Origin of the sequence: Kribbella turkmenica, from assembly GCF_004348725.1 — a bacterium.
GTDB classification, from domain to species: Bacteria; Actinomycetota; Actinomycetes; order Propionibacteriales; family Kribbellaceae; genus Kribbella; species Kribbella turkmenica.
This window is the reverse complement of sequence record NZ_SMKR01000048.1, coordinates 1-42,936: the sequence shown is the minus strand read 5'-3', so window position 1 is coordinate 42,936 and position 42,936 is coordinate 1. Positions and strand designations below refer to the sequence as shown.

At 69.3% G+C, this 42,936-nt stretch carries 41 protein-coding genes; 29 read left to right on the top strand and 12 right to left on the bottom strand.

The genetic code is table 11. The features are described from left to right. The 3 genes from E1218_RS13575 to E1218_RS13565 form a co-directional block, all read left to right on the top strand. On the top strand, window positions 1-1,410 hold a 1,410-nt coding region (locus E1218_RS13575; protein ID WP_132319915.1), incomplete at its 5' end, for a branched-chain amino acid ABC transporter permease. 13 nt (window positions 1,411-1,423) lie between these two features. Further along, window positions 1,424-2,206 (top strand): ABC transporter ATP-binding protein, encoded by a 783-nt coding sequence (locus tag E1218_RS13570; protein WP_132319913.1) that lies wholly within the window; start codon window positions 1,424-1,426, stop codon window positions 2,204-2,206. After that, window positions 2,203-2,928 carry an ABC transporter ATP-binding protein gene (locus E1218_RS13565; protein WP_132319911.1) on the top strand — a complete coding sequence of 242 codons (726 nt, stop codon included), beginning with the start codon at window positions 2,203-2,205 and terminating at the stop codon, window positions 2,926-2,928. Before E1218_RS13570 ends, E1218_RS13565 begins: the two co-directional genes overlap by 4 nt. 50 nt (window positions 2,929-2,978) lie before the next feature. On the opposite strand, the gene E1218_RS13560 is transcribed toward E1218_RS13565, so the two are convergent. The 6 genes from E1218_RS13560 to E1218_RS13535 all read right to left on the bottom strand — a co-directional run bounded on the left by E1218_RS13560 (window position 2,979) and on the right by E1218_RS13535 (window position 8,391). Further along, window positions 2,979-4,358: an LVIVD repeat-containing protein gene (locus E1218_RS13560; RefSeq protein ID WP_132319909.1), complete on the bottom strand. Its 1,380-nt coding sequence runs from the start codon at window positions 4,356-4,358 to the stop codon at window positions 2,979-2,981. 81 nt (window positions 4,359-4,439) lie between these two features. Then, window positions 4,440-5,819: an LVIVD repeat-containing protein gene (locus E1218_RS13555; RefSeq protein WP_165949258.1), complete on the bottom strand. Its 1,380-nt coding sequence runs from the start codon at window positions 5,817-5,819 to the stop codon at window positions 4,440-4,442. Window positions 5,820-6,120: 301 nt separating this feature from the next. Then, window positions 6,121-6,654, bottom strand: a complete 534-nt coding sequence (locus tag E1218_RS13550; protein ID WP_202865983.1) for a hypothetical protein — start codon at window positions 6,652-6,654, stop codon at window positions 6,121-6,123. 137 nt (window positions 6,655-6,791) lie between these two features. Beyond that, window positions 6,792-7,586 carry a methyltransferase domain-containing protein gene (locus E1218_RS13545; protein WP_132319905.1) on the bottom strand — a complete coding sequence of 265 codons (795 nt, stop codon included), beginning with the start codon at window positions 7,584-7,586 and terminating at the stop codon, window positions 6,792-6,794. Then, a complete protein-coding gene (locus E1218_RS13540) occupies window positions 7,583-7,813 on the bottom strand; it encodes an anti-sigma factor family protein (RefSeq protein ID WP_132319903.1) in 231 nt (76 codons plus the stop codon). The genes E1218_RS13545 and E1218_RS13540 overlap by 4 nt, the downstream gene beginning before the upstream one ends. Then, complete coding sequence (locus E1218_RS13535; protein WP_132319901.1) at window positions 7,810-8,391, bottom strand: RNA polymerase sigma factor; 582 nt, start codon at window positions 8,389-8,391, stop codon at window positions 7,810-7,812. Before E1218_RS13535 ends, E1218_RS13540 begins: the two co-directional genes overlap by 4 nt. A 137-nt stretch (window positions 8,392-8,528) precedes the next feature. Here E1218_RS13535 and E1218_RS13530 point away from each other — a divergent pair, with 137 nt between their 5' ends. The 13 genes from E1218_RS13530 to pepN all read left to right on the top strand — a co-directional run bounded on the left by E1218_RS13530 (window position 8,529) and on the right by pepN (window position 23,510). Beyond that, window positions 8,529-9,299, top strand: a complete 771-nt coding sequence (locus E1218_RS13530) for a methyltransferase domain-containing protein (RefSeq protein ID WP_132319899.1) — start codon at window positions 8,529-8,531, stop codon at window positions 9,297-9,299. Between the two features lie 49 nt (window positions 9,300-9,348). Further along, complete coding sequence (locus E1218_RS13525; protein ID WP_132319897.1) at window positions 9,349-9,864, top strand: hypothetical protein; 516 nt, start codon at window positions 9,349-9,351, stop codon at window positions 9,862-9,864. A 344-nt stretch (window positions 9,865-10,208) separates the two neighbouring features. Next, window positions 10,209-10,670, top strand: a complete 462-nt coding sequence (locus tag E1218_RS13515) for a hotdog fold domain-containing protein (RefSeq protein ID WP_132319895.1) — start codon at window positions 10,209-10,211, stop codon at window positions 10,668-10,670. A 75-nt stretch (window positions 10,671-10,745) separates the two neighbouring features. Continuing rightward, window positions 10,746-11,906: a GNAT family N-acetyltransferase gene (locus E1218_RS13510; protein ID WP_132319893.1), complete on the top strand. Its 1,161-nt coding sequence runs from the start codon at window positions 10,746-10,748 to the stop codon at window positions 11,904-11,906. A gap of 45 nt (window positions 11,907-11,951) precedes the next feature. After that, the gene (gene ruvC / locus E1218_RS13505) at window positions 11,952-12,548 is read left to right on the top strand and encodes a crossover junction endodeoxyribonuclease RuvC (protein WP_132319891.1); all 597 of its coding nucleotides are present in this window, start codon (window positions 11,952-11,954) and stop codon (window positions 12,546-12,548) included. A gap of 25 nt (window positions 12,549-12,573) precedes the next feature. Then, window positions 12,574-13,176 (top strand): Holliday junction branch migration protein RuvA, encoded by a 603-nt coding sequence (gene ruvA, locus E1218_RS13500; RefSeq protein ID WP_132319889.1) that lies wholly within the window; start codon window positions 12,574-12,576, stop codon window positions 13,174-13,176. Window positions 13,177-13,179: 3 nt separating this feature from the next. Next, window positions 13,180-14,226, top strand: a complete 1,047-nt coding sequence (ruvB, locus tag E1218_RS13495; RefSeq protein WP_132319887.1) for a Holliday junction branch migration DNA helicase RuvB — start codon at window positions 13,180-13,182, stop codon at window positions 14,224-14,226. Between the two features lie 181 nt (window positions 14,227-14,407). Beyond that, window positions 14,408-14,899, top strand: coding sequence for a preprotein translocase subunit YajC (gene yajC, locus E1218_RS13490; RefSeq protein WP_132319885.1), 492 nt, complete (start codon window positions 14,408-14,410; stop codon window positions 14,897-14,899). 85 nt (window positions 14,900-14,984) lie between these two features. Continuing rightward, complete coding sequence (secD, locus tag E1218_RS13485; protein WP_132319883.1) at window positions 14,985-16,742, top strand: protein translocase subunit SecD; 1,758 nt, start codon at window positions 14,985-14,987, stop codon at window positions 16,740-16,742. Then, on the top strand, window positions 16,742-17,926 hold the full coding sequence (secF, locus tag E1218_RS13480) for a protein translocase subunit SecF (protein ID WP_132319881.1): 1,185 nt from the start codon (window positions 16,742-16,744) through the stop codon (window positions 17,924-17,926). The genes secD and secF overlap by 1 nt, the downstream gene beginning before the upstream one ends. Beyond that, window positions 17,926-18,465, top strand: a complete 540-nt coding sequence (locus E1218_RS13475; protein ID WP_132319879.1) for an adenine phosphoribosyltransferase — start codon at window positions 17,926-17,928, stop codon at window positions 18,463-18,465. The genes secF and E1218_RS13475 overlap by 1 nt, the downstream gene beginning before the upstream one ends. Window positions 18,466-18,772: 307 nt before the next feature. Further along, window positions 18,773-20,971, top strand: coding sequence for a RelA/SpoT family protein (locus tag E1218_RS13470; protein WP_132319921.1), 2,199 nt, complete (start codon window positions 18,773-18,775; stop codon window positions 20,969-20,971). Between the two features lie 7 nt (window positions 20,972-20,978). Next, the gene (pepN, locus tag E1218_RS13465; RefSeq protein ID WP_132319877.1) at window positions 20,979-23,510 is read left to right on the top strand and encodes an aminopeptidase N; all 2,532 of its coding nucleotides are present in this window, start codon (window positions 20,979-20,981) and stop codon (window positions 23,508-23,510) included. Window positions 23,511-24,394: 884 nt separating this feature from the next. Here the strand turns inward: pepN and E1218_RS13455 are convergent. Continuing rightward, window positions 24,395-25,621: a DUF349 domain-containing protein gene (locus E1218_RS13455; protein WP_132319875.1), complete on the bottom strand. Its 1,227-nt coding sequence runs from the start codon at window positions 25,619-25,621 to the stop codon at window positions 24,395-24,397. Between the two features lie 235 nt (window positions 25,622-25,856). Here E1218_RS13455 and E1218_RS13450 point away from each other — a divergent pair, with 235 nt between their 5' ends. Genes E1218_RS13450 through aspS form a run of 3 tightly spaced genes read left to right on the top strand, consistent with a single transcriptional unit; the run spans window position 25,857 to window position 29,652 of the window. Continuing rightward, the gene (locus E1218_RS13450) at window positions 25,857-26,546 is read left to right on the top strand and encodes an MBL fold metallo-hydrolase (protein ID WP_132319873.1); all 690 of its coding nucleotides are present in this window, start codon (window positions 25,857-25,859) and stop codon (window positions 26,544-26,546) included. Then, the gene (gene hisS / locus E1218_RS13445; protein WP_132319871.1) at window positions 26,543-27,877 is read left to right on the top strand and encodes a histidine--tRNA ligase; all 1,335 of its coding nucleotides are present in this window, start codon (window positions 26,543-26,545) and stop codon (window positions 27,875-27,877) included. Before E1218_RS13450 ends, hisS begins: the two co-directional genes overlap by 4 nt. After that, window positions 27,874-29,652: an aspartate--tRNA ligase gene (aspS, locus tag E1218_RS13440; RefSeq protein ID WP_132319869.1), complete on the top strand. Its 1,779-nt coding sequence runs from the start codon at window positions 27,874-27,876 to the stop codon at window positions 29,650-29,652. The genes hisS and aspS overlap by 4 nt, the downstream gene beginning before the upstream one ends. A 291-nt stretch (window positions 29,653-29,943) precedes the next feature. On the opposite strand, the gene E1218_RS13430 is transcribed toward aspS, so the two are convergent. Then, on the bottom strand, window positions 29,944-30,615 hold the full coding sequence (locus tag E1218_RS13430; protein ID WP_132319867.1) for a class I SAM-dependent methyltransferase: 672 nt from the start codon (window positions 30,613-30,615) through the stop codon (window positions 29,944-29,946). A 44-nt stretch (window positions 30,616-30,659) separates the two neighbouring features. After that, window positions 30,660-31,973: a DUF2254 domain-containing protein gene (locus E1218_RS13425; protein WP_132319865.1), complete on the bottom strand. Its 1,314-nt coding sequence runs from the start codon at window positions 31,971-31,973 to the stop codon at window positions 30,660-30,662. 67 nt (window positions 31,974-32,040) lie between these two features. Between E1218_RS13425 and E1218_RS13420 the strand changes: the two genes are divergently transcribed. The 4 genes from E1218_RS13420 (at window position 32,041) to E1218_RS13405 (ending at window position 35,525) form a co-directional block, all read left to right on the top strand. Continuing rightward, window positions 32,041-32,508, top strand: a complete 468-nt coding sequence (locus E1218_RS13420) for a helix-turn-helix transcriptional regulator (RefSeq protein ID WP_132319863.1) — start codon at window positions 32,041-32,043, stop codon at window positions 32,506-32,508. Beyond that, window positions 32,505-32,930, top strand: a complete 426-nt coding sequence (locus tag E1218_RS13415) for a VOC family protein (protein ID WP_132319861.1) — start codon at window positions 32,505-32,507, stop codon at window positions 32,928-32,930. The genes E1218_RS13420 and E1218_RS13415 overlap by 4 nt, the downstream gene beginning before the upstream one ends. Window positions 32,931-32,952: 22 nt before the next feature. Next, window positions 32,953-33,306 (top strand): GntR family transcriptional regulator, encoded by a 354-nt coding sequence (locus tag E1218_RS13410; RefSeq protein ID WP_132319859.1) that lies wholly within the window; start codon window positions 32,953-32,955, stop codon window positions 33,304-33,306. A gap of 320 nt (window positions 33,307-33,626) precedes the next feature. Further along, the gene (locus E1218_RS13405; protein WP_233712203.1) at window positions 33,627-35,525 is read left to right on the top strand and encodes a GxGYxYP domain-containing protein; all 1,899 of its coding nucleotides are present in this window, start codon (window positions 33,627-33,629) and stop codon (window positions 35,523-35,525) included. Window positions 35,526-35,582: 57 nt separating this feature from the next. On the opposite strand, the gene E1218_RS13400 is transcribed toward E1218_RS13405, so the two are convergent. Next, on the bottom strand, window positions 35,583-36,182 hold the full coding sequence (locus E1218_RS13400) for an AMIN-like domain-containing (lipo)protein (protein ID WP_202865982.1): 600 nt from the start codon (window positions 36,180-36,182) through the stop codon (window positions 35,583-35,585). A gap of 102 nt (window positions 36,183-36,284) precedes the next feature. Between E1218_RS13400 and E1218_RS37750 the strand changes: the two genes are divergently transcribed. Genes E1218_RS37750 through E1218_RS13385 form a run of 3 tightly spaced genes read left to right on the top strand, consistent with a single transcriptional unit; the run spans window position 36,285 to window position 41,033 of the window. Continuing rightward, window positions 36,285-37,094, top strand: a complete 810-nt coding sequence (locus E1218_RS37750) for a GNAT family N-acetyltransferase (RefSeq protein ID WP_132319855.1) — start codon at window positions 36,285-36,287, stop codon at window positions 37,092-37,094. 39 nt (window positions 37,095-37,133) lie between these two features. Then, window positions 37,134-39,635, top strand: coding sequence for an accessory Sec system translocase SecA2 (secA2, locus tag E1218_RS13390; RefSeq protein WP_132319853.1), 2,502 nt, complete (start codon window positions 37,134-37,136; stop codon window positions 39,633-39,635). 30 nt (window positions 39,636-39,665) lie between these two features. Continuing rightward, on the top strand, window positions 39,666-41,033 hold the full coding sequence (locus E1218_RS13385) for a replication-associated recombination protein A (RefSeq protein WP_202865981.1): 1,368 nt from the start codon (window positions 39,666-39,668) through the stop codon (window positions 41,031-41,033). Between the two features lie 179 nt (window positions 41,034-41,212). On the opposite strand, the gene E1218_RS37235 is transcribed toward E1218_RS13385, so the two are convergent. Then, window positions 41,213-41,824 carry a hypothetical protein gene (locus tag E1218_RS37235; RefSeq protein WP_165949257.1) on the bottom strand — a complete coding sequence of 204 codons (612 nt, stop codon included), beginning with the start codon at window positions 41,822-41,824 and terminating at the stop codon, window positions 41,213-41,215. A gap of 6 nt (window positions 41,825-41,830) precedes the next feature. Next, window positions 41,831-42,013 carry a hypothetical protein gene (locus E1218_RS37230; protein ID WP_165949256.1) on the bottom strand — a complete coding sequence of 61 codons (183 nt, stop codon included), beginning with the start codon at window positions 42,011-42,013 and terminating at the stop codon, window positions 41,831-41,833. On the opposite strand from E1218_RS37230, the gene E1218_RS37225 reads away from it, so the two are divergent. The 3 genes from E1218_RS37225 to E1218_RS36045 all read left to right on the top strand — a co-directional run. Further along, window positions 42,003-42,149, top strand: coding sequence for an excalibur calcium-binding domain-containing protein (locus E1218_RS37225; protein WP_165949255.1), 147 nt, complete (start codon window positions 42,003-42,005; stop codon window positions 42,147-42,149). The genes E1218_RS37230 and E1218_RS37225 overlap by 11 nt on opposite strands. A gap of 138 nt (window positions 42,150-42,287) precedes the next feature. Beyond that, the gene (locus E1218_RS13375; protein ID WP_132319849.1) at window positions 42,288-42,710 is read left to right on the top strand and encodes a DUF948 domain-containing protein; all 423 of its coding nucleotides are present in this window, start codon (window positions 42,288-42,290) and stop codon (window positions 42,708-42,710) included. Beyond that, window positions 42,707-42,936: DUF6167 family protein (locus E1218_RS36045; RefSeq protein ID WP_165949254.1), on the top strand; the 230-nt coding region annotated here is incomplete at its 3' end. The genes E1218_RS13375 and E1218_RS36045, both read left to right, overlap by 4 nt.

The window sequence follows — 42,936 nt, the reverse complement described above, 5'->3', positions numbered from 1 at the left end:
TTCCTGAACGTCACCCCCGAGCTCGTCCGCGACGATCCCCGGATCCTGACCTTCGGGCTGGGGCTCGGGGCAGGTGTCGGGTTGGTGATCGGGCTGTACGCCGGCCTGGGCGGCCTGGCCGGCGCGATCAACGTGCTGGCGGACCGGTGGCGTCGTACTGTGCTGGCCGCTGTCGGCTGGGTGGTCGCGTTCGCGTTGATGCAGCCGGTCGTCACGCAGGTGCTGCGCGGCATCCAGGAGGAGCTGCGGATCTGGACCAGACCGCTCAGCGACCTTCTGTACGGCGTCAGCGGTGCTCTCAGTTTCCCTGGGATCGCCGCGGTGGCCGTCGTCGGAATCTGCTGTCAGCTGCTGGCGTCGCGGCGGCGACCCGGTCCGGTCAGGAAGCGGATCGAGCGACTGCCCGACAGGTCACGCAGAATGGTCAGAGTCGCCGTACTGGTCGGTGTTCTGTTCGTGGTCGGCCTGCTCCCACAGGTGATCGGGCCGTTCCTGAGCGAGGTGCTCAACATCGCCGGCATCTTCTTGCTGATGGCACTCGGGTTGAACATCGTGGTCGGTTTCGCCGGGTTGCTCGATCTCGGCTATGTCGCGTTCTTCGCGGTAGGCGCCTACACGACAGCTCTGCTGACCTCCCCGCAATCGAGCGTCGGCGTCGGATGGGTGTTCTGGCTCGCCGTACCCTTCGTGGTTCTCGCGGCCGCCGCGGCCGGCCTCCTGGTCGGTACGCCGGTTCTGCGGATGCGCGGTGACTATCTCGCCATCGTGACGCTGGGTTTCGGCGAGATTGCCCGGCTGCTGTTCTTGTCCGACTGGCTCAAGCCCACCTTCGGTGGGGCGCAGGGCATCATCCAGGTGGGCGACCTTGCTCTCGGGCCGGTCGAAGTCGATACGCCGCAGGCGTTCTTCTACGCGATCTTCGTGTTCGTGTTGCTCGCAGCGTACGCGACGTACGCGCTGCAGGACTCCCGGATCGGCCGGGCGTGGATGGCGATGCGTGAGGACGAGGCGGTCGCGGAGGCGATGGGTGTCGACATCGTTGCCGCGAAGCTGTCGGCGTTCATCGTCGGCGCCGTGCTGGCCGGCTTCGGCGGCGCGCTGTTCGCGACGAAGATCGGATCGGTGTTCCCGCACAGCTTCAACGTGATCGTGTCGATCACGGTCCTGGTGGTGATCATCGTGGGTGGCATGGGCAGCGTCCCCGGCGTGGTCCTCGGCACGCTCGTTCTCGTCGGGCTGCCGGAGCTGCTGCGCGAGTTCGAGGAGTACCGCTTCCTGATCTACGGAGCGCTGCTCGTCTACATGATGCTGCGGCGGCCCGAGGGCTTCGTCCCGAGCAAGCAGCGGGCCGAGGAACTGCACGAGGACGAAGTCGCTCAGGACGCCTGGCTTCGCGCCGAGCCGGACTGAACGGGGAAGCGGCATGGCACTGTTCGAGATTCGCGAACTCAGCAAGGACTTCGGCGGTGTCCGGGCCGTCGACGGGCTCGACCTCGATGTCGAGGACGGTGAGATCCTCTGTGTCATCGGTCCGAACGGCGCCGGAAAGACCACCCTGTTCAACCTCGTCACCGGCATGATCCAGCCGGACCACGGCTCGATCGTCTTCACCGGGCAGAACGTCGTCGGACTGCGTCCCAGCCAGATTCTCGAGCTCGGGGTGGCCCGGACCTTCCAGAATGTCCGGTTGTTCCCGGAGATGAGTGTGTTGGAGAACGTGATGGTGGCCCGGCATTGCCGGACCCGGTCCGGCATGCTCAAGGCGGTGCTGCGGCCGCCGTCGTTCCGGCGGGAGGAGGCCGAGACCCGGCAGCGCGCCGAGCAAGCGCTCGCGTTCTTCGGGAGCCGGCTGGTCGGCTGGCGGTTCGACACGCCGGCGCGCTCGCTGTCGTACGCGAACCGGCGGCGGCTGGAGATCGCCCGCGCACTCGCGTCGGAGCCGAGGCTGCTGCTGCTCGACGAGCCGACCGCGGGCATGAACCCACGGGAGACGACGGAGCTGATCGGGCTGATCCGGCGGATACGAGACGAACTCGGCATCACGATCGCCCTCATCGAACACGACATGCGGCTGGTGAAAGGGGTGTCGGAGCGGGTCCTCGTACTCGACTACGGACAACTGATCGCAGCAGGAGGGTACGACGAAGTGGCGAGCAACGACCGGGTGATCGAGGCCTATCTCGGCCGGAAGGCGAGCGCGACATGACCGATGCCGACCCGCTGCTCAGCCTGCACAGCGTCAGCACCCACTACGGTGCCATTCAGGTCCTGCGGGACGTCGACGTGGAGATCCGCCGCGGCGAGGTGGTCTGCCTGCTGGGCGGCAACGCCAGCGGCAAAACCACACTGCTGAAGACGATTCTCGGCTATGTCGTTCCCACCAGGGGACAGGTGCTGCTGGAGGGCCGGGCGATCACTGGACTGCCGACGCAGCGGCTGGTCGGACTGGGGCTGTCGATGGTTCCGGAGAACCGCCGGTTGTTCAAACGCATGACGGTACGCGAGAACCTCGAGCTCGGCTGCTACCTCAGGCGAGACACGGATGAGGTCGAGCAGGACTACGAGCGGGTCTTCACCCTCTTCCCGCGAGTGCGGCAGCGACTCGGCCAGCGTGCCGGGACGCTCTCCGGTGGCGAGCAACAGATGGTCGCCATGGCACGGGCACTGATGGCACGGCCCAAGGTCCTGCTGATGGACGAGCCCTCGATGGGCCTGGCCCCGGTCCTGGTCGAGCAGAACTTCGAGATCATCCGCGAGATCAACCAGCAGGGCACGACCATCTTCGTTGTCGAACAGAACGCCACCATGGCCCTCTCGATCGCCGACCGCGGCTACGTCCTGCAGACCGGCAGAATCGTCCTGGCCGACTCCGCCGAGCACCTCCTGGCCAACCCCCGCATGCGCCAGGCCTACCTCGGCGAACTGTGACCGGCCGGGCCCGAGGGTGCGCAAGCAGGCCCGGCCGGTCGAATTCGCTGCTACGGGAGCGAGAACTCCTGCGTCTGCGGGTTGAGGTGGCGCAGACGCAACGCACCCGCGGTCGTTCGATCACTGAGCCGGAAGATGTTCAGCCCCTCGGTGATGCTCGACTCGTAGATGAAGTTGTTGTACCAGTACGACGACCAGGCGCCGCCCAGGTCGGATGGGGAGATGGCCGGCGGGTCGGACCAGCCGACGGTGACCGCGTTGGCCGGGTCGGTGAAGTCTGTGACCCAGGTCCCGGCCTGGTAGTGCCCGCCGACCGCGACGTAGCGGCCGCTGCGCAGCGGCACGATGTTGTAGTTGTGGATCGTGCAGTTCTCGCCGATGCCGTCCTGGCCTCGCGGCAGGGTCCACTGACCGAGTTTCCTGCCGAAGGTGCTGTCGTAGAAGAACATGCTCTTGTCGACCGCGGGGTCGCTGGTCTGGCATTCCGGCTCGGCGCCGCCGCCGGGTTCCCATCCCGCGGCGATGACCTTCCCGTCCCAGGTGAAGACGCTGGAGTGCCAGCGGCCGTTCGTCCCGGCCTGGCCGACACCTGGTTCGGTGATGGTGAACAGAAGCACCGGATCCTCGGGGCTGCCGCCCGGATTGCCGTTCGCGCCGATGTCGAAGACGTTGATCGTGTCGGCGCTGGCACAGACCACCTTGTTGACCGAGCCGAGGATCGCTCCGGCATCGTGGCAGCCGGTGCGCACGTCCGTCGCCGGTCCCGCCAGTGGTTCGCGGTGGATCAGCGCCGCCGCGGCCGGATTGTCGACCGGTACGGCGATGACGTCCATGAAGTCACCGACCGGGTCGTCCATAGCCCGGGTGCCGTCGACACAGCCGGCGCTGCTCGAGTTGTTGCTGTAGACAATCAGTCGTCCGTGCGAGACTCCGGCCCCGGTGAGGGTGTGCGAGCCACAGGGAAGTGAGACGGAGGCGACGAGTGCGGGGTCCTCGACGTCGCTGATGTCGAAGACGTGGACGCCTTCCCATCCGGCCGGTACGGTCTGGCCGTCGCAGAGCCGTGGGCCGGGCTTCTTGGAGTTCCACGACCGGACGAGGACGTCGCCTCGGACGTAGATGTCTCCCTGGTCGCCGTTGCACCGCTGGTGCAGGATCTCCTGCGGGTCATCCGGGTCGGCGATGTCGATCACCCGGAAGCCGTCGTAGTTGCCGTGGAACGCCAGCCGACCACGGAAGGCGATGTCGGAGCTGACGTGACGCACGCCGTCCGGCTCCCCCAGGAATGTCGCCGGATGCGGACTGTGCCCCTTGGCATGCATGTTCGGTGTGGCCGGGTTGGTCACATGGTCGGCGACCGCTGTCGCCGGGACAATCAACACGCAGGCGCAGAGGATCGCGCCGACGATGAGGCGAAGGTGCCGTGACATGACTTGACTCCTGTTCGTGGAAAGGGTGTCAGGCACGGACCGAACGGCCGGCCCCGATGGTTCGAGGCCGGCCGATGGCCTTCAGCGGAAGAGAATCTCCTGGGTCTGCGGGTTGTCCCGGCTCAGGGTCGCTGCGCCGGCTACCGCGGGATGGTTGAGGGAGAAGACGTCGAATCCGCGGGTGATGTCGTTGGCGTAGATGAAACCGTTGTGCCAATAGCTCGACCAGGTGTTCGCGGCGATCGGGTCGCCGGCCCGATAGAAGCCGATCTCGACCGGGTCGGCCGGGTCGGTCAGGTCGGCGACCGTCGTGCCGGCCGTGTAGGCGGCCGAGACCAGGATGTCCCGGCTCACCCCGGGCACCAGGTTGAAGTTGTGCATCGTGCAGGTACCGGTCTCGGCGCGTGGCAGCTTGTAGTGTCCGAGCTCCGCTCCGGAGGCGACGTCGTAGATCCACACCGCACCGGTCGTCGGCGGGTCCTGCGCGCGGCATCGGGGGAGCGCGCCGCCGCCTGCCTCGTCCCCGAACACGGCACGTTCACCGTCCCAGGTGAAGGTCGCGGAGTGCCAGGCCCGGACCTCCTCGGTGGTCAGGGTGTGCAGCACCTTCGGCGCCGTACGGTCGCTGATGTCCCAGATCTGTCCGACGCTGAGGCACGCTGCTGCCGCCAGCTCCAGCGGCTTGAGCACGGTGATGTCGTGACAGCCCCGGGTGTCCAGGAGCGAACCCGGCGGCAGCAGGTCGTCGAGCTCGAGCCGCGACGCGTCGAAGGTCGGCACGTCGGTTGTCGGTGGCGTCGCAACCACCTTCGCCTTCTCCGGATTCTTCAGCGCGACATGGATGACGGAGATCTTGCCGTGGTCCTGCTGGCAGTGCGGCCCGATCGATCCCGGTGTCAGGCCGTACGACGACACGTAGACGAACAAGCTGCCCTTGCCGGCCGGCGCGAGCGTGTGCGTGTGCGAGCCACAGTCTGTCCGAACCGATGCGAGGTGCTTGACGTTGGCCGGATCCCTGACGTCGAAGATCCGGACACCTTCCCAGGCGGCCGGGTTCGAGGCTGTGGTGTTGGCACTGTCACAGGTGGGCTTGGTCTGTGGTGTGTCGACCGAGGAGAACAGCAGGCCGTTGTAGATCGACACGTCTCCCTGGCCGCCGTTACACGGGAAGAACGCGACCTGCTGAGCGTTCGCCGGGGCCGAGACGTCGATGATCCGGAAGCCCGTGAAGGTGCCCGCGTAGGCATACCGGCCCTCGAACGCCAAGTCGGACTGGGTCGCGGTGCCGACCTTGGGCAGGTTCTTCCGCAACGTCATGTTGTCGCTGTGCAGATCCGGAGCACCGCCGGTGGGCGGATGGGTGCCGTGCTCCTCCGGATCGTGTGCGCTCGCCGTGACCGGAACGAGCATCAGGCCTGCCACCGTCATTCCGATCGTCAGCAGGCGTGGTCGCCGTCTCATCTCCGAAACTCCTCTCGAGAAATGTGGAGTGGTGCTGTGGCCACTGCCAGTGGGGGCGGACACGACCGCGAAGAGAGAATCGGCCCCCGGAACTGCCGACGACCCGCCCCTGCAGAGGTCGACCCGATGAGCCGACCCAGTAAGGATTCGGCGGTCGGCGGCGGGCGGCCACCCTCCGAGAAAGGTGACTGCAAGGCCTCGTGGATGCGCCGAGCCACGACCTCTACCAACAATTCGTGCCCTCCCCGGACGATGTCGGCGGCTCGGAAATCGGTGCGCCGCGTGAGTCGCGATCTCGCGGTTACGATCGTGGCCCGGCGTCATGGTGTGATGCAGGAGCGCGGTGCCGGTGCGCTTTCTGATGTGGCACGGTGCCGTCCCATTCGTCGAGGGGTGCGCAGTGCCAGGCCCAGTCCGGTCCGCTGCGCTGTGCTTGGTCCGGCAGATCGATGCGGCCGTTGGCCCAGAGGAGGGCCTGCCATGGTGACGTGCGGACTGAGACCCAGGGAAACAGCCGGCGGAGCACGCGTTCGGCGATGTCCGCTGATGGTGTGAACTCACCGCCGAGGCCGCGGATCGCGTCCCAGCCGTGGACGAGGATCTCGTCGCAGCCCATCGCCAGGAAACCGCACGTGTCGGCTCTGCCTGAGTTGTGAAAGGCGCGAGCATCGGGTGGAGCGGCAACGGCCACCTGTGCGAGTGTTGCCGCTGCTGCCTCGAGTACGTCGAGTAGCTCCAGATTGGAGGCGTCGCGGTGTGCGGCGAAATCGAAGTGGAGGCGACGCGGGCTTCGAACGGCTAGGTGGGCCGCATACCAACCGACGGCATCGATCACGTGTGTGACGGTTCCGCGGATGTCCCATGACAGTTCGCCCGCCTGGACCGTCCAGTCCAGGTCGACAGTGGGACCGAGTGCGTCGCGACAGGCGGACGCGCTCTGCCGGAGGTCGTCGGGCGTCACGGTCATGACGGTCATGGCAACCGGGCGCCGACCACGATGGCCACCGCAACGCGGTCGTGTCGATCGGGTGCGATGAGGTGCCGCATCAGGTGGACGACTTCTGGGGAGAAGAGGGGGTACAGGGCGCAGTCGTCGATGCCGAGGGGATCTCGGTGCAGTACTTCGATGTCGGTGAAGCCAGCCTGTGAGAGTTTGTGGACGAAGTCGTTCTCGGCCAGCGCGCCGGCGATGCATCCGGCCCAGGCGGCCGGCTGGGTCAGGATCTCGGCAGGCAGGTCGTCCTGTTCCACGGTCAGGTCCGAGACGCACAGTCGTCCGCCTGGGCGCAGTACCCGGGAACACTCGGCCATCACGCGACCTTTGCGGGCGGACAGGTTGATCACGCCGTTCGAGATGACGAGGTCCACGCTGTCGTCGGGCAGTGGGATGCTCTCCATCTCGCCCTCGAGCGGTTCCACGTTTTCGAGCCCGGCCTCGCGGACGGCGGCCGTCGTACGTCTGAGCATCTCGGGCAGGAAGTCGAGTGCGATGACGCGTCCGGTCGGGCCGGTGCGCTGGGCGGCGAGGATTGTGTCGATGCCGGCGCCGCAGCCGATGTCGAGGATCGTGTCGCCGGGCCGGATGCCGGCGAAGCGAAGGTGGTTCGCCACGCCCAGTGCTCGGTCGACCGCGGACTGAGGTACGCCGGACAGTTCCTCCGGCGTGTAGAGCTTGTGAGCGACGGCAGCGGTTGTCGGCGGGACGTTGCGGTAGGCGCCGCGCACGAGCGCTTTCACCTCGGCGGCGTACATCAGGTCGCGGCTCATCGATCCATCTCCTCGAGCGTCTGGTTGAGCCGCCGCTGTACCTCGGCCGGGATGTCAGCAGGCACCGGCCCGGCGAGCAGGCGACGCAACTCCTGCGCGAACTCCATCTCGCCGCAGCATCGCCGGCACCGGGACAGGTGCTCCTCGACGAGGGCACGATCCGCCTGGTCGACGGTGCCGTCGAGGTACTCCCAGAGCTGCCTGACGGCATCGTGGCAGCTGATCATGACGTGCCTTCCTTCAGCAACCCGGTCTCCTCGGCGTACTCCCAGAGCTCCTTCTCGAACAGCTTCCGCCCCCGGTGCAGTCGTGCCAGCACCGTTCCGAGCGGCACGTCGAGGCGCCGGGCGAGCTCCTTGGCCAGGAAGCCCTCCATGTGCACGAGCACCAGTGGGATCCGGTAGAGCGGTGGCAGCCGCATGAGTACGGCGTGGACGTCCTCCGGCCCGAACTCGCCGAGGAAGTCGAGATGGAGTGAGTCGGAGTACGGGAAGGGGTCCTCGTAGGCGATCTTGCGGTACAGCGAGAACCTCTCGACGTCGTCGAAGTCGATGGCCTGGGGCCGGCGGGCACAGGCGCGGCCGACGTCGTGGCAGCTGTTCACCAGGATGGTGGTCAGCCAGGCCGGCCCGGATTCGGCCGACTTGAGCTGGTCGTAGCGCTGGAAGCCTTTCAGCAGGCAGTCCTGTACGGCGTCCTCGGCGTCGTCCCCGACCAGCCGGCGGGCGATCGAGTAGAGCCGGGGGAGCTGCGAACTCGCGAGGTCGCGGAAGCTCTCTCGCTGATCGGTTCGGGAGTCTTCCACGGTCTTCCCCGGCCTGACGTCTAGCAGGTCCACATCTTGGAGACGCCGGTGCGAGCTGCTTTATTGCATCTCGCCGTACCTGCAATACGGCGAGCGTCTCGCCCCGTCCAAACATTCACAAGGGGGAAGGAGCGGGGATGACAGCGGTGGATCTGGTCGCACTCGAGACCAAGGTCAAGGAGACGTACCGCCTGGTGGCCGAGCAGCCGTACGGCACGTACCACTTCGAGATGGGGCGGTCGCTCGCCGAGCGGCTCGGGTACGACGGCGACCTGCTGGACCGGGTGCCGAGGGGTGCCGTGGACTCGTTCGCCGGGGTCGGGTACGTGTTCGGCCTGGCGCAGCTTGCCGACGGTGAGCGGGTGATCGATCTGGGGAGCGGCTCGGGCATGGACGCCTGCTACGCCGCCCAGTTGGTCGGTCCGCATGGACGGGTCGTCGGGGTGGACTTCACCCCGCAGCAACTCGACCGTGCGCGCGGCCTCGCCGCCGAGGCCGGGCTGGGCCGGGTCGAGTTCCGGGAGGGGCGGATCGAGAGCATTCCGGCCGACGCGGGGACGTTCGACTGTGGCATCTCGAACGGGGTGATCAACCTGTCCGCGGACAAGGCCCGGGTGTTCGCCGAGGCGGCCCGGGTACTGCGGCCGGGCGGGCGGCTGGCGATCGCCGACATCGTCACCGAACGGCCGCTGAAGGACTCCATCGTCCGCGACGCCGACCTGTGGGCCGCGTGCATCGGCGGCGCCGCCCAGCAGGACGAGTTCGTGTCGGCGGTCGAATCCGCCGGCCTCACCGTCACAGCCATGTGGCGCAACCCCTACGAGTTCATCTCGCGGCGAGCCCGCGACGCCAGCGCCACCTACGGCGTCAAGAGCATCTCCGTGCTAGCGGTGAAGACCAGCGGCTGAGTCGCGACCCGAGTCGCTCGTCAGCCCGTCCAGTTCGGAAGGGACAACCATGTCAACCACAACGCACCGCCCATCGACCAGCGCGGAACCCGCCGCACTGCGTGCCGGCTCGGCTCTGATGGCACTCGCCGCGCTCGCTTTCATCGGGTACGCGGTGATCTTCTTCGTCCGCAACTTCACCGGTGCCTTTCTCGAGCTCGGCATCGGACCCGAGCAGGTCGACGTCCGACGGGACGAGATCCGTGCCTTCAGCAACGACCTCTACCATTATGTGTCCCACCTTCACATCGCCGTCGCAGGCTTCATCGCCGCCACGGGACTGGCGACTGCGGCGCTTGCGTGGTTCGGCGTACGGCGTGGTCTGCTCTGGGCCTACGTGACAGCGGTGGCGGCACCTGTCCTCGGCCTGGCGGTAGCGCTGCCTGCGCACTACCCGTGGGGCCTCGACACCATCGGGCATCTCGGTCTGATCTACCTCGCCACGGCGATCTTCGTCATCGGCGCCGCGGTGGCGCTCAAGCCGCTGCTGGCCGCACACCGCGGACAGGGCGGCGAGGGAACCTGACCACGACCATCGACACCGACCGCCGGGACACTGCCGTCGAGCAACTCTTCCAGGCCACGATCGGTGCCGTTGAGCTGCTCCATGTGTACGTCGGTGACGGTCTCGGCCTCTACAGCGCACTGACTGCTGCCCGAAGCTGCGGCGGCCGACCGGGCGAGCTTCGAGAACCGCGACGCCGGCAGTCCAGCGCTGGTCGGACGGTACGACCTGGTGACATTCTTCGAGACCGGGTACGACATGGCCGACCGGGTGGCGTCGCTGCGAGCGGCTCGTGCCCTGCTCGCGCCGGGCGGTGCTGATCAGGCATCTCGACGCGATAAGTGACTCGTGGGTAATATTCGGGTATGGTAAGCCAGGTGTTGGGGATGTGGGAGAAGTTGCGAGCGGTCCCGGGCGGGGAGCGGGTGTTCTCCCGCGGGTTCACCTGGAAGGCGCCGTACTTCCGGTCGATCCGGCCGCGGTTCGTGCAGGTGAGCCCGAACTACGCGGCGCTGGTGCTGCCGAAGCGGCGGGCCGTGCAGAACCACATCGGGACGGTGCATGCGATTGCCGTCTGCAACGGTCTGGAAGCGGCCATGGGAGCGTTGGCCGAGGCGACCGTTCCCGCCGGCAAGCGCTGGCTGCCGAAGGGCATGGAGGTCGCCTACCTGGCCAGGTCGACCACCGACCTGACCTGCTCCGCCGAGACCGACCCCGAGTCCTGGACGGCCGGCCCCGACGTGCCGGTCCGCGTCAAGGCCACGCGGGACGACGGCACGGTGGTGGTCGAAGGCACGATCCACCTGTGGGTGACCGACCGGAAGTAGCTCGGGCCGCCTGGCGGCGTCCACCGGGGGTATCGGTGTCGCCCGGGTGATCGGCGACGACGTAGGGTCTGCGGCGTGAGTGACGCGTTGCGGTTCGTGGATGTCACCGAGGATCAGCTGGACGCGGTGATCCGGGTGCGGGCGCGCTCCTTCGGCGGGTTGGCGGCCGGCGATCGGGAGCAGTGGCTCGAGGACGCCCGGGTGTTCATAGGCGACGGGCGGTACGTCGGGGTCGCCGCCGGGGACGAGGTGGTCGCGGCCGCCCGCTTCTGGGACTTCGAGCAGTGGTGGTCCGGTCGCCGGGTGCCGATGGCCGGGGTCGCGGGTGTCGTCGTGTCGCCGGAGTACCGCGGCCGTGGGGTGGGCAGCACGCTGATGCGCGGGCTGCTGCAACGGGCTGTGGACAAGGGTTTCCCGCTGTCCGGGCTGTATCCGGCGACCACGGTGATCTACCGGCACCTCGGCTACGAGTTCGGTGGCGGCCGATACCGGTTCTCGTTCCCGGCGGCCGACCTGCGGGCGCTGGGTGGCAAGGAGGTCGCCGTACGGCGTGCCGGGCCGGCGGACGCGGAGCGGTTCCTGGAACTCGTCGGCCAGCTGCACGAACGGCGCCGTACCAACGGTCCGCTGATCTGGCCGGTCAAGCAGGTCACCGGGTGGCTCGCGGACGAGGACAACTTCGCGTATCTCGCCGACGACGGTTTCGTCGTCTACAACTGGTCCGGCTCCGACCTGTGTGTGGACGAGCTCGTGGCCGGCTCCGAGGCGACCGCTCGCGCACTGTGGGCGACTGTCGGCTCAGGCTCGTCCATCGCGAGCACTGTGCAGGCCTACATCTCGCCGGACGACCCGGTGCATCTCCTGGTCGAGCACGAGGCCTACAAGGACGTGCAGCACCAGCGCTGGATGGTGCGACTGCTCGAGGCTCCTGCGGCGATCGCCGCCCGCGGCTTCGCGCCGGACGCAACCGTGGAGGCCGACCTGCGGATCGACGACCCGGAGATACCAGCCAACAGCGGAGACTGGCACCTGTCAGTGGCCGGCGGTTCCGGCCGGCTCACCCGGACCCAGGCCTCCGGTGACGTGCTGCGGCTCGGCCCCCGTGGCCTCGCGGCGCTCTATGCCGGTACGCCGCTGGCCACGCTCCGTGCGTCCGGCCTCGCCTCGGGCGGAGCCGCGGCGGACCTGGACACGGTCTTCGCGGGCGCCACGCCGTACATGCTCGACTACTTCTGATCGCGGTGCCGATAGGGTTGTCGAACAAACGTTCGGAGGTGGTCCATGCGGGTGCTCGGCGTCGACCCGGGGCTGACCCGGTGCGGCCTCGGCATCGTCGAGGGCACACCCGGTAGGCCGCCGGCGCTGGTCGCCGTCGGCGTGATCCGGACGCCGGCCGACCTGGACGTGGCCAAGCGGCTGGTCCGGATCGAGGCCGGGCTGGAGGAGTGGATCACCGAGCACCGGCCGGACGCGGTCGCGGTCGAGCGGGTGTTCGCGCAGCACAACGTGCGGACGGTGATGGGTACGGCGCAGGCGTCCGGGGTCGCGATGGTGGTCGCGGCCCGGCGTGGCCTGCCGGTCGCGCTGCACACCCCGAGCGAAGTGAAGGCCGCGGTCACCGGCTCCGGCCGGGCGGGCAAGGAGCAGGTCACCGCGATGGTGACCCGGATCCTCAGGCTGGCCGAGCGGCCGACGCCCGCCGACGCGGCGGACGCGCTGGCGCTGGCGATCTGCCAGGTCTGGCGCGGTGGGACGACGTCCCGCCTGCAGGAGGCGGCCGGCACCCGGTCGAACCTCGAGGCGTTGGCGCAGGCCCAGTCCCGCCTGCAGGTGGCGCGGCTCCGTGCGGCGGTGGCCGCCCAGGAGAGCAAGAGATGAGGAAGCGCGTGCCGGGAGGTTGGCGATGATCGCGTTCGTGCGCGGGCCGGTGGCGGCCATCGGTGTGGACAGTGCCGTGATCGAGGTCGGGGGAGTGGGCCTCCTGGTGTACTGCGACCCCGGCACGCTGGCGGGGTTGCGGCCGGGGCAGGAGGCCCGGGTCGCGACGTCGATGGTGGTGCGCGAGGACTCGCTGACGCTGTACGGCTTCGCGGACGACGACGCGAAGAGCCTGTTCGAGCTGCTGCAGACCGCTTCCGGCGTCGGGCCGAAGCTGGCGCAGGCCGCGCTCGCGGTGCTCAGCCCGGACCAGTTGCGGCAGGCGGTCGCCACCGAGGATCTCGCCGTACTGGTGAAGGTGCCGGGGATCGGGAAGAAGGGTGCGCAGCGGATCGTGCTGGAGCTGAAGGACAAGATCGGCGCGCCCTCGAAGACGGTGACCGGCCGGCCGCTGCAGTCGCAGGAGGCCTGGCGGGACCAGGTGCACGCCGGTCTGGTCGGGCTCGGCTGGTCCGCCCGGGACGCGGAGGACGCGGTCACCGCGGTCTCGCCGCTCGCCGCCGACAGTCCGGACCCGTCCGTCCCCGACCTGCTCCGCGCCGCGCTGCGCGTGCTCTCGAAGGCGTAACCGATGGAGGACAACGTCAGGCCGCTGGTGTCCGCGGACGCCGTGGATCTCGAGGAACGCAAGATCGAGTCCGCGCTCCGCCCGCGCACCCTGGCCGAGTTCGGCGGACAGCGCCGGGTCAGCGAGCAGCTCGAACTGGTCCTGCACGCGGCGCGCGGGCGCAACCGGGCTCCGGACCACGTGCTGCTGTCCGGTCCGCCCGGCCTGGGCAAGACCACGCTGGCGATGATCATCGCCAGCGAGCTGGCGGCGCCGCTGCGGATCACCAGCGGTCCGGCGATCCAGCACGCCGGCGACCTGGCCGCGATCCTGTCCGGGCTGAGCGAGGGGGAGGTGCTGTTCCTCGACGAGATCCACCGGATGTCCCGGCCCGCCGAGGAACTGCTGTACATGGCGATGGAGGACTTCCGGGTCGACGTGATCGTCGGCAAGGGACCGGGCGCCACCGCGATCCCGCTGGAGATCCCGCCGTTCACGCTGGTCGGCGCGACCACCCGGGCGGGCCTGCTGCCGGGGCCGCTGCGGGACCGGTTCGGGTTCACCGGGCACCTGGAGTTCTACGAGGCCGCCGAGCTGGAGAAGATCGTCAACCGGTCGGCCGCGCTGCTCGAGGTCGACATCACCCCCGAGGGCGCGGCCGAGATCGCCTCCCGGTCCCGCGGCACGCCGCGGATCGCGAACCGGCTGCTGCGCCGGGTCCGCGACTACGCCGAGGTGCGGGCCGACGGGATCATCACGCTCGCGCTGTCGAAGGCGGCGCTGGAGCTGTACGAGGTGGACAAGATGGGCCTGGACCGGCTGGACCGTTCCGTCCTGGACGCGCTGTGCCGCCGTTTCGGCGGCGGTCCGGTCGGACTTTCCACCTTGGCGGTTGCGGTCGGCGAGGAACGTGAGACCGTGGAGGAAGTGGCCGAACCGTTTCTGGTCCGGTCGGGCTATCTGGCTCGTACGCCGCGCGGTCGCGTCGCCACGCCCGCGGCCTGGCGGCACATCGGGCTGAAGGTCCCGAAGGGCGCCACGTTCGCGGACACGCTCTTCGACACAGAGTGAATACGGCACCGGGTGGTCGCTCGAGTAACTCAAACGTGACCCGGTGTCATGAGGTGATTGTTGCCACCCAGGGTTAGACTCCCCGGTGGCCTGACCTCAGGTCGTTCCGCTGTGACCTGCACGCCTCTGCAGAGCGTGCCGGATGCCCCGTACTCCCGACGACGAAGGATTCTGAGTCCCGATGCAACTGATCGCCGTACCGATGGCCTCTTCCGGGGGCGGCTCCGGCTTCACGCTGCTGCTGCCGCTGATCCTGATCGTCGGGATGATCTGGTTCATGAGCCGCACCCAGCGCAAGCAGCGCCAGCGGCAGGCCGAGACGGTCGCCTCCCTCACTCCCGGCACGAAGGTGATCACCACCAGCGGCTTGGTCGGGATCGTCGAGGAGACCGACGACGACTACGTAACGCTGGAGATCTCCGAGGGCGTCCTGGTGCAGGTGGTCAAGGCCGCGATCGGCCGGGTGCTCCCGGACGAGGACGCCGCCGAGACCCCGGCCGCCGACGACAAGGCCGAGGACACGACCGACGCCGCCGAGGAACCGGTCGAGGTCGACGAGCCCGCCAAGGACCCGGTCGACGTACCGGACGCGGGTCGCGACAAGGCCGCGGAGAAGGCGGACGGCAAGGCGCAGGACAGCACCAAGCTGCCGCCGACGCACACCGAGAACTGACGTACCGTCCTAACGGCCTGCGGCGCGCCGACCGGCGTCCATCAGACGATGCGGCGCGCCCAGAAGCACAAAGGTTGAATCTGACGTGGCAACGACGACGACATCCCGCCCCGGGCGGCTACTGATCGTCTTGGGGGTCATCGTGGTCCTGCTGTTCGGGATCATGGGGCTGACCAAGACCTGGGAGCCCAAGCTCGGTCTGGACCTGCGCGGTGGCACCACCATCACGCTGACCGCCAACTCGTTGGCCGGTGGCGGTTCGGTGACCGCCGACCAGCTGAACGAGGCGAAGAACATCATCTCCCAGCGGGTCAACGGTGCGGGTGTCGCGGAGGCCGACATCACCACCTCCGGTTCGAACCACATCAACGTGGCCGTGCCGGGTGCCACCCAGGACGCCTTGGTGAAGCAGGTCGGCCAGACCGCCCTGCTGTACTTCCGGATCGTCTACGACGCCCAGGCCGCGGCGCCGCCGGCGACCCCGTCCCCGACGCCGAGCGGGACGCCGACCGGCAAGCCGAGTACGACGCCGAAGCCGAGCACCACCGTCAAGCCCAGCACGACGGTCAAGCCCAGCACGACCCCGACGGCCACGCCGAACGGGCGGGCCTGGAGCAGCGTCCTCGGCAACGCCGACCCGACGCCGCCCCCCACGCCCACGCCCACGCCGACCGTCAAGCCGAGCACCCCGGCCGCGACCCCGTCGACGCCGGCCGCTTCGACCGACCCGCTGCAGTACGTCCCGGACGCGGCCACGCAGACCGCGTTCGCGGCGTTCAAGTGCGGCGACAAGCAGACCGACGACCCGAACAAGCCGCTGTTCTCCTGCGACCGCAACGGCCAGTACCGGTACCTGCTCGGTCCGGCGATCATGAAGGGCACCGACCTGGCCGACGCCAGCGCCGGGATCCCGCAGGGCGGCTTCCAGTGGCAGGTGAACCTGAAGTTCACCGGCGAGGGCGGCGACAAGTTCCTCAAGGCCACGCAGAACATCTCCGCCCGCGGCCAGGGCCAGAACCTGTTCGCGATCGTGCTGGACGGCGAGACCATCTCCACGCCGAGCGTCGAGAGCCCGATCCCGGGCGGCCAGGCGCAGATCACCGGTACCTTCACCGAGTCCGAGGCGCGCGACCTGGCGAACGTGCTGAAGTACGGTGCCCTGCCGGTGTCGTTCGACATCTCGTCGGTCGAGACGGTGTCGCCGCAGCTCGGTGGCGACCAGCTGTCCGCGGGCATCTGGGCCGGTATCGCCGGCCTCGCGCTGGTCGTGCTGTTCTCGTTCCTGTACTACCGCGGTCTGGGCCTGGTCGTCGTTTTCTCGCTGGCGGCGGCCGCCGTCCTGACGTACGCCTCGGTCGTGCTGCTCGGCAAGGCGATCGGGTTCACCCTGACGCTCGCCGGTATCGCCGGTCTGATCGTGGCCATCGGTATCACCGCGGACTCGTTCGTCGTCTACTTCGAACGACTCCGCGACGAGGTCCGCGAGGGGCGCAGCCTGCGGTCGTCGGTGGAGACCGGGTGGGCCCGGGCCAAGCACACGATCATCGCGGCCGACTCGATCTCGCTGCTGGCCGCGATCGTGCTGTACATCCTGGCGATCGGCAGCGTCCGGGGCTTCGCGTTCACCCTCGGCCTGACCACGTTGATCGACCTGGTCGTGGTGTTCATCTTCACCAAGCCGCTCGTCACGCTGCTCGCACGGACCGACTTCTTCGGTCACGGCCACAAGCTGTCCGGCCTGGATCCGGAGCATCTCGGGGTGGAACGGCTACCGGGGCAGATGAAGCCGTCCGCGCGGCCGGCCAAGCCGTCCGCGACGAAGCCGGTGGGAGGGCAGGTCTGATGTCGAAGCTCGGGCAGCTGGGTGCGAAGCTGCACAGCGGCGAGGTTTCGTACGACTTCATCGGCAAGCGCAAGTTCTGGTTCGTTGTGTCCCTGGTGCTGATCGCGGTCTCCCTGATCGGGTTGTTCACCCGTGGACTCTCGCTTGGCATCGAGTTCAAGGGCGGCGTCGAGTACCAGACGAACGTCAAGGTCACCGACAGCACCGTGCAGGACTTCGGCGACGCGGTGAAGGCGACCAACGCCCAGGACCTCGGCGACCCGATCGTCACCACCGTCGGCGCCGACAAGGTGCGGGTGCAGACGAAGCCGCTGAGCCAGGACGACATCACCAAGGTCCGGGCGGCGATCGCCCAGGAGGCCGGCGTGCCGGTCGACCAGGTGACGTCGCAGCAGATCGGCGCGTCCTGGGGCCAGCAGATCGCGAACAAGGCGATCCTCGCGCTGGTGGTGTTCCTCGGCCTGGTGTTCCTGGTCATCTGGGCGTACTTCCGCGAACCCAAGGCCTCGATGGCCGCCATCATCGCGCTGGTCCATGACGTGACCATCACGGTCGGCGTGTACGCACTGGTCGGTTTCGACGTCACCCCCGCCACGGTGATCGGCGTCCTGACCATCCTGGGGTACTCGCTGTACGACACGGTCGTGGTGTTCGACAAGGTGCGGGAGAACACCCGGGGGATCACCGGGTCCAACCGGTTCACCTACTCCGACGCGACCAACCTCGCCGTCAACCAGACCGTCGTACGGTCGATCAACACCACGCTGATCGCGTTGCTGCCGGTCGGATCGATCCTTGCCGTCGGCACGTTCGTGCTGGGCACAGGGCCGCTGAAGGACCTGTCGCTGGCGCTGTTCGTCGGGATCGCGATCGGGGCCTACTCCTCGGTGTTCATCGCGCCGGCGCTGCTGGCGGTGTTCAAGGAGCGCGAGCCGGGCATGCAGGCGCTGAACCGGCGGGTCACCGCGAAGCGGGCCCAGACCGCGGCGTCCTCGGCTCCGGCCGGTGCCACGCCGGTCGCTGTCGGAGCCGGCGCGGGCGGCGGTACCGCCACGAAGGCAGCGCCGCGCAAGCAGGACCGGCCCACGGGTACGGCGCCGACGCCGGCGGCCCGCCCGATGAAGGCGAGCGGAGCGGGACGGCCGCAGCCGTCGCGCAAGCCGCGATCAAAGCGCGGTAAGTGATGCGCTCGCTCGAGCAGGTGCTGAAGGACGGGATCCGCGACGTCCCGGACTACCCGCAGCCGGGGGTGGTGTTCAAGGACATCACCCCGCTGCTGGCCGACCACAGCGGGTTCGCCCAGGTGGTCGAGGCGCTGGCCGCGTCCGGCAAGGACGACGACGGCACCCCGGCGGTCGACAAGGTGGTCGGGATCGAGGCGCGCGGGTTCATCCTGGCCGCCCCGGTCGCGCTCGCCCTCGGCGCGGGGTTCGTGCCGGTCCGGAAGCAGGGGAAGCTGCCGGCGGCGACGTACGCGGAGTCGTACGCGCTGGAGTACGGCGAGGCGACCATCGAGGTGCACCAGGACGCGTTCGCGCCGGGGGACAGGGTGCTCGTGATCGACGACGTCCTCGCCACCGGCGGCACCGTGGAGGCCTGCCTCCGCCTCATCCGCCGCTGCGAGGCCGAGGTCACCGCGACCGCGGTCCTCCTGGAGCTGTCCTTCCTGCCCGGCCGGGACCGCCTCGCCGGCGAGAACGTCAGCGCCCTCGTCACGGTCTGAGCCTGGCTGCATCGGGATAACTCGCCGCGATCGGAGCCTGACTCGGCGTGTTGTCCACAGGGCGTTTCAACCTCGTTGGTTGCTTCCCCCTAGACTGGTGCTCTGTCGGCGGAGGGACACAGACGTGGGCGAAGACCCGGCGATGACGTCAGCGGTGCCGAACGTGGTACCGCAGGAGCCCCCGCGCGCCCCGGCGCGTCCGGCTCCGTCACCGCCGGCTGCCGTCCAACCGCCCCGGATCGCGCCGGCCCGGGTCCGCGCCCGGCTCGCCCGCCTGGGCGGCACCCGGCACCCGAACCGGGCGCCTATGCTCGAGCCGCTGTTCAGGGTCGTCCGGGCCACCCACCCGAAGGCCGACCTCGGCCTGATCGAGCGCGCCTACCGGACGGCGGAGAAGTACCACACCGGCCAGTTGCGCAAGAGCGGTGACGCCTACATCACCCACCCGCTCGCCGTCGCCACGATCCTGGCCGAGCTCGGCATGACCGCACCGACCCTGTGCGCCGCGCTGCTCCACGACACCGTCGAGGACACGCCGTACACGGTCGAGGACCTGACCCGCGACTTCGGCGAAGAGATCGCCATGCTGGTCGACGGCGTCACCAAGCTGGACAAGGTCAAGTACGGCGAGTCCGCGCAGGCCGAGACGATCCGCAAGATGGTCGTCGCGATGGCCAAGGACATCCGGGTGCTGGTGATCAAGCTGGCCGATCGGCTGCACAACATGCGCACGCTCGGATTCCTGCGGCAGGAGAAGCAGGAGCGGATCGCCCGCGAGACGCTGGAGATCTACGCCCCGCTGGCCCACCGGCTCGGTATGAACACGATCAAGTGGGAGCTCGAGGACCTGTCGTTCTCGACCCTGCACCCGAAGGTGTACGACGAGATCGTCCGGCTGGTCGCCGAGCGGGCGCCGTCGCGGGACGAGTACCTCGCGTCCGTGATCGACCAGGTGCACGAGGACCTGCGCGCCGCCAAGGTCAAGGCCACCGTCACCGGCCGGCCGAAGCACTACTACTCGATCTACCAGAAGATGATCGTCCGCGGCCGCGAGTTCGGCGACATCTACGACCTGGTCGGCATCCGCGTGCTGGTCGAGTCGGTCCGGGACTGTTACGCGGCGCTCGGCATCCTGCACGCGCGCTGGAACCCGGTGCCCGGCCGGTTCAAGGACTACATCGCGATGCCGAAGTTCAACATGTACCAGTCGCTGCACACCACTGTGATCGGTCCGCAGGGCAAGCCGGTGGAGCTGCAGATCCGGTCGTTCGCGATGCACCGCCGGGCGGAGTACGGCATCGCCGCGCACTGGAAGTACAAGGAGGACCCGAGCTCGGCGGCGCCCGAGGCGGCCGGTCCGCCCAGCACCGAGATCGGCGGCCCGAACGAGATGCCGTGGGTCCGGCAGCTGGTCGACTGGCAGCGGGAGACCTCCGATCCGTCGGAGTTCCTGGACTCGCTGCGGTTCGAGATCAACAACTCCGAGGTCTACGTCTTCACCCCGCGCGGCGACGTGATGTCGCTGCCGGCCGGGTCGTCGCCGGTCGACTTCGCCTACGCGATCCACACCGAGGTCGGGCACCGCTGCATTGGTGCCCGGGTGAACGGCCGGCTCGTGCCGCTGGAGAGCACCCTCGAGAACGGTGACGTCGTCGAGGTGTTCACCTCGAAGGCGCAGGGCGCGGGTCCGTCGCGCGACTGGCTGTCGTTCGTCAAGAGCCCCCGCGCGCGGAACAAGATCAAGCACTGGTTCTCCAAGGAGCGCCGCGACGAGGCGATCGAGCACGGCAAGGACGCGATCGCCAAGCAGCTCCGCAAGGAGGGCCTGCCGCTGCAGCGTCTGCTGTCGCACGAGACTCTCACCGCGGTCGCGAACTCACTGCGCTACCCGGACGTGACCGGTCTGTACGCCGCGGTCGGCGAGAGCCATGTGAGCGCCCAGGCCGTCGTCCGGCGCCTGATCGAGACGTACGGCGGTGAGGAGGGCGCGGCCGAGGACCTGGCCGAGGGCCTGCGCCTGCCGGCGTCGAAGGAGCGGCGCAAGCGGGCCGCGCGCGGCGACGCCGGTGTCATCGTCAAGGGCGCGACGGACGTGCTGTCGAAGCTCGCCCGGTGCTGTACGCCGGTGCCCGGCGACGAGATCATCGGCTGGATCACCAGGGGTGCGGGTGTGTCCGTGCACAGGGCCGACTGTGCGAACGTCGAGAACCTGCAGACCCAGCCCGAGCGGATCGTCGAGGTCGAGTGGGCCCCGACGGCGCAGTCGGTCTTCCTGGTGGCGATTCAGGTCGAGGCACTGGACCGGGCCCGCCTGCTCTCGGACATCACCCGAGTTCTCTCCGACTACCACGTCAACATCCTCTCGGCAGCGCTCACCACGACCCGGGACCGCATCGCCAAGTCCCGCTTCACCTTCGAGATGGGCGACCCCACCCACCTGGGCCACGTCCTCAAGGCGGTGCGCTCGGTCGAGGGCGTCTTCGACGTCTACCGCGTCACCCAGTAGAGGGCAGGTGGGCGTTCAGAGCCTCACGCAGCACGAGGCTGAGGAGCGGTCGAGGCTGCTAGCGGTCGACCGCTACGAGATCGACGTGGATCTGACCGGACTGGCCAGTGGCTCGCGGGTTCGTTGTGTGTCGCGGATCAGCTTCGCCTGCCGGCAGCCCGGGGCGGACAGCTTCGTCGACTGTGCGGCGGACGTGCAGAGCGCGACACTCAACGGAGCGCGGCTCCCGGCGGCCGTGGACGGCCGGATCGCACTGGCCGGTCTGGCCGAGCGCAACGAACTCATCGTGGTTTCCACACAGGTGACGGACGCCGACCGGCAGGGCGTGCACAGGGCGGTGGATCCGGCTGACGACCGGGTGTACGCCTACACGGACTTCACTCCGGACTACGCCCGGTTCGTCTGGGCCTGTTTCGATCAGCCGGACCTCAAGGCGCCGTACGCGTTCACGGTGACGGCTCCCCCCGACTGGCTGGTGTTGAGCAACAGCGGTGATCCTCGGATCGAGGAGGCCGGCTCCGCGCGGAGATGGACCTTCCCGCCGACCCCACCGCTGGCGTCGTACAACACGGTGATCAACGCCGGGCCGTACTACGAGATCCGCCGGGAGGGGGCGGGGCATGATCTCGGGCTGTTCGCCCGCCAGTCACTGGCGCCGGTCCTCGACCGCGACGCGGACGAGCTGTTCACGTTGACGACCCAGGGGCTGGAGTTCTTCTCCGACCGGTTCGGGATGGCGTTCCCGCAGCGCAAGTACGACCAGGTCTTCACGCCGGAGTTCCCCGGCGCGATGGAGAACTTCGGCTGCGTCACCTGGATGGACTGGTTCCTGCGCAGAAGTACGCCGACCAGGGCCGAGTGGGACATCTTCGCCCGCTACCTCCTGCACGAGCTCGCGCACATGTGGTTCGGGAACATCGTCACCATGCGGTGGTGGGACGACCTCTGGCTGAACGAGGCGTTCGCCGAGTTCGCCAGCAACTGGGCCGCGGTCCGGGCGACGTCGTACACCGACGCCTGGGCGGCGCACCTGGCCGGCGAGAAGCTCAAGGCGTACTTCGTCGACCAGGGCCCGACCACGCATCCGATTCGCCAGGCGGTGCGGGACGTCGCCGAGGCCGAGGCGACGTTCGACGCGATCACCTATCCCAAGGGCGCGTCGGTGCTGCAGCAGCTGATGACGTACATCGGCGAAGCAGAATTCTCAACCGGGTTGACCGACTACTTCGCCAAGCATGCCTGGGGCAACACGACCTTGCAGGACCTGATCGATGCCCTTGCCGGAGCGAGCGGACGCGACCTGGACGCGTGGCGGGAAGGCTGGCTGGAAACGGCGGGCACCGATCGGATCACCCTCGAACGCGACGCCACCGGCCCCGTCCTGGTGGCGAAGGGCCCGAACGGACCGGCGAGACCCCAGATCCTTGCCGTGGGCGCGTATCGGAGCCACGACGACCGCCTCGAGCGTGTGGCTGTGGAGTACGTCGAACTGACCGGTGGACGAACCATGCTGGAGCTGCCTCCCGCCGACCTGTACCTGGTCAACGACGAGGACCTGACCTTCGCCTCGACGAGGCCTGATGCCGTGACGAGGGACGGGTTCGTCGGCAACGCGGCCGGCCTGCCCACTCCGATCTCCAGAGGCGTCGCGGTGGCCACGGCGTGGGACATGCTCATCAACGGCGAGGCGACAGCGGCGGAGGTCGTGCGGTGCCTGACCGGCGTACTCGCCGTCGAGACCTCCGCGTCGGTGATCGAGCCGTACCTGAACCTGGCTGTCGAGGCCGCTGACCTGTGGAGCCCTGACTCCGAGCGGGACCTGCTCTTGCGGGCAGTGGCGGCGACCTGCCGTCGTCTCGCGGGCGATCCGGCGTACTGGAAGGCGGCGCTGCGTGGCTTCGCACGTACTGCGGCGGACCTCGAGCAGGTCGCTTGGCTGCAGGCTGAGTCGGGAGAGGACGTCGATCTTCACTGGCGGGCTTTGGTCCGCAAGGCTCAGCTCGGCGGCCCGACCGGCGAGGAGGCTCGGCTCCTCCTTGACCGGGACCCGGATCCCGAAGCGTGGGTCAGCAGGCTCCGAGTCCGCGCGGCGACTCCGGATCCCGCGGAGAAGGAGGCCGTCTGGGACACGTTGGTGCGGGAGCGAGCTGTGCCGATCGCTTCGGTGCACTCGGTCGCGTCGGTCTTCTGGAGCGCCGGGCAGGAGGGACTGCTGGAACCCTACGCGGAGGCCTATCTCGATCTCGTGCCGACCTTCCACCGCGGCGGAGTAATGCCGGCGACAACCTTCACGAGAAGCCTTTTCCCGTTCTTCGGCGCCGACCGGACGTTCGTCGAACGGGCGGAACGCCTGGCGCTGGAGTCCGTTCCCGTCGTCCGCACGAACCTCCTCGACCGCGCCGACCGGATGAGCCGGATGCTGCGCGCACGCGCACTCACCAGCGTCGAGGCAGCCGAGGATGCTGGCAGAGAAACGCACCAACAGCCAATTCCAGGGCCGGGTACGACCCCCACAGGTCTGTCCGCCGAACCGGGATGATGTGCCAGCCAAGTCCTTCGAGCTCGGTACGCCGGCTCTCGTCACGCCGCTCGGCTCCGCGCCCCGAGTGCCAAAGGTCGCTGTCGTACTCGAGCCCGAGCCTCCGCCCGTCAACCGGCCGCCCCGGGTAGCCCACATCCAGCCGGTACGAGCTGCGCGCCCCGCAACCCGGATCTGCAGCTCAGGCACCCCGAACCCAGCATCAACCAACCGAAGCCGAAGCCACGACTCCCCAGGCGAGGCGGCACGGGCGTCGGCGTACGCAAGGACCTCTGCTGGTTGGGAGGTGCTGTCCGCGGCGAAGTAGGCGGCTGATGCCTCCTTGAGCTCTTCGACAGTGACAGTGCGGGAGTGCAGCAGCGCGTCCACGGCGGAGAGCGCGAAGGGGCGATGGAGGACTTTGGCGAGCTCGATCGCCGTCGCGGCCGGAGTGGTGACTTTCAACCCGCGTACGTCGACCGTCGGCCGCGGCTGAAACGTCCACTGCGGACGGATGGCGGGCTCCGGACTCAGCGCGGTCGTGTCGATCCCGTGCAGCCAAGCCGCTGCCCGCCCGCAGACCACGGCATCCGGCGGTACGACGAGCCGCAACGCGTCAGCCCGCAGTTCGGGGGAGTCAGCGACGCGGACGTCGACGTACACGCCCTGCAGAACTTGACGGATCTCACCACGGCCCAGCAGCCACGCGAGCTTGCGGGGGACTTGCCGGGCCGTGAAGGGGAGACCGGCGAAGTAGTAGGGCGGGTCGTACTGAAACATCCCAGCAGGATGACGCAATCCCACAATCCGTGCCGACCGTTGTCCACAGGCTCGCGCCAAGACGCCACCACGGTGTCGGGGTGACAGGCCGGCCCGCGCGGAGCACCGCGTGGGTCAGGTCAAGGTCAGCTGAATTCGGCGAGGGCGTTCTGGGCCTGGGTGAGCCATTCGCGGCGGGCGGCGATGGCTTCGCGGGCCTCGTTGGCCTTGCGGGTGTTGCCCTGGGAGTCGGCCTTGGCGGCCTGCTTCTCGAGGTCGGCGATCAGGGACTGGAGCTGCTTGACGGTCGCTTCGGCGCGGGCACGGGCCTCGGGGTTGCTGCGGTTCCAGACCTCGTCCTCGGCGGCCTTGACGGCCTGCTCGACGGCGCGCAGGCGGGAGTCGATGGCGCGCATCGAGTCGCGCGGGACCTTGCCGACCTGGTCCCAGCGGTCGAGCAGGTCGCGCAGTTGCTCGCGGGCGGTCTTGGCGTCCTCGACCGGGAGGATGGCCTCGATCTCGACCAGCAGGGCCTCCTTGGCCTGGAGGTTCGCGACCTGTTCGGCGTTCTCCTCGGCCTGGATGGCGTCGCGGGCGCCGAAGAACTGGTCCTGGGCGGCGCGGAAGCGGGCCCACAATTTGTCGTCGACCTCGCGCGGCGCCGGGCCGGCGGCCTTCCATTGCCGCATCAGGTCGCGGAAGCGCCCGGACGTCGGGCCCCAGTCGGTGGAGGAGGCGAGCGTCTCCGCCTCGGCGGCAAGCCGTTCCTTCACCACGGCGGCTTCCTCGCGCTTCGAGGACAGCTCGGCGAAGTGCTGTTTGCGGTGCCGGGTGTACGTCGTCCGCGCGGAGGAGAAGCGGTGCCACAGTTCGTCGTCGCTGGACTTGTCGAGCCGCGGCAGCGCCTTCCACTCGTCCAGGAGCTCGCGCAGCCGGGTGACGCCGTGGCGCCAGTCGGTGCCGGCGGCGATCGTCTCGGCCTCGGTGGCGATCTTGGTCTTGGCGGCGCGCGCCTCCTCGACCTTCGCGGCCCGTTCGGCCTTGCGCTTCTCGCGCTGCTGGGCGACGAGCGGCGTGAGCGCCTCGAGCCGGGCGCGCAGGCCGTCGAGGTCGCCGACCGCCTGGGCCTCCTCGATCGTGCCGGCGACCTTCTTCACCGCGGCCCGGGCGTCGTCGGGGGACACCGTGCCCGCCTGGACGCGCTTCTCCAGCAGATCGACCTCGAACGCCAGTGCGTCGTACCGGCGGGTGTAGAAGGCGAGAGCCTCCTCGGGGTTCGCGTCCGGCCACTGGCCGACCGCCCGTTCACCGTCCTTGGTCCGTACGAAGACCGTTCCGTCCTCGGCTACCCGGCCCCAGCTCTCTCCGGCCACAACTCGCCCCTTCCGGCGGTATGCACTGCGCTCGTGCCCATTCTGGTCAGTCCCCGGTCCAACCGCGTGGACAGAGCCTGCCTGGGCGCGTCGAGCCGCTGTCTCGACGCTTATCCCTGAACAATCACAAACTCCACGCTGTGACGCAACGGGGTTGAGTCACAATCCGGTTCGATCTCCAGGTGCGGGCACCGGTAACCTTGGGTGGTCGCGCACCGTTCCAGGAAGGTCAGTCGTGCTCATCGCCGGGTTCCCCGCGGGGTCGTGGGGTACGAACTGCTACGTCGTCGCCACCGGCCAGGGCGCGGAATGCCTCGTCATCGACCCGGGCCAGGACGCGACCGCGGGCGTTGAGCAGGTAGTCCGGGAGAACAAGCTGAAACCGGTCGCGGTGCTGCTCACGCACGGTCACATCGACCACATGTTTTCCGTACTCCCGGTCTGCGGGACGTACGACGCGACCGCCTGGATCCACCCGGACGACCGGTACCTGCTCAGCGACCCGATGGCCGGGATCAGCCCGGAGTCGGCGCGGATGCTGCTCGGCGGCAAGCACGAGTTCGCCGAGCCGGACGACGTCGCCGAGCTCAAGGACGGCCTGAGCCTGGAGCTGGCCGGGCTCAGCCTCACCGTCGACCACACCCCGGGCCACACCCGGGGGTCGGTCACGTTCACCACGCCGTACGACGGGCCGGAAGAGGTGCCCGCGGTTCTGTTCTCCGGTGACGTGTTGTTCGCCGGGTCGATCGGCCGGACGGATCTGCCTGGGGGCGACCATCCGGCGATGCTGCATACGTTGGCCACCAAGATCCTGCCGATGCGCGACGAGATCGTCGTCCTGCCGGGTCATGGTGGCCAGACCACGATCGGCCGGGAGAAGGCGACCAACCCCTACTTGCAGGACCTGGAGATACCGAAGCGATGAGTAAGGTGACCCCGCTCAGCGGGTTCCCGGAGTTTCTGCCCGCAGACCGGATCGTCGAGCAGCAGTTCCTCGACGTGATCCGGGAGACGTTCGAGCTGCACGGGTTCGCGTCGATCGAGACCCGCGCGGTGGAGCCGGTCGAGCGGCTGTCCAACCAGGGCGAGGACGCCGACAAGGAGATCTACGGCGTCCGCCGGCTGGCCGCGGACAGTGACGAGGACGCGGCGCTCGGTCTGCACTTCGACCTCACCGTGCCGTTCGCCCGGTACGTGCTGGAGCACAGCGGCAAGCTGGTGTTCCCGTTCCGCCGCTACCAGATCCAGAAGGTGTGGCGGGGTGAGCGCCCGCAGGAGGGCCGGTACCGCGAGTTCACCCAGGCCGACATCGACATCGTCGACAGCGGTGAGCTTCCGTTCCACTACGAGGTCGAGCTTCCGCTGGTGATCGCCCACGCGTTCAGCAGGCTGCCGATCCCGCCGTTCCGGATCCAGGTGAACACCCGGCAGATCCCGGAGGGCTTCTACCGGGGCCTCGGGATCGAGGACATCACCGGCGTACTGCGGATCGTCGACAAACTGGACAAGATCGGCCCGGACAAGGTGACCGAGCAGCTGACGAGCGGTCCCGGCTTGTCGGCCGAGACCGCCAAGCAGGTGCTGCGGCTCGCCGAGATCTCGTCGACCGATGCGTCGTTCGCCGAGCAGGTTCGCGCACTCGGCGTGCACCACGCGGTCCTCGACGAGGGTCTCGAGCGGCTGACCCAGATCGTGACGGCCGCCAACGAGCACGCTCCGGGCCTGCTGCTGGCGGACCTCAAGATCGCCCGCGGACTGGACTACTACACCGGCACCGTCTACGAGACGCAGCTGATCGGCGACGAGGGCTACGGGTCGATCTGCTCCGGCGGCCGCTACGACTCGCTCGCCTCCGACGGCAAGACGACGTACCCGGGCGTGGGGATCTCGATCGGCGTGTCCCGGCTCGTGCACCGGCTCATCTCGAAGGGCTTGCTGAAGGCGTCGCGCGGTACGCCGACCGCCGTCCTCGTGGCGCTGAACGCCGAAGAGGACCGGGCGGAGGCCATGCGTACGGCGGCACAGCTGCGTAGCCGGGGCATTCCGGTCGAGGTGGCGCCGGCGGCGGCGAAGTTCGGGAAGCAGATCCGGTTCGCGGACCGGCGCGGCATCCCGTTCGTGTGGTTCAGCACAGACGGCGGCCCCGAGGTGAAGGACATCCGCAGCGGCGAGCAGGTGCCGGCCGACCCGGCGACCTGGACGCCCCCGGCGGCCGACGTACGACCCCAGATCGACACCCCTCAGGAGAACCAGTGATCCGTACCCATTCCGCAGGCTCGTTGCGCGCCGAGCACACCGGGCAGACCGTCACCCTGGCCGGTTGGGTGGCGCGGCGGCGTGATCACGGCGGCGTGGCGTTCATCGACCTGCGCGACTCCAGCGGCACCGTCCAGGTGGTCATCCGGGACGAGGAGGTCGCGCACCCGCTACGGGCCGAGTTCTGCCTGAAGATCACCGGTGAGGTGAACGCGCGCCCGGAGGGCAACGCGAACCCGAACCTCCCGACCGGCGAGATCGAGGTGATCGCCTCCGGCGTGGAGGTGCTGAACTCGGCGGACCCGCTGCCGTTCCCGGTCGAGGAGCACCACGCGACCCCGGTGAACGAAGAGGTCCGGCTGAAGTACCGGTACCTCGACCTGCGCCGCCAGGGCCCGGGCTCGGCGCTGCGGCTGCGCAGCCAGGTGAACAGGGCGGCGCGCGACGTCCTGGCGAGGCACGAGTTCGTCGAGATCGAGACGCCGACGCTGACCAGGTCGACACCGGAGGGCGCGCGCGACTTCCTGGTGCCGGCCCGCCTGCAGCCGGGCTCGTGGTACGCGCTGCCCCAGTCGCCGCAGCTGTTCAAGCAGCTGCTGATGGTGGCCGGGATGGAGCGGTACTACCAGATCGCCCGCTGCTACCGCGACGAGGACTTCCGCGCCGACCGGCAGCCGGAGTTCACCCAGCTCGACATCGAGATGAGCTTCGTCGACCAGGACGACGTGATCGCGCTGTCCGAGGAGATCCTGGCCGCGCTCTGGAAGCTCGTCGGGCACGACGTCCAGACGCCGATCCCGCGGATGACGTACGCCGAGGCGATGGCGCGGTTCGGCAGCGACAAGCCGGATCTGCGGATGGGCCTGGAGCTGGTCGAGTGCACCGAGTACTTCAAGGACACGCCGTTCCGGGTCTTCCAGGCGCCGTACGTCGGTGCCGTCGTGATGCCGGGTGGTGCGGACCAGCCGCGCAAGCAGCTGGACGCGTGGCAGGACTGGGCCAAGCAGCGCGGGGCGCGCGGGCTCGCGTACGTCCTGGTCGGTCAGGACGGCGAGCTCGGCGGGCCGGTCGCGAAGAACCTGTCCGAGGAGGAGCGCGCCGGGATCGCCGACCACGTCGGTGCGAAGCCGGGTGACTGCATCTTCTTCGCCGCCGGTCCGGTCAAGTCGTCGCGCGCGCTGCTCGGCGCGGCCCGGCTGGAGATCGGCCGTCGCGGCGGGCTGATCGACGAGTCGGCCTGGTCGTTCGTCTGGGTCGTGGACGCACCGCTGTTCGAGCCGGCCGACGAGGCGACCGCGGCCGGTGACGTCGCAGTCGGCTCTGGTGCCTGGACCGCTGTGCACCACGCGTTCACCTCGCCGAAGCCGGACTCGCTGGACACGTTCGACACCGACCCGGGGTCGGCGCTGGCGTACGCGTACGACATCGTCTGCAACGGCAACGAGATCGGCGGCGGGTCGATCCGTATCCACCGCGAGGACGTGCAGAAGCGCGTGTTCCAGGTGATGGGCCTGTCCGACGAGGAGGCGACCGAGAAGTTCGGCTTCCTGCTGGACGCGTTCAAGTACGGCGCGCCGCCGCACGGCGGGATTGCGTTCGGCTGGGACCGGATCACCGCGCTGCTGGCCGGGACCGAGTCGATCCGCGACGTGATCGCGTTCCCGAAGTCCGGCGGCGGGTTCGACCCGCTGACATCGGCGCCGGCGCCGATCACGCCCGCGCAGCGCAAGGAGGCCGGCGTCGACGCCAAGCCGGAGGCCAAGCCGACGACCTAGCTCGAAGGGCTTGAGCACGTCAGGAGTGTGGAGGAAATCGGCGGCGCCGTGGATCTGCCCAGGCAGGTATCACGGCGCTGCGATGTCGCTGCAGTGGACAGCCCCGATCGCCCGCTGGTACCGGACCGTTGCCCGCACCATCGGCCGGCGCCGGAGAACCAGCGCCGGTGCGACTCGTTCAAGAACGCGACTCACCGGCTCGGTCCCGAGCGGCGTCAAGTGCACCCGCCCGATCAAGCTCGCCGGTGACACCAGCCGGTTGACCCGCGCACAGTTCGAGGTCCAGGCGGGCTAGGCGGTGCGGGCGCGCACCCAGGTCCGGTCCGGCGTGAGGTAGTCCGCCAGCGTCAGGCCGACCTGGGTGAGCTGGCTCGCCAGCTGTTCCTCGGTGAGGTTCTGCGTCAGAATCCGCTGGGACCAGGTGCGTCCGTCGACCGTGTGGGTGAGGGTCGCCGCCTGGATGTTGCCGGGCCGCTGCTCGACGTCGGAGACGACGAACCGGCGGTTGCCCTTCTCCCGCACCGTCGGAGCGTGCAGCATCCCAGGCAGCTGTTGCTGCAGCAGTACCGTGCCGCCAGGCCGGACGTGATGCGCACACGTCCTGAGCAGTCGCAGGCGCTCCGCCTCGTCGGCGACGTTGACCAGGAACGACATCATCAGGACGAGGTCGAAGCGCCGGTCCAGCCGGAGGTCGCCGATCGTCGAGCGGATCGTCTCGGTCCCGGGCACCCGGGCGACCATCTCCGCCGACTCGTCAACCGCGACCACGTGGTGGCCGAGGGCAAGCAGTGGCCGGGTGATCCGGCCGGTCCCGCAGCCGAGCTCGAGGATGCGGCTGGCGGGCTCGATCGCGGCGTTGATCAACTCGTCCTCGCCGGTCACCGGCGCGAGCTCGTACAGCTCGACCGCGCTGCCGTCCGGCGTGTGTGGTCCCGGCCCGTCTCCGCCTTGTCCGACTCTCATCCCGCCAGCCTCCCGGCTGATCGGCAGGTCGCCAATCTTTCGGTTCACACCGAAAAACCGCGCGCGGTCAGATCGCGCAGTACGCGGTCGGCGTGGTCGCGGACCACGACGAAGTCGGCGGGCTGGACGATCGCCCGCTCGGCGTCGGTCAACAACAGCTTCACCTGCTCGACCACCAGCCGCCGGCCCGCGTCGTCCCGGCAGAACTGCCCGGTGCTCTGCAGGATCCGCAGCTGCGCACGGACGACCCGCGGTTCGTTCTTGCCGTACCGCCGTACCTGCCCACAGGCCAGGTCGAGGTAGTACTCGAGATCCCGGCCGGGTACGACGGCCCGCAGCGCGCCGGCCTGGTCGCGCAGCAACTGGCTGCCGAGCTCGCGCCGGGCCAGTGCGGCCAGGACGACGGACAGGTGCTCGATCGCCTGGATCGACGTGTACGGGTCGTTGATCGCCGCCGAGAGCGCCTTGACCGCGATGTCCGCGAGTTGCCGGACGCCGAAGGCGACGTCCTGTTCCGCGGTTCGTTCGAAGCCGATCCGGATCGAGTCCCGGGCGGCCGCGGCGAGCCGGTCCAGAGCCGGCGGCGGACCGGGCGGGTCCTGCCAGACCTGGACCAGCGCCGAGCCGGCGATGACATGCTCACCGACCATTCGCGTCACCGACGCGGTCACGCCCGTCGCGGCCGCGGCGGCGACCAGGGCCTCGGGGTGGATGGTCTGCACGTACCCGGAGCGATACGCCGGGACGTCGACAGCCCACTCGGGTGGCACCGGGCGAGGCTCGGTGGTCACCCCGGCTGTCGGCAGGTCCCGGTCGATGACCTGCAGCGTCGTGCGTTCCACTCTGCGCATGACCTCGTCGATCTGGATCGAGTGGGTCAGGTGATGGACGAAGAACACCAGCATCAGCAGGCTGACGAACAGCAGCACCAGCGCGACGGTGACCGCGAGCCGCGGGTACTCGTCCGTCCGCTCGCCCGCCTTCACGCCGACCGTGTAGAGGCCGGCGCTGCTGTAGACGAAGGTCGCCACGAACACGCTCAGGACGAACTGGTTGACCCGGTCCCGCAGGAAGTTGCGCAGCAGCCTCGGGGAGAACTGGGTGGACGCGAGTTGCAGCGCGACCACGGTGAGGCCGAGGACCAGCGCGATCACCGTGGCCATCGTGCTGGTGATCGCGATCAGCAGCGTCCGGGCGTCGTCGGCCGTGCCCTGGAACAGGACGCGGTCTCGCCAGGACCCCGGCCGTACCTCGACGAACGACAGCGTCGAGCCGGCGATCAGCGCGACCACGACCGCCAGCGACGGCATCGCCCAGAGCGCACCCCGCAGGTACTCGCTCACCGCATCCCGCCGCACGCCGGCCTCCCTCCTGGGGTCAGGGTCGCGCCGGTTGCGGGCACCGTCAACGGTCTAGGCTCGGAGGGTGACGGGAAGCGTACCGGTGGAGTTGCTCGCGCATCTACGGCGTGCGCGGGATGTTGCTGACCGCAACTATGCGGAGCCGCTCGACCTGGCCGGACTGGCGGCGGCCGCCGGGGTGTCGAAGTACCACTTCCTGCGGTGTTTCGCGGCCGAGTACGGCGAGACGCCGATGCAGTACGTGACCCGGCGCCGGATCGAGCGGGCCACCGACCTGCTCCGGGCGACCAACCTGACCGTGACCGAGGTGTGCGGGCTCGTCGGGTACAGCAGCCTCGGGTCGTTCTCACAGCGGTTCGCCGAGTTGGTGGGGATGAGTCCGTCGGAGTACCAGCGGACCCAGGCGGGCGCGCGGATCCCCGGCTGCTTCGTGTTCATGCTCGGGCTGAACTCCGCAATTCCGGAGAAGCCGACCGGCGCCGCCGAGGCCTACCGTCGTACCCACGACGACACAACCGAGGAGGGGACATGATCACCAACGTCAGCCTGGTGACCGTCTACGTCAGCGACATCGACGAGGCGAAGGCGTTCTACACCGACAAGCTGGGCTTCGTGCTCAAGGAGGACATCAACCTCGGCGACTTCCGCTGGTGCACGGTCTACCAGGCCGACCACCCCGAACTGCGGCTCGCCCTGATGCTCCCCGGCCCGCCGCTCGACGACGAGGCCGCCGACATCATCCGGCGCAGCCTCGCCAAGGGCTCCATGCACGGCTTCGGCATCGCCACCGACGACTGCCACAAGACCTTCCAGGAACTCGTCGCCAAGGGCGTCGAGTACATCCAGGAGCCGTCCGACCGACCGTACGGCGTGGAGGCCGTCCTGCGGGACAACTCCGGCAACTGGCTCGTCCTGGTCGAGCAGAAACCGTACAGCCCGGAGGACTTCGCCTGATCCGTTGCGGCATGCTGACCGGATGGACATTTCAGTCGATCCGGTCGGCGTGACCCCGCCGTACGAGCAGGTGCGGGCGCAGATCGAGGTGTTGATCCGGGCGGGCGAGTTGGCCAAGGGGACGCGGCTGCCGACGGTCCGGCAGCTGTCGCTGGACCTCGGCCTGGCAGTCAACACGGTGGCGCGGGCCTACAAGGAACTCGAGGCGGACCGGCTCGTGGAGACGCGTGGGCGGAACGGGACGTTCGTGCTCGCGTCCCGCAGCCAGGTCGACGACGAGGAAACCCGGCAGGCTGCGGTGGTGTTGGCGCGGACGGCGCGGCGCGCGGAGATCAGCCTGGCGGAGGCCACCGAGCTCCTGCAACGCGTTTGGTGAGGGGTTCTCGCCGGCGATCTCTCACGGGCGCGATGTAGGAGTGCCCGCGGAAGTCAGCGTGGCAGAGGTACCACCCACGGTTGAATCGGAAACGATTCCAGATTACTGGGGCCAACGGTGTGACGAGCTATGTACACGCTCTCCTGTCGTTGCTAATCTCCCGCTGATTTGACATCGATGTCAGCGACAGGGGAGTGGTCACGATGGTCTCGAGACGAACGTTCCTGGCGGGTAGCAGCGCGGTGACGGCAGGAGGGTTCGGGGTCTTTCAAGCCCTGCCTGCAGCCGCTTCCGACAACGCTGCCAATGCTCTGGCCGAGGTGAGCCGGCTGCTGCCGTCCTTCGGCCGGCCGGGACGGTTGCACTACGGCGACGTCAGCAAGCTGAGCGGCGGTGACCAGACCCTGCTGACCACCTTGCAGGGCGTCGTCAACCGCACCAGGCCCGAGCTGTACTTCCTCTTCAACCCCGGCGGCCCGGACGGGCCCGACGCCAAGTGGCTCGCCGACATGCGCCTGGCGACCACCCGGTACAACGATCCGCTCGACCTGGTCGCGAAGTACCGGCACCGGATCCGGGGCGCGATCGTCCACGATCCCGCCGTACCGGACTCGCTGAACGTCGCCACCACGCTGGCCGGGCTGGAGGACGCGGTGGTGGCCGACGCCGACCAGGCGAAGGCCCACGGCCTGCGGATCGTGAAGGATCTGCGCGGTGTGTTCGACAACGACCGGGTCAAGACGTATCGCTGGCAGCTGGAAAACCTGTTCCCGCGCTGCAACCAGAGGCTGCTCACCGGTCTCCCGCCGACGATGGTGGTCCAGGCCGAGAACGTCGACTGGCAGGAGATCGCTCGCGAAACCCGGCAGCTGCGCGACTCGTCCAACCGCGGCTTCTACGACCTCGACGTGTCCGCCAAGCTCGGCAAGGAGGCCGTGTACGTCCGGTTCGGCGACTCGTTCCGCGACGACGGCTGGGGTGCGTCGGTGCTGTCGGTGTCGGTCAAGGCCAACGGCACCGAGATCGCCCGGTTCCTCCCGGACACACCGGAGGAGGCGCCGTACCTGTTCGAGGGTGCGAACTCGTCGATCGGCGGCGAGGGCAACAGGTTTGCCGACGGCGGGAACTTCTGGGTCTACCGCTTCGCCCCGCCGGCCGGTACGACGAGCCTGGTCGTCACGGTGGAGATGTGGAACCAGTACCTGGTCACCGCGACCGACACCGCGCCGACGCGGATCGAGCCGTTCCCGTTCTTCCGCGACTACGTGGTGGCCAGCAAGGCCCTGGTGAGCTGGCTGCCGCCGAACGGCCCGACCGGCGAACTGCTGACCGAGCACTTCAACAAGGTCGGCCCGACCGTGCCGTATGCGGGCTGGTTCTCGAACGACGTCGCCGGGGAGTGGAGCGGTGTCGACCTCGCGTCCCAGGGCGGTTCGCCGGTGATTCCCGCGGACTTCTACATGAACGGCACCGTGCACTCCGGGCTCGTCGCGCCGATCTCGACCAAGGTCCGGCAGGTACGCCGGATCACGCCGAAGAACAAGGTGTACGTCACGCTGACCTTCGGCGAAGGCGACAACGTGCAGTACTGCCAGCGGCGGATGCGCGACATGTGGGACGACCCGCGGCGCGGTGAGGCGATGGTCAACTGGACGATCAGCCCGTTGCTCGCGGAGATCGGGCCCGGCCTGTTCAGCTACTACCAGCGGACCGCGACAGCCAACGACCTGCTGATCTGCGGACCGTCCGGTGCCGGCTACACGTACCCGGGCTCGTGGCCGGCAGACCAGCTGACCGCATACCTCGAGCTGTCCGGCGACTTCATGCGCCGGACCGGCATGGATCTCGTCTACGCGTACAACCACCGCGACGAGAGCGGCTGGGTCGCGTTCCCGGAGGAGATCGCCCAGGGGTACAACGACCACACGCCGCTGCAGGGCATCATTCAGTCGTGGGAGGGCGGCGACCTGCTGGTCAGGCGCGGCGGGCTGCCGATCATCGGGAACTTCGGTGCACCGGGGAAGGCCGCCGAGTACAAGGCCGCCCTGGACGCGCACATCGCCGACTGGGACGGCGCGAGCCCGCGCTTCATCGCCTGCGGGATCAACGCCTGGGGCTGGACGCCATCCGACATCGCCGACCTGGCCCCGCTGCTGAAGGACCCCTACGAACTGGTTCTCGGCAACACCTTCTTCGACCTGCTGAACCGCGTTCTGTAGGCACGAAGCGCGGTCGCCCGGTGGGGATGCCGGGCGACCGCTGGGGGTGGGGGTCTGTCACCAGTTGTGAGCCACGTCGACCACAAGACGGCTGGTGGAGCCCGTTCCGGGCAGGGTGAAGACACGGAACGGGAGGCGGGCGCGGACGCCGAGACCGATCGTGGTCTGGCCCTCGAAGCTGCCGGCGTACGCGACCTGGCGGAAGGTCTTGTAACCGGACACGTTGGTCAGCTCACGCTTGTTCGCCGGCCTGTACGTCGGCTGCCCGGCGGCGTCGTACGCCGGGGCGCGGACGACGATCTGGAGCTTCGCGCCGCCGCGGAGCGGGACGACGAAACCGGAGCCGTCCTGGGTGACGTTGGTGACGTAGCGGACGTCGTACCCGGGGGCGCGGCCGCGGACGTCGACGACCAGCCGGTCGAAGCACGCGTGACGGCCGGTGCGGACGTTGGTGATCGGCGCGGCGGTCATCCGGCTGTTTGCCTCGGGCAATGATCCCCAGCCGCGCGGGCAGGAGGTCGTGGTGCCGGCGACGGCGGCGGTCTGGGGGGCGGACGAAGAGCCGACGACGGCCGGTGCGGCGATCGCTGCTGCCGGGACCGCCATGACGGCGAGAGCGGCGAGGATCGTCGTGCGGGTGATGTGGTGGATGTACATGATGTCCCCCCTTCAGGAACACTGACTTGGACGACACCAGTGGTCGACTGGTTTGCTCTTTGTCCCGGTGATTTCAGGTAGTCGGTCGGGCACGATGTGCAGATGACCCCTGATGAGCTGCTCGAGGTGTTCCACCGCCGGATCCGGCTGCCGGACGCCGACACGATCCCCGGCTGGAAGACCGAGCACGACGGCCTGGTGCATCGCTCGTACGTCGAAGGGCCCGACGGCGCCGGATTCGTCGAGGCCCCGCGCGAGCTCGGCGACGACCCGGACGCCGTGATCGCGGCCCAGGTCGCATTCTTCCGCGACCGCGGGTTGCCGTTCGAATGGAAGACCTACGCGTACGACGAACCGGCCGACCTCGGCGAGCGGCTGGTCCGGGCCGGGTTCACCGCGGAGGAGCCGGAGACGCTGATCCTCGGCGAGGTGGACGCGATCCTGGCGCGGCCGTCCCTGCTGCCGTCGAAGGTGCGGTTGCGGGAGGCCGAGGGACCCCCGGACTACCACCGGATCGCCGTCCTGATGAACACGCTCTGGCACAACGGGCTGGAGCGGATCGAGGAGCGGCTGGCGGCCGAGGCCCGGATGTTCCCGGACCGGTTGTCGGTGTTCCTGGTCGAGGAAGCGCTGAAGGAGCCGGACGGGCCGGCGCTGACGGCGGCGTGGGTGCGGTTCCACCCCGGGACCGGGTTCGCCAGCCTCTGGGGCGGCGGGACGTTGCCGGAGTGGCGGCGGCAGGGGTTGTACAGCGCCGTACTGGCTCATCGGGCCCGGCTGGCGAAGGACCGCGGGTACGAGTTCCTCCGGGTGGACGCGTCCGAGGACTCGCGTCCGATCCTGCAGAAGCTGGGTCTGCACGCGGTCACCACGACCACGCCGTACGCCTGGAACCCGGACACGCCTACCTGATGCACGGAACGACACGCCGAGGCTGTACGTTGCCGAATCATGGCTCTGAAGATCGCTTCCCGCTTCCGCCGGCTCCTGCAGCGCCCCGGCTCGATCGACCTCGGCCCGTACGAACGGCTCACCCAGCTGGTCGGCGAGGCGGAGGAGTCGGTCCTGTCCCTGACCGACGAAGAACTCACCGAGGCGGTCGCCGAGCTGCGCACTCCCGGCGGGCTGCACGAGGACGAGCAGATCGAGTTCCTCGCGCTCGCCCGGGAGGCGGGCCACCGGGCGATCGGTGAGCGGGCGTTCGACGGTCAGGTCGTCGGTGCGCTGGCGATGCTGCAGGGCCGGGTCGTCGAGATGGCGACCGGCGAGGGCAAGACGCTGGCCGGCGCGATCGCCGCCGCCGGGTACGCCATCGGCGGCCGCAAGGTGCACGTGCTTGCGGTCAACGACTACCTGGCCCGCCGCGACGCGGAGTGGATGGGCCCGGTCTACGAGCTGCTCGGTGTGACGGTGGCCCACATCGGCCAGGCGTCCACGCCGGACGAACGACGGACGGCGTACCAGGCGGAGGTCTGCTACGTGCCGGTGAGCGAGGTCGGCTTCGACATCCTCCGCGACCGGCTGGTCACGGACGTGGCCGACCGGGTCACGGTCACCCCGGACGTGGCGCTGGTGGACGAGGCCGACTCGGTGCTGATCGACGAGGCCCGGGTGCCGCTCGTGCTGGCCGGCGCGACCCGGACCGAGGAGCTCGACGACGACGTCGTCCAGCTGGTCCGGACGCTGCGCGCGGGCGTGGACTACGAGATCGACGGCGACGGCCGGACGGTGGCGCTGACGGACAAGGGCACCGACAAGGTCGAGGAGACGCTCGGCGGGATCAACCTGTACGACGACGACAACCTCGACCGGCTGACCCAGATCAACGTCGCGCTGCACGCCGAGGTGCTGCTGCGCAAGGACGTCGACTACCTGGTCCGCGACGGCAAGGTCAGCCTGATCAACAACAACCGCGGCCGGATCGCCAAGCTGCAGCGCTGGCCCGACGGCCTGCAGGCCGCGGTCGAGGCCAAGGAGGCCGTGCCGGTCAGCGACTCCGGCGAGGTGCTGGACAGCATCACCGTGCAGGCGCTGATCATGGGCTACAAGACGCTGTGCGGCATGACCGGTACGGCGGTCGTCGTGGGGGAGTCGCTGCAGGAGTTCTACGACGTCGAGGTGGCCGTCGTACCGCCGAACAAGCCGAACATCCGGATCGACGACCCGGACCGGCTCTACCTGACGGTCGAGCAGAAAAGCGCCGCCCTGGTCGAGCACATCGCGGAGGTGCACGAGACCAGCCGGCCGATCCTGATCGGCACCCACAGCGTCGAGGAGTCCGAGCAGCTGAGCGACCGGCTCGAGGCGGCCGGGATACCGCACGTCGTGCTGAACGCGAAGAACGACGCCGAGGAGGCCGCGATCATCGCGGAGGCCGGTGTGCCCGGGACGGTGACCGTGTCCACCCAGATGGCCGGCCGCGGAACCGACATCCGGCTGGGCGGGCGGGACGAGTCGCACGACAAGGACAAGGCGCTCGAGCTCGGCGGTCTCTACGTGATCGGGACCGGCCTGCACGCGTCGCGCCGGCTCGACGACCAGTTGCGCGGCCGCGCCGGCCGACAGGGTGACCCGGGCGGGTCGCTGTTCTTCGCCAGCCTCGGCGACGAGCTCGTCACCCGGTACTCCGTCTCGTCCGGTCTGCGACCGAACCCGGACGAGACCGGACGGCTCACGGACCGCAAGTCGATCGGCGTACTCGAGCACGCGCAGCGGGTCGCGGACGGCGCCAACGCCGAGCTGCACCGGACCACGTGGCAGTACCACCGGCTGACCGGTCAGCAGCGGGCGATCCTGCTCGACACCCGCGAGAAGGTGCTCACCGAGGACCTGGCCGCGACCGAGCTCGCCGAGAAGGCCAAGGAGCGGTACGACGAGCTGGTCGAGGAGCTCGGCGAGGACGTGGTGAAGGACGCCGCCCGGCGGATCGCGCTGCACTACCTGGACCGGCGCTGGACCGACCACCTGGCGTACCTGGCCGACCTGCGGGAGGGCATCCACCTGCGGTCCCTGGCCGGCGGCATCGTTCACCTGAAGCCGATCGACGAGTTCAACAAGTCCGCGATCGCGTCGTTCGACACGCTGATCGCGGACGCGTGGACCGACGCGGCCGAGACCTTCAGGACCGCCGAGATCACCGCCGAGGGCCTGGACGAGGCCGCCAGCGGGGTGCCGCGGCCGACCGCGACCTGGACCTACCTGGTCAACGACAACCCGTTCGGCACCGAGGCCGACCGGATCCTCGGCCGCCTCCGCAACGCGATCAAGCCGGGGTCCGGCGCCGAGGCGGAGGAGATCCCGCCCGAAGAGTTCGACGAGGACGAGCTGCCGGAGGAACTGCGGGACCTCGACGACGAGGACCTCGCCGACGACCTTCCCGAGGAACTCCGCGAGGCGGACGACGAGGTGGACGAGGCCGGCGACGGAAAGGGCCCGGAGGACAGCAAGAAGTAGCTGTCGGCAGGGATAGGTAGGCTCTCACCCGTGAGTGAGGGTCTGTTCGACATGCCGGGTGCTCCCGCGCCTGCCCGGGGCGGCGGGAGCCTCGCGGACATGGATCACACGGCGGCTCCGCTGGCCGTGCGGATGCGCCCTCGGAGTCTGGACGAGCTCGTCGGGCAGCAGCATCTGCTGGCTCCCGGGTCGCCGCTGCGGCGGCTGGTCGAGGGCGACCAGCCGATGTCCCTGCTGCTGTGGGGTCCGCCCGGGACCGGGAAGACGACGATCGCGGCGGTGGTCTCGCATCAGACCAACCGGAAGTTCGTCGAGTTGTCCGCGGTGACGGCCGGGGTGAAGGACGTCCGGCAGGTGATCGACGCGGCCCGCCGGGACCTCGCCCGGGCGGCCGGCGCGGTTGAGACGGTGCTGTTCATCGACGAGGTGCACCGGTTCACGAAAGCCCAGCAGGACGCGCTCCTGCCCGGTGTGGAGAACCGCTGGGTCACCCTGGTCGCCGCCACCACCGAGAACCCGTTCTTCTCCGTCATCTCACCGCTGCTCTCGCGGTCGCTGCTGCTCACCCTGGAATCGCTGACGGACGACGACATCGCCGTACTGCTGGACCGGGCGCTGGCCGACGAGCGCGGGCTGGACGGGGAGTTCGAGCTGGCCGAGGACGCCCGCGACCACCTGTTGCGGATGGCCGGGGGAGATGCCCGGCGGGCGTTGACCTACCTGGAGGCCGCCGCCGGGGGAGCGCGCGCGAAGGAGGCCGGGGTCATCGACCTCGAGACCCTCGAGACCGCAGTCGACCGGGCCGCGGTGCGGTACGACCGGGCCGGCGACCAGCACTACGACGTGGCGTCGGCGCTGATCAAGTCGATCCGGGGTTCGGACGTGGACGCGGCGATGCACTACCTGGCCCGGATGATCGAGGCCGGCGAGGATCCGCGGTTCATCGCGCGCCGGCTGGTGATCTCGGCGAGCGAGGACATCGGCATGGGCGACCCGGCCGCGCTCGGGGTCGCGGTGGCGGCGGCCGAGGCGGTCCGGCTGATCGGCATGCCGGAGGCCCGGATCAACCTGGCCCAGGCGGTCGTCGCGCTCGCGCTGGCGCCGAAGTCGAACGCCGTGATCATGGCCGTCGACGCGGCCATCGCGGACGTGAAGGCCGGCAAGGTCGGCCCGGTGCCGCCGCACCTGCGCGACGCCCACTACGCCGGCGCGAAGAAGATCGGCCACGGGTCGTCGTACCAGTACTCGCACGACGATCCGCGCGGGATCGTGCCGCAGCAGTACGCTCCGGACGTGATCGACGGGACCGACTACTACAACCCGACCCGCCGTGGCGGCGAGGCGGCGTACGCGGACCGGGTCGCGAACATCCGCAAGATCCTCCGGAACCGCAAGTGAGCCGAACGGGACGGCCGGCGGCAGCACCGGCGGGATGACGCTCACCTGGACACCGGGCGGGGCCGTCCAGGCACTCACCGTCAGCTTGGACCGAGGCAGGGGTGGGCCTGCTTGAGGAGTTGGCCCACGTGAGTAGGCTGCCACTTGGCCTGGGGGTGAAAGGTTCGAAGCTTGAGGCACTACAACTCGCCGCCCGAGTGGCCGGAACCGCCGAACGCACGGTGGCGGCCGCCCAAAAACTGGAAACCGGATCCGTCCTGGCCGAGCCCGCCGGCCGGCTGGGCGTTCTGGACCGACGAGAACGGACGTCCCGTCCGCGGCCCCGTCGGCCGGTACGGCGGCCCGCCGGTGCTCAAGCTGGGTGCGCTGGCAGCGGCCGCGGTCACGTTGGTCGGTGCGCTCGTCGCCGTACCGTTCAATTCGCAGGAGTCGGCGACCACGACGCCGAGCCTGCCGTCGCCCGAGGACACCGCCACGGCCGAGGCGTCGCCGCGCATCCCGACGGGCACCTCGCCGAGCCTGGTGGGAGTGCCGCCGCGGGAGCCGGTGACGCGACCACCGTCGAGACCGTCGCGGAGCATTTCGCCGGCAGGTAGGCCGACGACCCGTTGGTTCCCGTCGGCGCAGGATCTGGCGACTCCGGTCGCACCGAGACCGCCGTGGTCACCGACCGCGTCCGACCGGACGACGCGGCCTTCGTCGCCGTCGGCCCCCGCGCGAGCGGAGGCCAGTACGACAAAGCCGAGCGCCGAGCCGGAGGAGCCGAGTACACCGCCTACGGAGCCAAGCACTCCACCTCAGCCGAGCACTACGCCACCGGCGCCGACAACCTCTGAGGAGCCGAGCACGCCAGCTGGACCAAGCACCCCGGGGGAGCCAAGCACCCCGTCGGCGCCGAGTGCGCCGACGGAGCCGAGCACCTCACCACAGCCGAGCACACCGTCGAGGACCCCGGTCACCCCGCCGACAGTGGTTTTCACGAGCTGCATCGAGGTCTGGGCGGCCGGCGCCGCACCGCTGCACCGTGGTGATCCGGGCTTCTCGGCGGCGCTGGACGTCAACGGTGACGGTGTCGCCTGTGAGCTCGCCGGCGGGGCCCCGGTACCGGGACTGTAGGTGGCGGCCGGGCACTCACTGTTGCGGTTTGGTGGGTGACTGTGATCTGGGGGATGGTGTCCTGGAGCGGAGTGTGACTAGGGCGCGCGATAAGGTCGGGCGGTCCACGAGGTCGCAACGGAAGGTGGATCGTTTCCCATGAGCGTCGGTGAAGTCGCGGGGCTGATAGCGGCCTGCGCGCTGCTCATCCTGGTGGGCCTGCTGGCCTATCCGATCCTGAAGCTGGGCAAGGTCCTGGACGAGACCCGGATCATGGTGAAGGGCATCTCCGACTCCAGTGTTCCGTTGCTCGGCGAGGTCACCAGTACCGTGGCCACCACCAACGCGCAGCTCGCCAAGGTCGACACCATCACCGACAACGCGACCACGGTGACCACGAACGCGGCGGCCCTGATGTCGCTGTTCTCGGCGACCGCCGGCGGTCCGCTGGTGAAGGCGGCGGCGTTCACGTACGGCGTCCGCAAGGCGCTCGGCGACAGCCAGCGCAAGGACGTCACTCGCCGGGTGAAGGACGAGATGAAGGCCGAGCGCAAGGCACGCAAGCGAGGTGACGTCCGGTGAAGCGGATCTTCTGGCTGATCATCGGTATCGCGGTCGGCGTGTACGCCGTGACCCGGCTGAAGAAGCGCGCCCAGGTGCTCGCGCCGGAGAGCCTGCAGGAGTCCGCGGCCAAGGTGGCCGCCGCGATCCGGCACTTCGGCGACGAGGTGCGCGAGGGCATGGCCGAGCGGGAGACGGAGCTGCGGGACGCGCTCGGCATCGACACACAGCGCCCTGCCTCCGGCCC

Coding starts and splice junctions, on each gene's coding strand:
- E1218_RS13570 (WP_132319913.1), top strand. CDS start 1,424: ATGGCACTGTTCGAGATTCGCGAACTCAGCAAGGACTTCGGCGGTGTC.
- E1218_RS13565 (WP_132319911.1), top strand. CDS start 2,203: ATGACCGATGCCGACCCGCTGCTCAGCCTGCACAGCGTCAGCACCCAC.
- E1218_RS13560 (WP_132319909.1), bottom strand. CDS start 4,358: ATGTCACGGCACCTTCGCCTCATCGTCGGCGCGATCCTCTGCGCCTGC.
- E1218_RS13555 (WP_165949258.1), bottom strand. CDS start 5,819: ATGAGACGGCGACCACGCCTGCTGACGATCGGAATGACGGTGGCAGGC.
- E1218_RS13545 (WP_132319905.1), bottom strand. CDS start 7,586: ATGAGCCGCGACCTGATGTACGCCGCCGAGGTGAAAGCGCTCGTGCGC.
- E1218_RS13540 (WP_132319903.1), bottom strand. CDS start 7,813: ATGATCAGCTGCCACGATGCCGTCAGGCAGCTCTGGGAGTACCTCGAC.
- E1218_RS13530 (WP_132319899.1), top strand. CDS start 8,529: ATGACAGCGGTGGATCTGGTCGCACTCGAGACCAAGGTCAAGGAGACG.
- E1218_RS13525 (WP_132319897.1), top strand. CDS start 9,349: ATGTCAACCACAACGCACCGCCCATCGACCAGCGCGGAACCCGCCGCA.
- E1218_RS13515 (WP_132319895.1), top strand. CDS start 10,209: ATGGTAAGCCAGGTGTTGGGGATGTGGGAGAAGTTGCGAGCGGTCCCG.
- ruvC (WP_132319891.1), top strand. CDS start 11,952: ATGCGGGTGCTCGGCGTCGACCCGGGGCTGACCCGGTGCGGCCTCGGC.
- ruvA (WP_132319889.1), top strand. CDS start 12,574: ATGATCGCGTTCGTGCGCGGGCCGGTGGCGGCCATCGGTGTGGACAGT.
- ruvB (WP_132319887.1), top strand. CDS start 13,180: ATGGAGGACAACGTCAGGCCGCTGGTGTCCGCGGACGCCGTGGATCTC.
- yajC (WP_132319885.1), top strand. CDS start 14,408: ATGCAACTGATCGCCGTACCGATGGCCTCTTCCGGGGGCGGCTCCGGC.
- secF (WP_132319881.1), top strand. CDS start 16,742: ATGTCGAAGCTCGGGCAGCTGGGTGCGAAGCTGCACAGCGGCGAGGTT.
- E1218_RS13475 (WP_132319879.1), top strand. CDS start 17,926: ATGCGCTCGCTCGAGCAGGTGCTGAAGGACGGGATCCGCGACGTCCCG.
- E1218_RS13470 (WP_132319921.1), top strand. CDS start 18,773: ATGCTCGAGCCGCTGTTCAGGGTCGTCCGGGCCACCCACCCGAAGGCC.
- hisS (WP_132319871.1), top strand. CDS start 26,543: ATGAGTAAGGTGACCCCGCTCAGCGGGTTCCCGGAGTTTCTGCCCGCA.
- E1218_RS13430 (WP_132319867.1), bottom strand. CDS start 30,615: ATGAGAGTCGGACAAGGCGGAGACGGGCCGGGACCACACACGCCGGAC.
- E1218_RS13415 (WP_132319861.1), top strand. CDS start 32,505: ATGATCACCAACGTCAGCCTGGTGACCGTCTACGTCAGCGACATCGAC.
- E1218_RS13410 (WP_132319859.1), top strand. CDS start 32,953: ATGGACATTTCAGTCGATCCGGTCGGCGTGACCCCGCCGTACGAGCAG.
- E1218_RS13400 (WP_202865982.1), bottom strand. CDS start 36,182: ATGTACATCCACCACATCACCCGCACGACGATCCTCGCCGCTCTCGCC.
- E1218_RS37750 (WP_132319855.1), top strand. CDS start 36,285: ATGACCCCTGATGAGCTGCTCGAGGTGTTCCACCGCCGGATCCGGCTG.
- secA2 (WP_132319853.1), top strand. CDS start 37,134: ATGGCTCTGAAGATCGCTTCCCGCTTCCGCCGGCTCCTGCAGCGCCCC.
- E1218_RS13375 (WP_132319849.1), top strand. CDS start 42,288: ATGAGCGTCGGTGAAGTCGCGGGGCTGATAGCGGCCTGCGCGCTGCTC.